Here is a 55,842-nt window from a genome sequence, read left to right as displayed (position 1 = left end):
GCATCGCACCAGACGAGGGAGCAGTTTTGCTGGAATGCAGTCACGGGGACGGTGAGGTAGCGGAGCATGCGGGGCGGGTGGCAAGGTTTTAGGAAGAAGCAGAAAGAACATGGCTGCCAAACTGGCTGAGCGACGCCCGCCAGCTTACGAAACACAGTCTCGAAACGAATGGATTGTTCTACAGAACAGATGCCTTCTTTCACCTTGTGCTGGTGACGCGGTGGTTTCTGGAGTTGAGCCGAATCAGCACACAACGCGGCGGAAGGGGTTGCCGCGTTCTGTGGCAAAAGTACGGATGTTTGCGGTGGTCCTATTTCGGGTAGCTACCAATCCATTGCAGCTGCTTGAACCTCGTCTATCTATGTCTGCTGCGCAGCGGGAGCGGCATTTGGAATTCGGCGGCCCAACTTCCCCTAAACGGAGCAAAGCAGTCTTCGATGCCAGTGAACGCATTCCGTGTCGAGTTTGGCGGTTTGGGCCACACAAGCAGCGTCGGGCTGATCGCCAATTTAGCCTTGGAGCGTCATATCTGACACGAAAGTACCGATCTCCCCAAGAGACGCGCTCAGTCATTTTGAATAGTGGTAGAGGAGGTCACCTCCTCGGCCAGTTCATTGAGCACGGAAAACACCCCGTCGAGATCGTCGCGGTAGAAGGCCGTGTAGCCGGGCGTATAGACGCATCGCCCGCTGTCTTGGAGACCAAGCCCCCGAATGTGATCGCGATGTTCAAGCCAATACCGGACCATCGCCTTCGGATCCAGTCCACCTGGTAGTCCAGACTTCGTCGCGACATAGCCCTCTTCATCTCGACCAGTGTGGAAGGGGCTGCTCAAGTGGGCGAGGCAATGATCGAGGAACAGCAGCACGTTGTCGCCGCTTACCAAGGGGCTAAAGCAAAAGCCAAAGACGTACTCGTTCATCAACCTGGAGATGCCGGCGCCATCCTCTGACCCGACTTCATCATAGTGACCACATCCAACGCCGGAGCCATTCGGGGGGAGCGCATTGCTGAGCTGATAGATCACAAACGACGCGGCGAAGGCGCGCGCCGAGGCGACACGGCGCGCAATTGTTGTATCTCCTTGCTCGGATCCCGGATCCAGCGAAGCCTGTTCATGGAGATGCGCAAAAGCCTGCCCTAAAAACGCATCTACGGGCACTTCACGTGCTTCGGCGATGAAGTTCCGTCCAGCGTCAATGTAGGTACGCTTGAAGAGCGCGAACACCTGTTGAGAGAGCCGCCTCATGCCCAACAGGGCTAGTTTGCTAACCAGACCTGAAGTCATAGCGGACGGGTCTTGGTGAACGATCAGCGCTGTGTGCAGGTTGTACAGCTGCCCGCCGCGATCCGCCGAACACTGCAGCCTGAATAGCATCAGATCATTCCAACCGAGCACACCGCGGTCTAGGCTCGCGAGCCGCTCCAGCAGACCTTTCCCAACGTACGCTTGCTCTCCGAAGATGCGCCACGCGACTTCTATGACGTTCTCCGGGGTGTTTGCCCGTCGCCGGCCGACAGTTCGCCCCCAACCTGCGCGATCCAACAGCCGCAATAGCGAGTAGATCGACCTCGGCCGCAGTCCACGGTCATCGTTGTCGAACGACGAGTAGCGTGGCAGGTACTCAACGAGCGTTTCGATGGCGTCTTCTGCGGTCGGGCTGGTGAAATCGTGGGCCTGATTGACAAGTACCCGCCAGAACTGGTCGTGTGCGGTCTCTGTTCGTTCCAGTGCAAACTCAGCTTCCGCGAGAACCGAGGCAATCGATCGTCCCTTGCGAACCTGATCCACCGCTGTTTGGTAGAGAACAAAGGTCTCCTGCGGCTCCGGCGTGGCAAAGCGAACAATGAGCTTCAAAAAGCTCTCCAGGTTTCTCGTATCGCCCTTGTTAAAGCACGCCCGGGACCGAAGAACGGACTCTTCAATGTTGCGCCCGTCGCCCAGCTCCAAAACCTCCACGTCAAACAACTGCTCCAGCAAGAAACTGGCAGAACCTGGGTGCACGTCCTTGACCTTTGAAAAACCATCGGCGTTCTTGAAATCTGGTTCGTCGTACTTGCGCCGAATCGAGAAAGTACCACTGCGCCCCTCTGTCTCCTCGGCGTATATGCGCCTGAACAACCCTGGATAGTTCAGGTGCAGCAGCATCAAATTGATGAGGTCACGCTTATTGAAGTCGGTCCGGCCCAGATTGGTCTTCTCAATCTGCATGAGCAAGATCGCGTTGATGAAGCGCTTAACCTTGCGCAGATCACCGAGCAAAGGCAGGTACTTGGCGGCAAGATCACCACTCAAGATTTCCGCTAGCTCATTTAGTACGGCACCAAGCTTCAACATCGTGTCCGATGGCACGGACCCGAGCTGGCTCTCGCTCTTTTCCCAGTCGCGCTGTAAGAAGTTGCGGATGCTGGAGCTGTCCACGAATAAGCTCAGTTTGACTGTCACAAACTTCTCAAGGAACTCACGCGCCCTGGATCCTTCCTCTTTGCCACCGGCCAGTACCTCGGTGTCATAGCAAAGGACGTAGGTCGCTTGCGACAGCTTGAAGGTGCGTCGCGTTGCGAATAGGACGTTGTTGACGGTCTTCGCGTCCAGACGATCCAGGTCGTCGATGACTACGATCACACGTCGACCGATACGTCGAAGGACCTCGTCAATGTCGTCGAGCAACTCATCGACGGTTTCCTGAGAAGGCTCCAGCGAGAGCTTGAAGCCCAGGAACGAAACGTCAGCCTTACCCTTGATGAGCCGAGAGTATCGGGAGGCCGCAGGACGGAACTCGGGTGCAAAGACCTTGCGCTGAATCGCGGCGGACAGGTCGCGAATCAAGCGATCAGCGAGATCTGGCTCGGATGCGTATCGAAGGGGCTCAAACCGACAAACAATTACCTTGTCCGCAGCTCGCTCCCAGTAGCGTTCTGCAAGATTGATGAAGCTTGTCTTGCCTACGCCCCAGGGGCCATCGACACCGAACACCAATCCTGAATGCACACCGCTTGCGAGGACTGTCTCTGCGAACGACTTTGCTTGGGTCTCGTTCGATAGCAGATCGTCGGTCTCCTGTCTGATCTCTTCGTCCGCAAGGAAACGGAATTGCGAAGGAGTCTGCCGCCTTCTAGGCCAATGCCACTGGACTAGCGGTGACAAAAGCACAGTGCAGAACAGCAGAAGAAAAACTGGCGCCCAATACGGGTCCGCCGCTTTCAATGCTGCGTGGAACTTTAAAAGCCAAGGCATGGCTAACTCGTTTGACCAAGCTCCCAAGCACATTGCGATGAGTAGATCGAAACGAAGGCTTTGCCCCATTTGGAAGGCAGAAACATGCGCACCACGATTGATGGCGTAGACCACACAGACCGCCAGTCCAATAAGAACAGGTATTGCTTTGGCCCAAAGGGGAAAGTCGGCTATCGCAGGAACAAACGCAGTTCCCAGATAGTAGGTACTCCTGCAGACTTCTGCGGCAACCAAGCCAACAACGAACATCTTGGCAAAGACCAGGAGTTCGGGCATTTTCATCGTGTGCTTGGTAGCCGCCATTCAACATTCCTCTCTGTGACGCGTGAGCGCATTGTGCGTGCAGCGACTTGCGGGGCGTGCTGGCGCTCCTCGGCATCTTGCGCCGTCCGGAAGACTATCTGGGTGGTGAATTGGCGTAGATCTGCCAGGTAAAGTGGACCTGCAGCGCGAAGACGCCGGTCACAGATGCGACTTACATGATGCTGGTCCCCGTCCTCCCTCCCATTCAGACTGTTCCTCTTAGTTGTTCCGAGCGGTAGTTCGGTTCTCAGGTCGAAATGCAGAGCTGGCAGAGTTGGCCTGCCACGCCCCGAAGCCACTGACCGCTCGCACCAATAGAAGACGCTGCTTGGCCTAACTATGAAAGTCAGCATCCAGCCTCAAGCTGGCAACGGCGAAAAAAGGCTGGCCGGCTACTCTTGGCGACCGGCCGCGCAGCGTCGGTATCCGCTGCATTCCGGCCCAACTCCCATCCCCGCCCTCAATCCACCTCCGCCGGCCGCCCCAGCAGCCGGTTCACCGCCGCGCGCAGGCCTTCGAGCGAGGTGGTGTTGAGCACGAACACCACAAAGCCCTCAATGTGGCTGCTCAGCAGTTCGAAGCGGATGTGCAGGAAGACCACCAGGTGGTTCTGGATGCGGGTGCCCAGGATGGTGCGGCTGTCGCCGATATCGATGCTGGGCGGGCTGAGCTGGAATTCGTTGCCCAGCAGGTCGGACAGGGCGGCGATGCAGGCGTTGAGCATGACGTTGCCCACCTCGGTCATCGCGTCCTGTTCGATGGCGCTGAGGTCTTCGCCGGGCAGGCTCTGGCCGGCGACGATGCGCACGATCTCCAGGCTCTTGTGGCCGGGGAAGATCAGCAGGGCGTCGCCATTGAAGGCCCCGCGAAATGGCTGGCGCACGCCGTACATGGTGCTGCCGGCCGCGCCCAGCTGCTGCGCGGCCTCGCTCACGGTGAAGATGCTCACATGCGGCACGGACAGCAGCACCTCGTCGTGCATGAGGCTGCCCATGGCGGCCGCGGCCTTGCCCACGCCGATGTTGAAGATCTCGCTGAGCGCGTCGATTTGTTCTGCATCTAGCTGGACGGTCATGTCAGGCTCCTGCCAGTGCAGCGAGCTGGCTGGCGGCACTGGCGGTGACGGGCTTGGCGATGAACGCCATGCCGGCTTCTTCGATGCGTGCCTGCACGGCGGTCTGCACATTGGCCGTGAGGATGGCGATGGGCACGCCGGGCTGGATCTTGCGCAGTTCCAGCGCGGCCTCCAGCCCGTTCATGCCGTTCATGTTGAAGTCCATGGACACGAGGTCCACCGGGTTTTCGCGCACCAGCTGCAGCGCTTCTTCGCCGCTGCTGGCATGCACGATGGTCCATTGGGGATGGGCCTGCAGGACCAGGCCCTGCAGGATGAGGCGCGACATGCGGCTGTCGTCAACGATCAATAGGCGAAGGCTCATGGTGGGGCAGGGGGGTTGGGGTCAAGGTTGTCGGATAGCTGCCTCGTAGGCAAGCACTTTGTTGCGGCCTGTGGCCTTGGCGCGATACAGCGCCTGGTCGGCATCGACCAGCAGGGGCTCGATGCCCGCATGGCGGGGGGCCATTTCGGCCACACCGATCGAGATGGTGAACGCGAGCGGCTGGCCTTCGGGCGAGGCCAGGCCCATCTGCGCCATGGCGGCGCGGATGCGCTCGGCCACCACCATGGCGCTGTCGGCCGTGGCGTGGGGCAGCAGCGCGGCAAATTCTTCGCCGCCCAGGCGGCCCAGCAGGTCGGCATCGCGCAGGGCTTCGCCGATGGCTTCGGCGCAAGCGCGGATGGCGGTGTCGCCCACCTGGTGGCCATGCCGGTCGTTGATGCGCTTGAAGTGGTCGATGTCGATCATCAGCACCGCGCAGGGCTGGCCGTGGCGGCGGCAGTGGTCAAACAGGGCGGTGCTGCGCTCCAGAAATGCGCCCCGGTTCAGCAGCCCGCTCAGGGTATCGCGCGTGGCCAGCTCGCGCAGCTGGGTCTCCAGCGCCTTGTGGGTGCTGATGTCAAAGCCCCACAGCAGGTGGGCCAGCTGCCCTTCCACCTCGATGAGCCGGGCCGACAGCGAGCTCCAGCTGGGGTTGTGCTCGCCGATGAGGGCGTCCATCGCATCGACCTGGCCGTAGCGGTCCAGGGTCTGGGTAAAGCGCTCGCGGGTTTCGGGGTCGTGCAGCAGGTCGGCCAGGAACAGGGTCTCTGGCGCGGCCTTCAGGCGCAGGCGCTCGGTGAGCTGGCGGTTGATGAAATGCACCCGCCCGCTTTCGACCTCGGCCAGCACCACGTCGCTGGGGCTGGTGTCCAGGATGAAGCTCACCAGCGCGCGGCCTTCCTCGATCTTGCGGGTGCGGCTGGCCACCCGCACTTCCAGCTGGCGGTTGGCCCGCACCAGCTCCTGCGATGCCGCGCGGGCCATGCGTACATCGCGCACCAGCTTGCCAATCAGCAGGGCGGTGCCCAGCAGCAGGGCGCCCAGCACGCCGCTGAGCACGATGAAGCGGTTGTACAGCTGCTCGCGCGCCTGCTGGCTTTGCTGCACGCTGAACAGGTGCACGGTGGCCACGACCTTGCGCTGCCGGTCCAGCAGCGCGTCTGCATGCCGGATGATGTCGGCGGCCACCCCGGCGGCCGCCTTGCCGCTGTTGTTGCCGCTGTTGCCGGCCGCTGCGCCCAGCTGGCCGGACCAGCGCTCCACCAGGGGGCGCAGGGTGTCCAGATCCTGGGCGGCGTCGGGCAGGGCGTCGCTCAGCTGGGTGCTGACGCGCGGCCCCCGGCCGGAGGTGTCGAGCGTGCTGAACAGCACCTCCAGCCGTTCCTGCAGGTCTTGTGCGCTGGCCTCGCGCGCCCGCACCTTGCGCGCCAGCAGGCTCACGCGTGCCAGCTCGTTGTGCACGCTGGACACGTACCACAGGTCGTTCTGCTGGTGGGGTTGCGCCAGCACATGGGTTTGGCGCAGCGTCCACCACAGCGTGGCGGCCGTGGCCAGCGCCATGGCCGCCACCATGGCCAGCAGCCAGTAGGTGGCGTGCGGGCGGGGCTGGCCGGGGCCATCGTCGCCGGCCGCAGGGCGGGGCAGCGGCTTACCGGAGGGTGACTGCATGGACCTGCCAGATGGAGCGGTTGAGGTAGTCCTGGCCCTGCAGCTGGGGGTGGGTGCCAAACGGGTAGATCAGGATCAGCGGCCCCTTGTCGCGGATGCTGATGCGCTCGCCATCGCGGCTGTACGCCAGGATGGGGTCGTGGCGCACGAGGTCGCTCCAGGGGATTTCGATTGCGTAGTCGTTCAGTGCGCTCAGCAGGATCTGGCTGTGCTCCCCCCCGCCGAGCTGCTCGACCAGGTGGCGCAGCGAGACGCCCCTCCAGCGGTGCTCGCCCGCCAGGCCGAGCGCTGCAGGGAGGGTGGCGACGATCTCCTTGGCGGGCAGTTTTTCCAGGCCCTTGAGGTCGCAGGCCTGGGGGGCCGTGCCCTGGGGGGCGTGCAGCTGCAGCACGCGGCGGCTTTCGGGGGTGGTGCACACCGGGCCCGCGTGTGCCCACTGCGGGCCCCAGAGGGCCATCAGGGAAATCAAGGCGGCGCCTGCGCGGGGCAGAACGGCAGTGGCTCTGAACATCATCACAACTTTCACGTCTTCCGTTTGCGCCGATGCGAGGGGCTCCAGGGCCGGTGCGGTTCTTTCATCGGCACCCCCTACCAGAGAGGCGGGGGGAGGGCACAGAGTGACTATGCAGGGGAAAGCACAAAATCCGACAGATTCAAAACGGAAAATCGCCACACATGGGGCGCTTTGACAATTGTTGACGTTGTTTGCGGTGTTTTGGGTGCGTGCACTCCCGGGTGGGGGGCTCGAAGTTGTTGCACTTGCTTACATATGGTCCCACCACGCCCCAGGGCGTGCAATACCCGCTTACCCGCACTCTGGGCGCCCGCTTTGCCGCTAAGGTGGTGGGTTGCGGTGGGCGCGGCAGCGCGCTACAGGTTGGTGGCTGCCACCACCTCGGCCATGTCGGTCAGACCCTGCAGCACCTTGTCGATGCCGTCCTGGCGCAGGGTGCGCATGCCGGCCGCCAGCGCCGAATGGCGGATGTCCGAGGCCGGGGCCCGGTGGCGGATGTGCTGGCGGATGCTCTCGTCGCTCATCATCAGCTCGTGGATGCCCAGCCGGCCGTGGTAGCCATGGTGGTCGCATTGCTTGCAGCCCACATGGCGCCACAGGCGCAGCTCGCCCTGCACCCCGCCGTACTGCTGGCGCCAGCGCGCAATCTGCGCCTGGCGGCCTTCGGGTGTGTTGCCGGTGCCGCTGTCCAGGTACTGCGATGCCAGGCCCTGCAGCGTGTCCATGCCGGCCACCTGGGGCTCGCGGCAGGCGGTGCACAGGCGGCGCACCAGGCGCTGGGCCAGGATGGCGAGCAGCGAATCGGAGAAGTTGAACGGGTCCAGGCCGATTTCCAGCAGGCGCGCAATGCTTTCGGGCGCCGAGTTGGTGTGCAGCGTGGACAGCACCAGGTGGCCGGTGAGCGAGGCCTCGATGGCGATGCGCGCGGTTTCCTCGTCGCGCATCTCGCCGATCATGATCACGTCGGGGTCGGCGCGCAAAAAGGTGCGCATGGCGGCGGCAAAGGTCCAGCCGATGCGGGGGTTCACCTGCACCTGGCGCAGTCCTTCCTGGGTGATCTCGATGGGGTCTTCGGCCGTCCAGATCTTGCGGCCGGCGGTGTTGATGTCGTGCACCACCGAGTGCAGCGTGGTCGTTTTGCCGCAGCCCGTGGGGCCGCACACCAGCACCAGGCCGTAGCTCTTTTGCACCACGGCCCGCAGGGCCTGCAGGTTGGCAGGGCTCAGGCCGATGTTTTCCAGCGGCAGGGGCTTGGCGCCCGCCAGCAGGCGCAGCACCACGTCTTCCAGCCCGCGCGAGGTGGGCACGGTGACCACGCGCAGCTCCACCGGCGGGCCGCCAAAGCGAGCGAAGTCGATCTTGCCGTCCTGGGGCTTGCGGTGCTCCGAGATGTCCATGCCCGCCATGATCTTGATGCGCGCCACCATCGCAAAGCGGTAGCGCGCGGGCAGCTCCAGGTAGGGGGTGAGGTCGCCGTCGATGCGCAGGCGCACGCGCACGTTGCGCGGGGCGGGCTCGGTTTCGATGTGGATGTCGGAGGCGCGGTGGTTGATGGCCTCGTCGATCACCGAGTTGATGAGCCGCACCAGGGTGTTGTCCGACTCGCTGATCACGTCGGCCTGCTCGGCATCGGCGTCCGGGGCGGTGCTGCTCAGGTTGGTCAGCAGCTCCTGGGAGGTGGCCCGGGCCCCCGACGCGGCCCCGCCGGGGGCGGCAGGCCCCGTGCGGTAGGCCTTGTGGATGGCGGGCATCAGCGTGCCCGGTGCGGCCTGCAGCGGGATGGGGCGCCGCTGGGTCAAAAAGCGCATTTCATCCACCAGCACACGGTCCCAGGGGTCGGCCATGAGCAGCACCAGCGCGTCCTCGCGCGCGATCAGCGGCAGCACGGACTCGCGCTCGGCCACGGCGCGGGGGATGAGGGCCAGGGCCGCGGCCTCGGGGGTGATGTCGCCGGGGTGCACCGTGTACTCGCCCAGCCAGGTGGCGATGACGCTGCGCAACTGCTCCTGCGTCAGCGCCCCCCGCTCCACCAGGATCTGGCCAATGGGCCGGTACAGCCCGCCACTGCGCTCCAGCTGCTGCGCCTGCAGCCCTTCGGACAGTGCGGACAGGGTCAGCAGACCGGCATGCACCAGCGCCTCGCCCAGGTGCCGCGCCTTCCCCACCGTGGGGTGGGGGGTGGAAATCTGCTTCCACAAGGCCTCTGCGTTCGGGGGGCGAAAACTGTGGGCGGGCGGGGGGGCAGAGGCAGCGGCGTCGGTCATCGGGTCAGCAGGGCCGGGTCATAGGCGGAATTCGTAGTCCACGGTGATGGGTGCGTGGTCGGAGAACTTCTCGCCCTTGTAGATGGATTCGGTGCGCGCCAGCGCCGCAAGCGCAGGGGTGGCCAGGTGGTAGTCCAGCCGCCATCCCACGTTGTTGGCATAGGCCTGGCCGCGGTTGCTCCACCAGGTGTAGGCGGTGTCGGTCGCGGTAGGTTGTAACTGACGGTAAACGTCTATGATGCCGCCGCCTTCATCAGTTGTGTGCAACAACTTTGTCATCCAGGCGCGCTCTTCGGGCAAAAAACCACTGTTTTTCTGGTTGCTGCGCCAGTTTTTGAGGTCTATTTGCTGGTGCGCAATGTTGATGTCGCCGCACAGGATGAATTCGCGTTCGGCCTTCAGGCGCATGAGGTGCGGATGGAACTCGGCCAGGAAGCGGAACTTGGCCTGCTGGCGCTCTTCGCCGGAGGAGCCGCTGGGAAAGTAGGCGCTGATGATGGACAGCTTGCGGGCCGGCGTGTCAAAGCGCAGTTCCACATAGCGGCCTTCTGCATCGAATTCTTCAGATCCATAGCCAATCACTATGTCGGAAGGTGTGTGCCGGGTGTACACCCCCACACCGGAGTAGCCCTTTTTATGGGCGAAGTGGAAGTGGCCCTGCAGGTCGGCCAGCTGTTCAAAGCGGTTGGCCATGTCGGGCGCCTGCGCCTTGACTTCCTGCACGCAAATACAATCCGGCCGCGTGGCTGCCATCCAGCTTTCCACGCCTTTGCTGGTGGCCGAGCGGATGCCATTGAGATTGAGGCTGGTTAATTTGAACAAGGATTTCCCCATGGTGGATGTTGGCGCGCAAACCTCTGAGCAGGGCCTGCTGGCGCAGGATTTCGTCCGTTTTGCCGTCGAGTCGGGCGTGCTGCGGTTTGGCGAATTCAAGACCAAGGCCGGGCGCCTGAGCCCCTACTTCTTCAATGCCGGCCTGTTCGACGACGGCCGCAAGATCGGCCGGCTCGCGGAATTCTATGCAAAAGCCCTGCTGGCCAGCGGCATCGAATTCGACATGGTGTTCGGCCCGGCCTACAAGGGCATTCCGCTGGCGGCCACCGTGGCGGTGGAGCTGGCGCGCCTGGGCCGCAACGTGCCCTTTGCCTACAACCGCAAGGAGGCCAAGGACCACGGCGAAGGCGGCACCCTGGTGGGCGCGCCGCTGCAGGGCCGGGTGCTGATCGTGGACGATGTGATGTCGGCCGGCACCGCCGCGCGCGAGTCCATCGCCATCATCAAGGCGGCAGGCGCCACGCCGCATGCGGTGGCCATTGCGCTGGACCGCCAGGAAAAAGCCACCGAGAATGGCCAGGACGTAGACCACAGCGCCGTGCAGTACGTGCGCAACCAGCTGGGCATGCAGGTGTGCGCCATTGCGCGTCTGGCAGACTTATTGCTCTACCTTGAGCAAAATGGGGAAGATGCAATGCGCTCCCACCACGAAAAAGTGCTGGCCTACCGCCAGCGTTACGGCGTCAACGAGGGGTAGATGACTTGAGCAGCAAATCGGCGTGGATCATGGGCGGGGTTCTGCTGGCCACCCTGGCTGCCGATATTGCGCGGGCGCAGCAAGGTGCGTCTGGCGGCATCTACACCTGCGTGGACCGCAATGGCCGGCGGCTGACCGCCGACCGCCCCATCCCCGAGTGCCTGGACCGGGAGCAGCGCGAGCTGAGCCCCTCGGGCACCGTGCGCCGGCAGATCGGCCCCTCGCTCACCGAGCAGGAACGCGCGGCCCAGGAGGCCCAGCGCCGCAAGGAGGCCGAAGCGCGTAGCCGTGAAGTGGAAGAGCGCCGCCGCGAGCGCGTGCTCACCACCCGCTACCCCGACAAGGCCACCCACGATGTGGAGCGCGCAGCGGCCATCCAGATGGTCGATGACGTGACCGCCACCGCCGAGAAACGCATCGTGGAGCTCAAGCAGCAGCAAAAAGCGTTTGAGGTGGAGATGGAGTTCTACAAGCGCGACCCCAGCAAGGCCCCCCTGGTGCTGCGCCGCAAGATTGCCGAGAACGAAGACGGCATTGCCGAGCAGCAGCGCTTCATTGCCGGGCAGGATCAGGAAAAGCGGCGCGTGCACCAGCGCTTTGATGCCGAACTGGCCCAGTTGCGCAAGCTGTGGGATGCGCAGCGCCTGCCCGCGCCGGCCACCGTTGCGCCGGCCAGCGACGCGGCCCCCGCGGGCGTACGGCCGTGAAGGGGTTGCGGCGCCGTAGCTGCGGCGACTGCAGCAGCAGGCACTGAGAATCTCCAGAACACCAACAACAAAGGGGCCCGTGAGGCCCCATTGTTTTGGTCATGGTTCAGCGATCTGCTGTCCGATGATCTGTTGGTGGCGGGTGCGGCCCGGCTTCTCAGCCGGCCAGCATGGCGCGCAGCAGCTCGTTCACCTGCGTCGGGTTCGCCTTGCCCTTGCTGGCCTTCATGATCTGGCCGACCAGCGCATTGAACGCCTTGTCCTTGCCCGCGCGGAACTGGGCCACGTTGTCGGCGTTGGCGGCGATCACCTCGTCGATGATTTTTTCCAGCGCGCCGGAGTCGTTCATCTGCTTGAGGCCCTTGGCCTCGATGACGGCATCCACCTCGTGGCCTTCACCGGTCCACAGTGCGTCGAACACCTGCTTGGCCGCGTTGTTGGAGATGGTGCCGTCGGCAATGCGTGTAATCAATGCCGCTAGCTGGCCCGAGGGCACGGGCGCCTGCTCAATGCCGATCTCGGCCAGGTTCAGGCGGCGCGAGACCTCGCCCATGATCCAGTTGCTGGCGAGCTTGGCCTGACCGCAGGCCTTGGCGGCGGCTTCGAAGTAGGCGGCCATGGCCTTGCTCTGGGTGAGCGTCGTGGCGTCGTATTCGGGCAGGCTGTAGTCGGCCACGAAGCGCGCCGCCATGGTGCGGGGCAGTTCGGCCATCTGGGCGCGCTGTTCCTCGATCCAGTGCTGTGAAATATGGAGCGGAGGCAGGTCCGGGTCGGGGAAGTAGCGGTAGTCGGCAGCGTCTTCCTTGGTGCGCATCGCGCGCGTCTCGCCCGTGTCGGGGTCGAACAGCACGGTGGCCTGCTGGATGGCGCGTCCGTCTTCGATCTCTTCGATCTGCCAGCGGATCTCGTAGTCGATGGCCTGCTGCATGAACTTGAACGAATTCAGGTTCTTGATCTCACGGCGCGTGCCCAGCGGCTGGCCCGGCTTGCGCACCGACACGTTGGCATCGCAGCGGAAGCTGCCTTCCTGCATGTTGCCGTCGCAGATGCCGATCCAGGTCACGATCTTGTGCAGCTCCTTGGCGTAGGCCACGGCTTCTTCGCTGGAGCCCATGTCGGGCTCGGTCACGATCTCCAAGAGGGGCGTGCCCGCACGGTTCAGATCGATGCCCGATTGGCCGATGAAGTCCTCGTGCAGCGACTTGCCCGCGTCTTCTTCGAGGTGGGCACGCACCAGGCGCACGGTCTTCTTCTCGTCACCCAGAAAGAACGACACCTCGCCGCCTTGCACGACCGGGATCTCGAACTGGCTGATCTGGTAGCCCTTGGGCAGGTCGGGGTAGAAGTAGTTCTTGCGCGCAAAAATGCTCTTCTCGGCAATGTGGGAGCCGAGGGCCAGTCCTAATTTAATAGCGCAGGCCACGGCCTCGCGGTTCATCACGGGCAGGGTGCCGGGCAGGGCCAAGTCCACGGCGCAGGCCTGGGTGTTGGGCTCGGCGCCAAAGGCGGTGGCGGCGCGGCTGAAGATCTTGCTCTGGGTGGCGAGCTGGGTGTGGGTTTCGAAGCCGATGACGACTTCGTAACCGTGGATGAGTTTCGCGGTCATGTCAGAAACCCTCCGGGCGACGGAGGTGGAAATCGGTGGCTTGCTGCAGGCGGTGTGCAGCGTTCAGAAGGCGGGCTTCCTGGAAGTAGTTGCCAATCAGCTGCAGGCCCACGGGCATGCCGCCTTCGCCAAAACCGGCGGGCACGCTCATGCCGGGCAGGCCGGCCAGCGAGCCGGGCAGGGTGAAGATGTCGGCCAGGTAGTCAGCCAGCGGGTCGTTGCCGTGGTCACCCAGCTTCCAGGCCACGGTGGGGGCCACGGGGCCGGCGATCACGTCGCAGCTCTGGAACGCGTTCTGGAAGTCGTCGGCGATCATGCGGCGGATCTTCTGCGCCTGCAGGTAGTAGGCGTCGTAGTAGCCGTGCGAGAGCACGTAGGCGCCGATCATGATGCGGCGCTTGACCTCGTCGCCAAAGCCTTCGGCGCGGGTCTTCTTGTACATGTCCACCAGGTCCGTGTAATCCTTGGCACGGTGGCCGAACTTCACGCCGTCGAAGCGGCTGAGGTTGGACGACGCCTCGGCGGGCGCAATGATGTAGTAGACCGGGATGGACAGCTCGGTGCGCGGCAGGCTGATGGGCACGAGCTTGGCGCCGAGCTTTTCGTATTCCTTCAGGGCGGCATCGACAGCGGTGCGCACGTCGGGCGCCAGGCCGTCGCCAAAAAATTCAGCCGGGATGCCGATGCGCAGGCCTTCAATGCTGTCGTTCAGCTGGGCGCTGAAGTTTTCGGCGGGGACATCCAAAGATGTGGAGTCGCGGTCCGGGTCGGGGCCGCACATGGCGGATAGCAGCAGGGCGCAGTCCTCGGCCGAGCGGGCCATGGGGCCGGCCTGGTCCAGGCTGGAGGCGAACGCGATCATGCCGTAGCGGCTGGCGCGGCCATAGGTGGGCTTGATGCCGGTGATGCCGCAGAACGAGGCGGGCTGGCGGATGGAGCCGCCCGTGTCGGTGCCGGTCACGCCCGGGGCCAGGCGCGCGGCCACGGCCACGGCGCTGCCGCCGGACGAGCCGCCCGGGATGCGGTCGGTGGCCCAGGGGTTGCGCACCGGGGCGGGGGCGTCAAAGCCCACGGGGGCAACGGCGGAGTTCTCGTTGGCCGAGCCCATGGCGAACTCGTCGCAGTTGAGCTTGCCCAGGGTCACGGCGCCGGCCTCGGCCAGGCGGGTGACCACGGTGGCGTCGAACGGCGACTGGTAGCCTGCGAGCATCTTCGATCCGGCGGTGCTGGGGAAGCCGCGCGTGACAAAGATGTCCTTGTGGGCAATGGGCACGCCGGCCAGGGGGCCTGCCGTGCCTGCGGCGATGGCGGCATCCTGTGCGCGGGCCTGGGCCAGGGTGGTGTCGGGGTTCACGGCCACGTAGGCGCCCAGGTTCTGGTGGGCCGCTGCGCGGTCAAGGAAATGCTGGGCGGTTTCGACGGCCGAAACGCGGCGTTCGCGCAGTTCGGTGGCCAGCTGGGCCACGCCCAGGTCATGCAATGCGGTGGAAGTCATGCGGCAGGGCTCTTACTCGATCACTTTGGGCACGAGGAACAGGCCTCGTTCGACAGCGGGGGCGCTTTGCTGGTTGGCTTCGCGCTGGTTGGGCTCGCTGGCGATGTCTTCGCGCAGGCGCAGCTGCACGTCCTGGATGGCGGCCACGGGGTGGGCCAGGGGCGCGAGGCCCGAGGTATCCACAGCCCGCATCTTTTCCACGATGTCAAAGAAGCCGTTGAGCTGGGTGAGCATGCGCTCACTTTCGGCAGGTGTCAGCTCAAGCCGCGCCAAGTTGGCGATGCGGCCGATGTCCTGGGGGGTCAGTGCCATAGGGAGGAGAATCTAAAGAAACCAGACGTAAAGCTGTGATCCGGGCGGTGCCGAAGGGAGTTATTCACAGGGGATGGGGTATTATCCCGGCTTTGCCGCAAAGCTCCCGGAATGGGAGTCAATTGCGTGAAAAAAGCCAATAAACACCCCTGAATACCTGGCGATGGCAGGCCGACGTGCATGCCGTGCCTGAGAGGACTTTTGAATGTTCGGAGCTTTCCGTCGGTACTTCTCCACCGACCTTGCCATTGACCTTGGCACAGCCAACACCCTCATCTTCGCCCGCGACAAAGGCATCGTGCTCGACGAGCCCTCCGTGGTTGCCATCCGCCACGAAGGCGGGCCCCATGGCAAGAAAGTCATCCAGGCCGTAGGCCACGAGGCCAAGGCCATGCTGGGCAAGGTGCCTGGCAACATCGAAGCCATCCGCCCGATGAAGGACGGCGTGATCGCCGACTTCGTGATCACCGAGCAGATGATCAAGCAGTTCATCAAGATGGTGCACCCGCGCACGCTGTTCACCCCCAGCCCGCGCATCATCATCTGCGTGCCCTGCGGCTCCACCCAGGTCGAGCGCCGCGCCATCAAGGACGCGGCCGAGGCCGCCGGCGCCACCGCCGTGTACCTGATCGAGGAGCCCATGGCCGCCGGCATCGGTGCGGGCCTGCCGGTGTCCGAGGCGTCCGGCTCCATGGTCGTGGACATCGGCGGCGGCACCACCGAAGTCGGCGTGATCTCGCTGGGCGGCATGGTCTACAAGGGCAGCGTCCGCGTGGGCGGCGACAAGTTCGACGAAGCCATCATCAGCTACATCCGCCGCAACTACGGCATGTTGATCGGCGAGCCCACCGCAGAATCCATCAAGAAGAACATCGGTTCGGCCTTTCCTGGCTCTGAAGTGCGCGAGATGGAAGTCAAGGGCCGCAACCTGTCCGAAGGCGTGCCGCGCAGCTTCACCATCTCCAGCAACGAAGTGCTGGAGGCACTGACCGACCCGCTCAACCAGATCGTCTCGGCCGTGAAGAACGCGCTGGAGCAGACCCCGCCCGAACTCGGCGCCGACATTGCCGACCGCGGCATGATGCTCACCGGCGGCGGCGCGCTGCTGCGCGACCTGGACCGCCTGCTGGCCGAGGAAACCGGCCTGCCCGTGCTGGTGGCCGAAGACCCGCTGACCTGTGTGGTGCGCGGCTGCGGCATTGCGCTGGAGCGCATGGATCGCCTGGGCAGCATCTTCACGAGCGAGTAAGCCCGTGGGCCTGGTGGTTGCAGGCACTGTCGTCCACCCTGAATCCCGCTCATGAACTGCATGACTGCACCCGCTCCAATGCTTCATCCTGAGCATGCGCCCGTGGAGCGGCCTCCACGCGGCCTGTCCTGACTGCTGCGCACCATGCCCATCGGTACCCTGGAGCGCAGCGCTCCCCCTTTCTTCAAACAGGGCCCTTCGGCCCTGTCGCGTTTGGCCGTGTTCAGTGCGCTGGCGCTGTTCCTGATGGTGGCGGACGCGCGCTTCCAGATCACGGGCCCGTTCCGCAAGGTGGTGGCCACCGTGCTCTACCCGGTGCAATGGCTGATGCTCAAACCGGTGGAGTTCGCCAGCCATGGCTCTGGCTACTTCCAGTCGCTGCAGACCGCCCAGGAGGACCTGGACGCCGCACGCAAGAAGATGGCGCTGATGGGCCAGCGCGCCAACCATGCCGAGCAACTGGCGCTGGAAAACGGCCGCTTGCGCAAGCTGCTGGAGCTGCGCGACCGGCTGCAGACACCGGCCCAGGCGGCCGAGGTGATCTACGACACTGCCGACCCCTACACGCGCCGCGTGGTGCTGGACCGGGGGCAGGTGGGGGGCGTCGAACTGGGCGCGCCCGTCATGGACGAGGCCGGGGTGCTGGGCCAGGTCACGCGGGTGTTCCCCCTGGTGAGCGAGGTCACGCTGCTGGTGGACCGCGACCAGGCGATTCCCGTGCTGAACATCCGCACCGGCGTGCGGGGCGTGGCCTATGGCGACCCCGTGGCCGGGCATGGCGGCGGCATGGAGCTGCGCTTCATGCCGGCCAATGCCGACATCCGCGAAGACGACCTGCTGACCACCAGCGGCGTGGACGGCCTGTACCCCCCGGGCCTGCCCGTGGCACGGGTGGTGCGGGTGGAGCGCCGGGCCGATTCCGCGTTTGCCCGCATCTACTGCACACCCTTGGCCCAGGTGCAGGGCGCGCGCCATGTGGTGGTGCTCAAGCCGCTGGGCGACAACGAGCTGCCCCGCCCCGAACCGGCGCACCCCGTGCCTGCGAACAAGCGCGGAGGGCGCAAGTGAGCGGCGCCCCCTGCATGACGAAGATGAAAGGACGCACGCCATGATCATGCCGCGTGGTGAGCCCCTGCTGATGCCGGTGAACCCGGTGTTCATCTGGGCCAGCCTGGTGGCGGGCCTGGCCATCAACATGCTGCCGCTGGGCCGCATCGTCTGGATGCCCGACCTGCTCATGGTGCTGCTCGTGTTTTGGGGCGTGCACCAGCCGCTGCGCATCGGCATGGGCGCGGCGTTTGTGCTGGGGCTGTGCATGGACGTGAGCCAGTCGGCGCTGCTGGGCCAGCATGCGCTGTCGTACACCGTGCTGTCCTTTGGCGCCATTGCCATCCACCGCCGCCTGCTGTGGTTCAGTGTGCCGTCGCAGGCGCTGCAGGTGCTTCCGCTGTTTGCGCTGGCCCACGCGATCGAGCTGTTGCTGCGCATGGTGTCCGGGGGCATCTTCCCGGGACTGTGGAGTTTTCTGGCGCCGCTGATCGAAGCCCTGCTCTGGCCCCTGGCCAGCTGGGTGCTGCTGGCGCCCCAGCGCCGCCCGCCCGACAGCGACAAGAGCAGGCCTTTGTGACATTGACGACATGACCGAACTGCGCAGCAGCGAAGCCGACGCTTCGCGTTTTCGGGTGCGTGCCGTGGTGGTGGGCCTGGTGGTGCTGGCTGCGCTCTGCCTGGTGCTGGCCCGGCTGATCTTCCTGCAGGTGGTCCGGCACGACGACCTGGCCGCGCAGGCCGAGAGCAACCGCACGGCGGTCGTGCCCATCGTGCCCAACCGGGGGCTCATCCTGGACCGCAACGGCGTGGTGCTGGCGACCAACTACTCGGCCTACACGCTGGAGATCACGCCCTCGCGTGCGGGCGTGCTCGACGAGACCATCGACGAGCTGGCCAAGATCGTGGACATCCAGGCGCGCGACCGCCGGCGCTTCAAGCGGCTCATGGAGGAGTCGCGCAACTTCGAATCCCTGCCCATCCGCACGCGCCTGACGGACCAGGAGGTGGCCCGCTTCACCGCCCAGCGCTACCGCTTCCCCGGCGTGGACATCAAGGCGCGCCTGTTTCGCAACTACCCGCTGGGCGACGTGGCCAGCCACGCCATCGGCTACATCGGCCGCATCAACCAGAACGAGAAGGCCCGCATCCAGGACTCGGACGACGAGGCCAACTACCGGGGCACCGAATACATCGGCAAGCTGGGCGTCGAGCAGAGCTTCGAGTCGGCCCTGCATGGCGCCACGGGTGTGGAGCAGATGGAGACCTCGGCCGGCGGGCGCGCGGTGCGCAAGCTCTCCAGCCACGCGGCCACGCCCGGCGACAGCGTGATGCTGTCCATCGACATCAAGCTGCAAAAACTCATCGAGGAGCTGTACGGCAGCCGCCGCGGGGCGCTGGTGGCCATCGACCCGCGCAATGGCGAGATCCTGGCGCTGGTGAGCAAGCCCACGTTCGACCCCAACCTCTTCGTCGAAGGCATCGACGTGGACAACTGGACCGCGCTCAACGAGTCCATCGACAAGCCGCTGCTCAACCGCGCCCTGCGCGGCACGTACCCCCCCGGCTCCACCTACAAGCCCTTCATGGCCCTGGGGGCGCTGCAGCTGAACAAGCGCTCGCCCAGCCTGGTGATCAACGACCCGGGCTTCTACACCTTTGGTGGCCACACCTTCCGCAGCCACGAGGGCGGGCTGGGCGGCGTGGACATGCACCGCGCCATCCAGTTCTCCAGCAATACCTACTTCTATTCGCTGGCCGTGGAGATGGGCGTGGACGCCATCCACGATTTCATGAAACCGCTGGGCTTGGGCCAGTCCACGGGCATCGACCTCAACGGCGAGGTGCGCGGCACCTTGCCCAGCACCGAGTGGAAGCGCAACACCTACAAGCGCGCCGACATGAAGCGCTGGTTCCCGGGCGAGACCGTGTCGCTGGGCATCGGCCAGGGCTACAACAACTTCACCATGCTGCAGCTGGCGCTGGCCGAGGCCACGCTGGCCAACGGCGGTACGCGCTACCGGCCCCACATGGCCAAGGCTGTGAAAAACGCGGTCACCGGGGTGGTCACCGAGATCGTCCAGCCCCCGGGCCAGAACCTGGGCTACCAGCCCCGGCATGTGGAGCTGGTGCGCAACGCCCTGGTGGCCGTGAACAAGGGGGGCACGGGCACCCGTGTGTTTGCGGGCGCGCCCTACACCTCGGCGGGCAAGACGGGCACGGCCCAGGCCGTGAGCCTGGGGCAGAACGTGAAGTACAACGCCAAGGCGCTGGAGGAGCACCAGCGCGACCATTCCCTGTTCGCCGCGTTCGCGCCCGCCGAAGAACCCACGATTGCCCTGGCGTTGATCGTGGAGAACGCCGGCTTTGGTGCCGCCCATGCCGCGCCCATCGCACGCCGGGTGTTCGACTACTGGCTGCTCGGGGAGTACCCCAGCGAGGAAGACATCGCCGCCGTGCAGAAGGGGCAGGCTGCAGCCCCCATCGGCAAGCCCCGCCGGGTGGCCGATGTGGCGCTGCCGTTGCCCTGAGCCCTGCCAAAAATTGCCCGGTGCGGGGCCCCGCTGGCCCCGCGAACATCTGCTAACAGGCCGCGCGCGGCTTCTGCGGCAGAATCCGCCCGCCCCTGTGTGGGGGCCGCGCCAGACTGCCGCGCACCGGAGACGCCATGCAACGCCAACGCCGCCGGGCCCTGGGGGCCCTTCCTGTTCTGCTGCTCACCGCCTGTGGCGGAGGCGGTGGGGGCGATGCCCCTGCCAGCCCCGGCAACCCCCCCAGCCCGGCCGCGCCCGCCGGGCCCTCACCGTCGCCCTTGCCTGCACCGCCCTCGGGCGGCGTGGCCTATGGCAACCTCTCCCGCGCCAGCCTGGGGGCCGGTGCGGCGCTCAACGGCGCCATCCCGTTCCCGGCCGACAACCCGTGGAACACCGACATCAGCGGCGCCGAGGTGGATCCGGCGTCCGAGCGCCTGATCGCCAGCATCGGTGCCGACAAAGGCCTGTACCGCGACTTCGGCGCCGGCCTGTGGGAGGGCGCGCCCATCGGCATCCCCTACCGGGTGGTCGCGGGCCAGCAGGCCCGGGTGGCCATCGACTACCAGGCCTACGCGGCCGAGAGCGACCCCGGCCCATTTCCGGTTCCGCTGGACGCGCCCGTGGAGGGCGCGCCGGGGCTGAATGGCGACCGGCATGTGCTCGTCCTCGACCGGGACAACCAGCGGCTCTATGAACTCGGGCGCGCGTTTGCGCGCGGCGACCGCTGGCAGGCCGATGTCGGGGCGGTGTTCCACCTCGACAGCAACAATGTGCGGCCCACCGCGAAGGCGGGCTGGACCAGCGCCGACGCCGCCGGGCTGCCCATCTTCCCCGGGCTGGTGCGGTACGACGAAGCCGTGCTGGGCGCAGGGGGCATCCGCCATGCGCTGCGCTTCACGGCGGCGCGCACGCGCCGGGCGTTCGTGCCGCCGGCCATGCACTACGCCTCCTCCAGCACCGACCCCAACCTGCCGCCCATGGGCATGCGGGTGCGGCTGAAGGCGGGGTATGCCGTTCCCGCCACGTTCAGCCCGGAGGCCCAGGCCATCCTGGCGGCGCTCAAGGCCTACGGGATGCTCCTGGCCGACAACGGTTCGGACTGGTACCTCAGCGGCGCCCCCGACGAGCGCTGGAACAACGACCGCCTGCGCGCCGAGCTGGCCTCGGTCAAGGGGCGTGACCTGGAGGTAGTGAAGATGGTGGGGCTGGTCACGCAGGTGTAGTGCGGCGGCCCTCCTGGTGCAGGCCAAGGTCTGCGCCAGGATTTTGCTTCTATTTTGATAGCTGCAAGCGCTTGTCAGGCAGGCGCTGGGGCATGATTTCTTGTGGGCCTGGAACCGTCAGGCGGGCTGCGCCTTCGCGGAGGGCGGAATCTGGCTGAACACCAGCGCCGCCACGATGAGCCCGGCGCCCGCCAGGCCTGCCCAGCCCAGCCGCTCGCCCAGCAGCGCCCAGGCCGTGAGGGCCGCGAACACGGGCTCCAGCCCAAACACGATGGCGCTGCGCATCGCATCCACGCGCTGCTGGCCCCAGGCCTGCAGGGTGACCACCACCACGCTGGCCAGCAGGCCCAGGTACAGCAGCGCCACCCAGGCATCGGCTGGCAGGTGGGCGGTGGCGTGCAGCCAGCCCAGGCCGCCGTCCTGGCCCAGCAGCAGCGCGGTGGAGGCCGCGGCCATCACCGTGGCCTGCGCCGCCGCCATGCGCGTGGCGCGCAGGGGGCGCGCGGCAGTGCGGCGCGCGGATTCTTCCAGCGCGAGGATGTAGAGCGCGTAGAACACCGTGCTGGCCAGCGTCAGCGTATCGCCCAGGTTCCAGGGCTCGTTCTCGTGGAACATCAGGGTCATGCCCAACAAGGCCATCCCGCAGGCGGCCCACAGCCGCCAGCCATAGCGGCGGCCCATGGCCGCCATGGCGATCAGCGGCACCACCAGCACATTCAGGCCAGTCACGAAGGCATTGCGGTTGCTGCTGGTGCGCGCCAGGCCCTCGATCTGCAGCCAGAACGCGAGGAACAGCAGCACGCCCAGGGCGCAGCCCCACAGGCGCTCGTGGCGCCGCATGCCCCACCACAGCGGCGCGAGCACCGCCAGCGCAATCACAAAGCGCAGCCAGATGATCTGCAGCGCATCGAGCTGGGTGGACAACAGCTTCATGGCGGGGAAGGTGGTGCCCCACACCACGGTCACTGCCAGCAGGGCCAACAGGCCAAAACGGTCGGGTTTCATGGACAGGCAAAGAGGAAATGCGGCAAACAAAAAAGGCTGGCCGGTTGCCCGGCCAGCCTGCTCCGGCAAAGTCGAAGGCTTAGTTGAAGAGGTAGCGGGCCTGCAGGTTCAGGCGCAGCATCTCGCCCTGCTGGCCGTCGAACGTCGTGCGGCGGCCGCCGATCAGCTCGGCGCCCAGTTCCACGCTCTTGATCGGCAGGTAGTACATGCCGGCGTGCCACTGGTAGAGCTTGTGGTTGCCTTCGGCGCCGTAGGCGTTCACGTAGGCGTCGCCCAGCTTGTTGCGCGAGCGCACCATGCCCAGCGAGACGGTGCCGCGCAGCTGCTCGCTGAACACGTTGGACAGGCCCAGCACCACGCCCTGCGACTTGTCCAGGCGCACCGTGCCGCCGTCCAGCACCGGGTAGTTGGTGCCGATCAGGTAGGCGCCGTCGCCATCGCCGTCCAGGCGCGTGTACTGTGCCATCAGCGTGGTGGTGCCGGTGATCTTGTAGCCCGCGCCCAGGCCAAAGCCCAGGCCGCGCTTGGACACGCCGCTCACGCGCTGTTCGTGCGACAGCAGGCGGGCGTTCACATTGCCCCAGTCGTAGGCCTTGTCCACGCGGGCGACCAGGTTGGGGCTCTTGGCGCCGTCGGTGGGCTCTTCCAGTGCGAACTGGAACTTGGCCAGGTTGGGGTTGTTGTAGGTGTAGCGCACCTGGGTGGGGCGGCGGAAGGTGGCGCCGGGCGGGCCGTTGAAGTCCACCGTCTCGGGCAGGTTGTCCGTGTCCATGAAGGTGGACCAGGTCTGGCCGATCAGCCAGCCTGCGTACTCGCCGTAGGCATGGCGCAGGCGCAGGCGGTTGCGGTTGCACTCGGCGCCGCAGTAGGCGTAGAAGTCGGCCTCGATCTTGGTGTTGAAGGTGCCGACGCCGGTGGGCGTGGAGGTCTCGAAGCCAAAGCGCGAGGTCTGTGCGGTCAGGCTGGTCTTGCCGCTCTTGGCGCTGCCCAGGGGTTGTTCCATCAGGTTGGTGAAATGGTCACCCGGGGCCGTGCCCTTGAAGTCCTTGACCATGTTGGCTTCGGCAAAACCGTACACGCGGATCGAGGTCTCGCTGCCCGGCAGGCGGAAGCTGCCAGGGATGTCGCCCAGCACCACGGCGTCCTTCTGCTTGAGCTCGACGGCCTCGATGCGGTCGTTCCAGGCCGATGCCGATGCGGCGGCAGGCGCTGCGGCCGGTGCCTGGGCCTTGAGTGCGTTGAGCTCGGCGCGCAGGGCCTTCAGCTCGTTGCGCATGTCTTCGAAATCCTTGGCGGTCTGGGCAAAGGCTGCGGGTGGCAGGCTGCACAGGCCGGCGGCCATCAGGGCGAGGAACGTGTGGTTCAGTTTCATGGTCACTCCGGTAGGGGCTTGTGGTTGTTGTTCGCAGGTGCCTGGATCTCAGGCGCTCATGCGGCCGATGAAGGCGCGGATGCGGTCGTTGGCTGGGTTGCTGAAGAATTCGGCGGGTGGGGCGTCGTGGGCGATGCGCCCCTGGTCGAAGAACATCACGCGGTCGGACACCTCGCGCGCAAAGCCCATCTCGTGGGTCACCACGATCATGGTCATGCCGCCACGGGCCAGCTCGCGCATCACGTCCAGCACCTCCTGCACCATCTCCGGGTCCAGGGCCGAGGTGGGCTCGTCGAACAGCATCACCTGGGGCTGCATGGCCAGGGCCCGTGCAATCGCCACCCGCTGCTGCTGGCCGCCCGACAGCTGCCAGGGGTACTTGTGGGCGTGGTCCTGCATGCCCACGCGGGTGAGCAGGGCCATGGCCTGCTCGTTGGCCTTCGCGCGCGGCGTGCGGCGGATGCGGCGCGGCGCCAGCGTCACGTTGTCCAGCACGCTCATGTGGCCGAACAGGTTGAACTGCTGGAACACCATGCCGACCTCGCTGCGCTGCTTTTGCAGCCGGTGCGGGTCGTCGCCCACGGGTTCGCCGTCGATGGTGATGGTGCCGCTGTCGTGGGGCTCCAGCCGGTTGATGGCGCGCAGCAAGGTGCTCTTGCCCGAGCCCGAGGCGCCGATGATCACGGTGACCTCGCCAGTGTTGAAGGTGGTCGAGACATCCTTGAGCACCTGGTGTGCGCCGAACGACTTGCAGACCCGGTCCACGACGATGAAAGGGGTGGTGGTGTGGCCCGTTGTCATTTGTTGCGGTCTTCCACGTCGAAGCGGTATTCCACGGCGTTCGAGATCTGCGTGACCAACGTGGTCAGCAGCAGGTAGGTGATGGCCACGGTGGACAGCGTGGCAATGGGCTGGAATGTGGCCGACTGGATGCGGTTGCCCACATTGGTCAGCTCCACCACGCCGATGGCGTAGGCCAGTGACGAGTCCTTGAGCAGCGCCACGAAGTTGCTCACCAGCGGCGGCAGTGAGATCTTGAAGGCCTGGGGGAACACCACGTCCAGAAAGACGTGCATCCGGCCCAGGCCCAGTGCCTTGGCGGCCTCGGTTTGGCCGCGCGGCACGGCCAAGAGGCCGGCGCGGATGGCCTCGGCGTTGTAGGCGCCTACGTTCAGACCCAGGGCCAGCACGGCGGCGGCAAAGTCGGGCAGGTTCAGGCCCGGCACCAGCACCGGCAGCGCGAAGTACACGAACAAAATCTGCACCAGCAGCGGCGTGCCGCGGATCACCCAGATGTAGAAGCTGGCGACCCAGCGCACGGCCGCCCAGCGCGCGGTGCGGGCCAGGGCCGCGCCCGTGCCCAGCACCAGGCCGACGCTGCCGCTGATGAGGGTGAGCCACAGCGTGGTGCGCGCGCCATCAGAAAAGGCCTGGGCGTTGGAGCCAATGGGCTCGGGCAGGAAAGAGAGCAACTGGCCCAGCAGCGCCAGCGCCAGGACCATCAGGATGACGGCCGAGACGAGCGTGGCGTTGCTGCGCTGCTGGCGAGACCAGCGCTGTGGCCAAAGGGCAGTGAGCATGGGAAACCCCGGTCAGGACAAGAGCGAGAGGGGCGTGCTCAGTGGCAGCGGACGTCTTCGTTGAAATACTTCTTGGACAGCGCGGCGTAGCTGCCGTCGGCCATGACTTCGGCCAGGGCCTTGTTCCAGCCACCGGCCAGCGAGCTGTTGCCCTTGGCCACGGCGGCGGCGATGCGCTCGATGAACAGCATGTCGCCGAGCTTGAAGCCGGCGCCGGGGTTCTTCTCGGCCACGGCCTTGGCCACGAAGCGGTCGGTCACCCAGGCGTCCACGCGGCGCGAGTTCAGGGCGCTGCGGGCGTCCACGTCGGTGGGGAAGTTCTTCATTTCCTTGATGGACGAGACCTTCTGCACGTTCTCCAGGTAGCTGGTGCCGGTCTGCACGGCCACGATCTTGCCGGCCAGGTCCTTGGCGCCCTTGATGGCGGGATCCATGGCGATGATCATGCCGCCCGAGCAGTAGTGGGGCTCGGTGAAGGTCACGGCCTTGGCGCGCTCGTCGGTGATGCCGTGCGAGGCAATCACCAGGTCCCAGCGGTCCTGGCGCAGGCCGGTGAGCAGGGCGTCGAAGCCCAGGGTCTTCCACTGGATCGTGAGGCCCATCTTCTTGGCCACGAGTTCGGCCACTTCTACTTCAAAGCCCGTCAGCGTGGTGCCATTGAAGAAGTTGAACGGAGCGAACTGCCCTTCGGTGGCGATGAGGATCTTGCCGTCTTTCTTGACCTCGTCCAGTGTCCGGGCCTGGGCGGCGAATGCGGCGCAGAGCGCGAGGGCGGTGGCGACAGCCTTGAACAATTTCATGGGATGGGTCCTGTACGGGGTATTTCAGGTACAAAAAATCCGGCATGCGGGTAAGCAGGCCGGAGGCTCGGGGAACGAGGGCGGGGTCATCGCCAATGGCGAAGCCTGCCGTCATCAAATGGACACGATTATAAAGATGCGGATTTTTTCCTTGACACTGCGGACAACCCCCGGTGGGCGCTTGTGTGCCTATTCGCAACAGGTTTAGACGGAGCTCCCGAACTTTCGGGAGCGGTTTTCGGCCGTGGTGTTACCTCAAGAACGCGTCGTAGCCCGTCTTGAGGATGAGGGTGCCCACCACCATGATGAAGATGCCGCGCACAAAGCCCGTGCCATGCTTGAGCGCCATGTGGGTGCCCAGCAGGCTGCCCACCACATTGGCCACGGCCAGCGTCACCGCAAAGTGCCACCACACATGGCCCTTGGCTGCAAACAGCAGGATGGCCGCGATGTTGGTGGCGCAATTGAGCAGCTTGGCCGAGGCCGAGGCATTGAGGAAGTCATAGCCGAGCAAGCGCACGAACAGGAAGACAAAGAAGCTGCCGGTGCCCGGGCCGAAGAAGCCGTCATAAAAACCGATAAGCACACCGATCAGGCCCGCCACCAGCACCTCGGTGCGGCCCGCAAAGCGCGGGAGGTGGTAGCGGCCCAGGTCCTTCTTGGCCAGGGTGTAGACCAGCACGCCCAGCAGCACCAGGGGCAGCAGCTTGCGCAGGAAGTCGGCCGACACCACCGTGACGGCCCAGGCGCCCGCAAACGATCCGGCAAAGCCGGCGGCGGCGGCGGGCAGCATGGCCTGCCAGCGGACCTGCACCCGGCGGCTGTACTGCCAGGTGGCCATGGCGGTGCCCCACACCGACGCGGCCTTGTTGGTGCCCAGCAGCGTGGCCGGTGGCGCCCCCGGAAACGCCGCAAACAACGCCGGCACCATCACCAGCCCCCCACCCCCCACGATCGCATCCACAAAGCCCGCGAGCAGCGAGGCCAGGGTAATAAAAAACCATTCCATGGCTCTATTTTCGCACCTGGAGCGCTATCAATTCAGGACCGATAGGGTGTGCCGGATGGGCGAGGTGTTGTGCGAGCGGGCAAGAAAAAGGCGCTGGGATCGCCAGCGCCTGGAAAAAATGTGCACCTCGTTGGGTGCTTGGAATGTGGTTGTTGGTAGAAAGTGTCTCCTCGGGCCCCTCGCTTGGCACACCGAAGCGCGCTTTCGAGTGGCGCAACTGTAACGGGTGCACCCCGCTGGTGCATTGGGGGTTTCCCGCACCCTTGGCCGGGCGCCTGGCCGGATGTTGTCCCGAGTCGGGGGATGCCGGCTGGCATGGCTCGTGCAGCGCGTTGTAACAAGTTGTGAGGATGGTATTTCATTCGGGGAGTCTTGTCCCGGTTCGTGGCGGTTGTGTTGTTGTGCCTGGGGCTGTGTGCCGGCGCGCTGGCGCAGAGTCCGCCCGAGGCGGTCGCGGGTGGGGCATCCCCTGTGGCGGTAGCGCCCACGCGAGCCTCGCTGCTGGGGCTGAGCTCGGGCCTGGCGTCGGCCTGGTGGCCATCACACCCGCAGCGGGGTTTTTCACGCTGCGCTCGGCCGTGGTGATGGGCCTGGTGGCCGGGCTCGCGTGCTACTGGGGCGCCACGGGGCTCCAGCGGCTGCTGCGCGTGGACGAGCAGGCCGGACCTGCCCGATTCCGAAAAACTCGCCCTTGCCGCCCATTTGCACGTGCTGCTGCGCCGCAAGACGGGGCGCTTGACTGGCGCCGAATGGATGGCGGCCAACGCCGAATATGCGCTGGAGATCGTGCAGTTTGCGCGCCTGCGCGCTCAGGAGGACAACGCGCCCGATCTGGCCGAGTGGGCCGATCGGCCTTGCACCAGGACTTCCTGTTTGCAGCGCGCAGGCCCTTGCTGGACGTGGCTGCGCGGGCGGTGCGCCAGCGCATGGCACCACCGCCCGAGGTACCGCGCTACGTGGGTGGTATCCGCTGAGCGGGCCTGCGCTGCAGCACGGGCGTCATGTCATGCCCGCCGCGCCGCGATGACCCACTCGGCCGCCTTCTCCGCCATCATCAGCGTGGGCGAGTTGGTGTTGCCGCTGGTGATGGTGGGCATGGCGCCCGCATCCACCACACGCAGCCCGGCCACCACGCCGCCGCGCCCGTCGCGCACGCGCAGCTGTGCATCCAGCACGGCCATGGGGTCGCCATCGCGGCCCATCCGGGTGGTGCCCACGGGGTGGAAGATGGTGGTGGCGATGTCACCCGCCAGGCGGGCCAGATCTTCGTCGCTGTCAAACTGCACGCCGGGCTTCCATTCCTCGGGGGTGTACTTGGCCAGCGCGGGCTGGGCCACGATGCGGCGTGTGACGCGCAGGCTGTCGGCGGCCACCTGGCGGTCCTCGGGGGTGCTGAGGTAATTGGGCGCGATGGCAGGTGCGGTCTTGAAGTCGGCGTTCTTGATCTGCACCGTGCCCCGGCTTGTGGGGTTGAGGTTGCACACGCTGGCCGTGAACGCCGGAAAGCTGTGCAGCGGCTCGCCAAACGCGTCGAGTGACAGGGGCTGCACGTGGTATTCGATGTTCGGATGCGGCCGGTCGGGGCTGCTGCGCGTGAACGCGCCGAGCTGCGAGGGCGCCATGCTCATGGGGCCGCTGCGCTTGAGTGCGTATTCGAGCCCGATCTTGGCCTTGCCCACCAGCGAGTTGGCCATGGTGTTGAGCGTCTGCACGCCCTGCACCTTGAACACCGCGCGGATCTGCAGGTGGTCCTGCAGGTTGGCGCCCACGCCGCGCAGGTCCACCGCCACGTCGATGCCGTGCTGGCGCAGCAGCGCGGCCGGGCCGATGCCCGACAGCTGCAGCAGCTGCGGTGAGTTGACCGCGCCTGCGCTCAGGATCACCTCGCCCGTGGCATGGGCGGTGACCATCTCCTGGCCGTCCCACACCTGCACGCCGGTGCAGCGCTGGCTGCCGTCGGGCTGTGTTTCGAGGATGAGCTTGGACGCCTGCGCGCTGGTCCACATCTCGAAGTTGGGGCGGCCGTAGCAGGTGGGCCGCAAGAAGGCCTTGGCGGTGTTCCAGCGCCAGCCGCTTTTCTGGTTGACCTCGAAGTAGCCCACGCCCTCGTTGCTGCCGCCGTTGAAGTCGTCGGTGGCGGGGATGCCCGCTTGCTGCGCGGCCTGGGCAAAGGCGTCGAGCACGTCCCAGCGCAGGCGCTGCTTTTCCACCCGCCACTCTCCGGTGCTGCCGGTGGCCTTGTTGCCATGCAGGCGCTTGAAATTTTCATTCACGGCCCCGGGCTGGTCCAGGCGCCAGTGGTCCTCGTGGCGGCGGAAGTAGGGCAGGGCGTTGTCCCAGCGCCAGCTGGCGTCGCCCGTCAGTTCGGCCCACTGGTCGTAGTCGCGCGCCTGGCCGCGCATGTAGATCATGCCGTTGATGCTGCTGCAGCCGCCCAGCGTCTTGCCGCGCGGGTAGCGCAGCGTGCGGCCGTTCAGGCCCGGGTCGGGCTCGGTGTTGTAGAGCCAGTCGGTGCGCGGGTTGCCGATGCAGTACAGGTAGCCCACGGGGATGTGGATCCAGTGGTAGTCGTCCTTGCGGCCGGCTTCGATCAGCAGCACCCGGTGGCTGGCGTCGGCGCTCAGGCGGTTGGCGAGCAGGGCACCGGCTGTGCCCCCGCCGATGATGATGGTGTCAAACGTGGTGTCGCTCATGGGTGGGGGCGGGGCAATGCAGGGGGTTGTAACGGTGGGCCATTGTGCGGATCGCTCCGGCCCTGTCGATAGGGTGTGTGCTGATTGCTACATATTTGGTAGCTGTTGGCGCTTGTCAGTATTGCGTTGGGCGCTGGTTTGATAATAATTGCATGCCATCGGGGCCGGCCTGTGCTTGGCGCTGGGTTGCCTGGTGGAGCGGGCCGTGCACGGTCCGCTACCATGCACGCTCTTCCTTTCTGCTTCTTGACTTCCACATCCCTCTGGCTGCCTTGGCAGCCCGGCCCATGACCGAGCACACCCCCCGCATTGTTCGCACCGAGACGCCCCAGGGCCCCTGTGCGCAGTTGCGTGGGCGCTGGGGGGCGGCCGAGCTGGGTACCGAGGCGCAGTGGGAGGCTGTGTCCGCGCAGTTGCGCAGCCATCCGGCCGCCCCCGCCCTGGGGTGGGATTTGCGGGATCTGCAGTGGCTGGACCATGTGGGCGCGCAGCTGCTCTGGAACCACTGGCAGCATGCCTGGCCCGTGCACCTGGCCTGCACCGAGGGCCAGCGCACCATGCTGGCGCGCGTGGCGCAGTTCACCTGCATCGCCCCCCCGCCCGAGCCCTGGCGCCTGGGCGACCAGATCGACCACCTGGGCGTGCTGGTGCTGCATGGCGTGGACCACGCACGCCACCTGCTGGAGATGGTGGGCCAGCTGGTGCTGGACCTGGTGCGCCTGGCGCGCGCGCCGCGCAAGGGGCCGTGGCGCGATGTCTCGGGCCACCTGTACCGCATGGGGGCCACGGCCCTGCCCATCACGGCGCTGGTGGGCTTTTTGATTGGCGTGGTGCTGGCCTACCTGATGAGCCTGCAGCTGCGCCAGTTTGGCGCCGAGTCGTTCATCGTCAACATCCTGGGCATCTCGCTCATCCGCGAGCTGGGGCCCATGCTCGCAGCCATCCTGGTGGCGGGGCGTTCGGGCTCGGCCATCACCGCCCAGATCGGCGTGATGCGCGTGACCGAGGAGCTGGACGCGATGCGCGTGATGGGCATTCCGCACGGGTTTCGGCTGGTGATGCCACGCACGCTGGCGCTGGCGCTGGCCATGCCGCTCATCAGCGTGTGGACCACGCTGGCGGCCCTGGCGGGGGGCATGCTTGCGGCCGACCTGGCCATGGACATCTCGCCCGCGTATTTTGTGCAGGCGCTGCCGGCCGCCGTGAAGGTGGGCAACCTCGGGCTGGCCATGGCCAAGTCGGTGGTGTTTGGCGCGTGCATCGCGCTCATCGGCTGCCACTGGGGCCTGCGCGTGAAGCCCAACACCCAGAGCCTGGGCGAGGGCACGACGGCCTCGGTGGTGTCGTCCATCACCATGGTCATCATCGTGGACGCGCTGTTCGCCGTGGCCTTCAAGAACCTGGGGATCTGAGCCCATGGCCCGCACTGCACGTCCCCAGCACATCCCCGTCGCGGCCGGCGAGCCGCCCATCGTGGATGTGCGTGGCCTGTGGACCACGTTTGGCAAGGGCGACGAGGCCTTCACCGTGCACCAGGACCTGGAGTTCACCGTGCAGCGCGGCGAGATGCTGTCGCTGGTGGGGGGCTCGGGCACGGGCAAGACGGTGCTGCTGCGCCAGATCCTGGGCCTGGCCCGGCCCACGCGCGGCCAGGTCACGGTGCTGGGCCGCCCGGCATCGGAGATGGGGCGCGAGGGCGCGGCCAGCCGCGTGGGCATGCTGTTCCAGCATGGCGCGTTGTTCTCGGCCTTCAATGTGCTCGACAACGTGGCCTTTGCGCTGCGCGAACAGGGCACGCTGCCCGACGAGCTGGTGCGCGACGCCGCGCTGGTCAAGCTGCAGATGGTGGGCCTTAAACCCGAGCACGCCAGCCGCATGCCGGCCGACCTGTCGGGCGGCATGGTCAAGCGCGTGGCGCTGGCGCGGGCGCTCATCATGGACCCGCCGCTGCTGTTGCTGGACGAGCCCACGGCCGGGCTGGACCCGAGCAGCTCCGACGACTTCTGTGCGCTGCTGCGTGAGCTGCGCGCGGCGCTGGGGCTCACCGTGGTCATGGTCACGCACGACCTCGATACGCTGTTTGCGCTCAGCACCCGGGTGGCCGTGCTGGCCGAGAAAAAGGTCATCGTCACCGGGCCGCCGTACGAGGTGGCGCATGTGAAGCATCCCTTCATCGAACATTTCTTCATGGGCGAACGCGGCCAGCGCGCCATGGCCCCCGTGCAGACATCTGCACCGCCCGCCGTGCCGGCGGCCGCGCCCCTGCCAGACAAGGAACCCACCTGATGGAAAACAAATCCCACGCCCTGGCTGCCGGCATCTTCGTGCTGGTGGTCGCCGCCTTGCTGGCGGGCCTGGCCGTCTGGCTCACGCGCGACAACGCCAACTACGAGCAATACGAACTCTCTACCCGCGACGGCGTGAGCGGCCTGCAACCCCAGGCCGCCGTGCGCTACAAGGGCGTGGCCGTGGGCAAGGTCACGCGCATTGGTTTCGACCCGCAGGTCACCGGCAACGTGCTGATCCGCATCGCCGTCAACGAGCAGGCCCCCATCAGCCCCACCACCTTTGCCGTGCTGGGCTACCAGGGCGTCACCGGCCTGGCCCACATCCTGCTGGACGATGCCGAGAAACCCTACCCCGAGCTGCCTCCCGGCCCGAGCGGCCTGCCGCGCCTGCCGCTCAAGCCCTCGCCGTTTGGCAAACTGGCCGAGCAGGCCCCGGCCATCCTGAACCAGGTGGAGGAAGCCACGCGCCGCATCAACCAGCTGCTCGGCGACAACAACCAGCAAAAGCTCACCGAGGCCCTGTCGAACATCGGCCAGGCGGCGGGCAGCGTGAACACCCTCACGCAGCGGCTCGATGCCACCGTGGCCCAGCGCCTGGACCCGGCCCTGGCTGCGCTGCCGCCCCTGGCCAGCGATGCGCGCCAGACCCTGCAGTCACTGCAGCAGGCGGGCGCCGGCGTGTCGGCCCTGGCCGTGGACCTGGGCAAGACCACCCAGCGCCTCAATGCCGAAGGCGGCGCCATTGACCAGATCACCGCCGGCACCCAGTCGCTGGCCCGCGCGGCCGACCAGTTCAGCACCGCCACGCTGCCGCGCGTGAACCGCGCCGCCGACGACACCTCGCGCGCCGCCCGCCAGCTGGGGCGTGCGGCCGGGGGCGTCAGCGACAACCCGCAGCTGTTCCTCTACGGCTCGGGCCGCATCCCGCCCGGCCCGGGGGAACCTGGGTTTGCGCCTTGAGGAGACTCTATGAAAACCATTCAAAACATCGCAAAAAAGGCTGGTCTTGCGGGCGCCATCAGCGTTGTGGCCTTGTGTGTTGCTGGCTGCTCGGCCCTGCCCGCCCCGCCCGTCCGCCCGGCGCTGTATGACTTTGGCCCGGGCGCCGTGGCCCCCGCGCCCACCGACCGCCGCGCGCCCCTGCCCCCGCTGGCCCTGGCCGACGTGGAGGCCACGGGCCTGCCCGAGGGCAGCAATGCCGTGCTCTACCGCCTAGCCTATGCCGATGGCCAGCAACTGCGCCCCTACAGTCAGGCCCGCTGGAGCCAGCCGCCCGCGCAGCTGCTGCAGCAACGCCTGCGCGAACAGCTCGGCCAGCGCCGTGCCATCCTGAAGGCCGATGACGGCGCCGCCCAGGCCCGCGACCCGGCAACGGGCGGCAAGTTGCCCCTGGTGCTGCGCGTGGAGCTGGAGGAGTTCAGCCACCTGTTCAGCAGCCCCACCGACAGCGCCGGCGTCGTGCGCCTGCGTGCCACGGTGGTCGAGTTGACACCGGCGGGCGAATCGCTGCGCGGCCAGCGGGTGTTCATCGCCCAGCAGCCCGCGCGCTCGGCCGACGCGGCGGGAGGGGTGGCGGCGCTCGCGGGAGCCACGGGCCAGTTGGCAGGCGAGCTGTCCGAGTGGGTGGAGCAGGTGGGCAGCGCCCGCCCGTGAGGCGGCAGGCTGTCCGGGACTGAACCGGACGGCCCCCGGGGGGAGGGCGTTGTGAAAGGTGTGGACATATCCACAAAGGCCGCCGCTGTGCGTACCATGCGGCTTCCCGCATCCAAAAAATCACACAACACGCTCGAGAGGGAATGCCATGTTCATCGTCTGGGGGAAGAAACTCGTCCATCGCAAGCTCGGCCATGTGGCCGACTTCTGTCCCATCTGCCGCAAGCCCCGCGCCTTTGTGCTGCGGCGGGTCGGCTCTGCGGGGCATCTGTACTACGTCACCGTGAGCCAGGGGGAGCTGGTGGGTTACGAGCGCACCTGCGTGCAGTGCGGCACCGCGTTCAATGCCGAGCCCACGCACTACGCCACTGTGGCGCCCAAGCTGCTGCCCCTGCCCGAGCTGGCGCGGCAAACCTTCCCGGACCTGGAACAGGCCTGGAAGGACCGCCTGGACCTGGAGCGCCAACTGCGCAGCGACCCGCATGCGCTGCATGCCGACGACCGCAAGGCGCTGATCCGTAGCCCTTTTCTGCTGCTGTCGCCCAAGGTGGAAAAACGGTTTGCCTCCACCCATTTCGACAAGGAGGTCGGCATCGCTGCGCTGGCCGCTTTGGGCCTGATGATTGCGGGGCCCGCCACTGTGCGCGCGGTGGCGCCGGATGCGGCCGACCTGGCGGTGCTGGTGTGCATGGCCCTGGGGGTGCTGCTGGTGATCGTGCAGATCGCGCTGGCCGGCGGCCGCTTCATGCGGCGCGAGGTGCTGCCCGTGCTGGCCAAGTGCCTGCGGCCCCTGCAGCCCACGCGGGGAGAGCTAGAAGCCGTGATGGCGGAGCTAAAAACCTTGCGGCACCAGATGGCCACCAAGCTCAAGCTGCCCGAGCTGGTTGCGCAGATCGCGGGCCAGGGCGACGGCCGCTGAACGGGGCCCAGGCGACGCGGGAGCGCTCCGCCGCGCCGCGTCGCTACGGCCGGGGGAGGCCTGGGCGGCACCACCAGCCGGTTGCGAAAGCCGATCAGGAAATACACGAGCGCAAACAGCCAGAACAGCCAGGCAGCGTAGCCTGAAAACTGCACCGGCCCGGCGGGCGAGCTGAGGTCCACCACGACCGAGTTGCGGCCGATGGTGGCCAGATTGCCCCAGGAGCGGTAGCGGAACGGCCGGGTGGACTGCCCTGCCAGGCGGCGCAGGAGGCTGGCTGCAGCGGTGCGGCCCATCTGCTTGGCGCCGGGCCATACGCCGGGCACCGGCCGGGGGGCGTGGCTTCGAGGCCGCCAAAGCTGCAGCCGATGATGACAACCCGGGGCGGGGCGGAATGTGTCCAGGCGGGGCCGGGGACGTGTTCATGCCGCCATTGTTGGGGTTGGCCAACCCCGGCCCGCTGGGAGGCGGGGGCCGGGCGGTGGAGAGGGGGCACGCAGCCGCGTGACCCCCGGTCAGGCCATGAAGCCCAGGTTGGTGGGGTAGTCGGCCCCACCGAAGTGGCTCAGGTTGGGCAGCACGCCCGCCAGTTCGCTGTTGCTCACGCCAAACCAGCTGGCCAGCGTGGCAGCGTACTGGTCCACCGAGGTGCTGGGCAGCAGGCGGCCCTGGCCCACATGCCACTGGTCGTTGGCGTCGGACGTGCTGGTGATGCTGACCGGCGGCGCCTTGCCGTAGAAAGCCTTGCCTTTGACGGCGCCGCCCACCATGAGGTGGTGGCTGCCCCAGCCGTGGTCCGAGCCATCGCCGTTGGAGCTGAGCGTGCGGCCGAAGTCGGAGGCGGTGAAGGCGGTGACCTTGTCGGCCAAACCCAGCTCCACCGTGGCGTTGTAGAAGGCGGTCATGGCCTCGCTCACACGCTGCATCAGCACGGGTTGCTGCGAGATGAGGTTGTCGTGCAGGTCAAAGCCGCCCAGCGACACCATAAACACCTGGCGTTTGCTGCCCAATGCGGTGCGTGCCCCGATGAGGCGCGCCACCATCTTCATCTGGTTGGCCAGCGAGTTGTTGCTGGGAAAGGTCGTGGCCAGGTTGATGCCGGACAGTGCGCTGGTGATCTGGCTTTCGGCCGTGACGGCGCGGGTGGTGACCTTGTTGTATTCGTTCTCCAGCGTCTGCGCGCTGCCTTGCTGGATGAGCGTGGAGAGGGCGGTGCGCACGGCGGAAGAGTTGTACACATTGCTCTTTACGCCGTTGATGGCCACGGCGCCGTTGGTACTGACCTGGTACTGCAGGGCCGAGTCGCCCGACAGGAACACCGCATTGCCCGTGACCGAGATGCAGGTGAACAGCGAGTTGCCATTGGACGACAGCGCCAGGTCGCCGATGTTGCCGCCCCAGCCCACGGTGGAGCCTTCGGGCGACGACGACTGCCACACCGACTGCTGGTCATTGTGCGAGAACAGCTTGGGCGGAATGGGGTAGGTGCTGCGGTCGGCGCTGTTGTACTGCGCGCGCGTCAGGGGCACGACCAAAGGGCCCACGTTGAGCTGCACGGCGGCCTTGCCGCTGTTGAACAGGCCCGCGAGCCCCGTCATGGCCGGATGCAGGGCGTACTGGCGGGCCCCAGGCAGGGCCGTGGTGGGTGTCAGCAGCGTGGGCGTGAGGTCGGCCTTGGCCAGTGCAATGCCGCCCGCCGTCTGGCCGGAGCCGCCGCCCCGGATGGTGTTGTAGCGGTTGTAGCTGTCGTCGTCGTAGGTGACGACGGTGTTGGCGTAGTCGTTGCCGCCATACAGGAAGACGCAGACCAGGGCCTTGTAGTCCGTGGCGGTGAAGGCAGCGGCTTCGCCCATGGCGGCCAGATTCAGTGCAAAGGGCAGGGCGGTGCCCGCAAGGCCCAGTTGGGTGGAGCGGCGCAGGAAGGCGCGGCGCGTGTGGAGTTCGGGTTGAAGCAGGTGCATGGCGTGGCTTACTTTTGAACGAGGTATTCGGCCGAGGCCATCACCAGGAAGATCGCAGCGGCCACGCGGTCGAGCTTGGCGCTGTCCGAACTGGCAGCCGTGACGGCGGTCGCCTTCAAGGCGTCCGAGATGAGCTTGACCGTGGCCGCAGACAGCTGGCCGGCACACATGAGCAGGTTGATGCGCGCCACCAGGGCGTCGGCGTCGGCCACGATGGCGAGCTCGTTGGTGTAGGCGGCCTTGATGTCATAGCCATTGCTGGCGGTGCTGCCGTTGTTGGGCAGGTCGGGGGCATTCACATAGATGCCCGAGCGGATCGCGCCCTGCATGTAGTTGAGGTAGCCACCCACGCTGCTTTCATTGACCAGCTGGAATTCCGGCGCCACGGCACCAGTGGTCGCCAGGGCCGTGGACGGGGGCACATAGCCCGGGCGAAAGAAGTTGAACACCGACGGCGAGCGCAGCGGACTTTGCCCCAGGCGGGAGCCGGGGTCGGTGAGGTCGCCGATCTTCCAGCTGCCCAGGGCCGAGTTCAGTCCAAAGGTGCGGCCCCATTGCACGAAGCGCAGCATGGGTTCGCGCAGCTTGCCAAAGGCAGGCTGAATGAGCCCCGCGGGCGCACGCGCTTCGTCATCCAGCAGGATGGCCCGGACCACGGCGCGCATATCGCCCCGCACACCTGCGCCGTTGTTGTTGAAGGCTGCGGTCACGCGGGCCACGTAGGCGGGCGAGGGGTTGCTGGTCACCAGGCGCTGGATGAGCTGCTTGCCGATGAACGGGCCTACATTGGGGTGGTTGAACAGAGTGTCCAGCGCGGTCTTGAGTGCGGCCGCACCGGCTGTGTTGGCCGGCACGGTGGTGCCGAGGAAGGTGGCCGCCAGCGTGGAATGGCGCGACGCATTGAGCGCCATGGGCAGGCGTGCAAAGGTGGTGTTGGACACCACGCGCGCCGTGCCCGGCACGGTGGTGGGCACGTTCTGCGTCTGGTCATAGTCGTAGCCTGTGAACACGCGCGCCAGGTTGGTCACATCGCTCATCGTGTAGCTGTCGATGGGCTTGCCGGCGCCGTCCTTCTTCGCGGTTCCGTCAGGGTTGAGTTCCACCAGCCCGATGGACATCAGCTGCATGATTTCGCGGGCGTAGTTCTCGTCCGGCTGGCGGCCTGTGGTTGCGTTTTCCTTCTGGTTGCCGCGGGTGTTGAGGTAGTAGCCCATGGCCGCGTTCAGCGTGACGTCTTCCAGGATCGAGCGGTAGTTGCCAAAGGCGTTGTTGACCAGTTGGTCCCAGTACCAGGCCATGGCATGGCAGCGCCAGGTGATGTCTACCCCCGTGAGCGACACCACGCAGATCTCCGAGAGTGCCAGGGCCACGCGCTTGCGCAGGCCGTCGGGGGCGGTCATGAGCTGGTTCCAGATCATGTAGTCCGCCGGGTAGGAGTTGTCGTAGTAGGCCGTGTCGTCGCTGATGGCGGCATAGCCACGCAGGTTCAGCCAGTCCCAGCCGGTCTGGCTGGCGGCGGCGCTGAACTGGCTGTTGAGCCAGTCGGAGTAGGTGGAGGAGCGCAGGGCTGCAATCTCGGCGGTGGATGCCGAGAACTGCGCCTGCAGCAGAAAGCGGGCAGCTTCCGGGTCGGTGCCTGCGGCTGGGTAGGCGTACTTGCCTGTGGCGGGTGCGGGTGCCGGGGCGGGGCTGGGGGTCGGGGACGGAGATGGACTGGGGGTGGCCGGCGCCGGGCTCGGCGCCGAGGTCCCGGGGAGTGCGGAGGGCGGATTGTTGGTGGAGGCCGAGCCACCTGGCGTGGTACCCGATGCGGTGTCCCCGCCACCCCCGCCACAGGCGGCCAGCGCGGCGGTGGAGGCGAACAGCGCGGCCAGCAGCGGTCCGTGGCCTCGGTCTGCGGCGGCGGGTGCCGTGGTGACGGAGTGGCCCTCTGCGTCCTCTGCAACCTGGGGGGCCAGAGGTTCCTCGTATGTGTTTTTCATGGGTGGTCGTGGTGAAACGCGCGCCGCCCAGGGCGCGCAACCGGCACTTAATCACACGGCAGACGATTGCCGGAAACACAAGTGTTACCAAGCGAAACAACCCCTGGGAATGGGGTGGGTGGCCAGGTCGCTAAATGATGGGCAATTGCAACACTTTGTGGCCGCGCCCGGATTCCGGTACGCCCTCCACACTGCCATGACCTGCATCAAACCCTGCCCGCGCCAGGAATCCTAAGCTCGCCTTTTGTCTGGATGCAAAAGGGATTCCCATGGCCCAACTCGAATGGTCGGATGCGCTGAGCCTGGACCTGCCCCTGATGGACGACACCCACCGGGAGTTCGTCGATCTGCTGGCGGCGGTGGACCGGGCCGAGGATGCGCAATTGCCGCTCGCATGGCAGGCGCTGGTGGAGCACACCGACCAGCACTTCGGCCAGGAAGATGCCTGGATGGCCTCCACCCGCTTTGCCTCGGGCAACTGCCACAGCATGCAGCACCGCGTGGTGCTGCAGGTGATGCGCGAAGGCGCGGCGCGGGCCGCGCAGGGCGACCTGCAGGTGCTGCGGGTGATGGCGAGCGAGCTGGCCCTGTGGTTCCCGCAGCATGCGCAGAGCATGGATGCCGCGCTGGCGCTGCACCTGCGCCGTGTGGGGTTTGACCCCGCCACGGGCGTGGTGCACGCACCGCAGGCGCTGCCCGGCGAGCTGATCCATGGCTGCGGCGGCGCCACCTGCTCCGACGCCGCGGATGCATCCGAGGACGTCGCTACGGCGAGCGCCCCGCGAGAAGCGGTGGCCTGACGAGGCGGGCCCTGGGGCACCAAGAAAAAATGCCGGGGGCGGCTGCGCACGGCTCCGGGGGGGGCGGTGCGCACTGCAAGCGTGCTTTCACCCGTGTGCCGGCCGCCGTTGTGTGGCATGCTGACCGTTTCTAGGTATGTTTCGGCGGCCTTGCCGCCTTGCCCCATGGCTGATACCCGTTCTCCCGATGTACCGGGCGATGAGGCCGAGCGCCTGCAGGCCCTGCGGCGCTACGGCATTCTCGACACCCCGATGGAGCCCGCCTACGACGAGCTGGCGGACATTGCCGGCCATGTGTGCGAAGCCCCCGTGGCCCTGATCAGCTTTGTGGACCAGGATCGCCAGTGGTTCAAGGCCGTGCTGGGGCTGCCGCTGCGGGAAACGCCCCGCAGCGAGTCCGTGTGCCACTACGCCCTGCAGCATTCCGGGGTGTTTGTCGTGCCCGACCTGGAGCAGGATGCTCGGTTTGCGCATTTCGGCATCGTCACCCAGGAGAACCCGCTGCGGTTCTATGCCGGGGCCCCGCTGATCACGCCCGACGGCCACGCGCTGGGCACGCTGTGCGTGCTGGATTACCGGCCGCGCGTGCTGTCGGAGCGGGTGCTGGGCCTGCTCAGCGCCTTGGCCTGCCAGGTGGTCCGGCTGCTGGAGCTCAAGCGCGCCAACGACCTCCAGGGCCGGATGCTGGCCGACTTGGAGGCCGCCCGCCAGCAGATGGCCGTGCTGGCCCACACCGATGCGCTGACCGGGCTGGCCAACCGCCGCTCGTTCACCGAGCGGCTGCGGCAGGAACTGGCCCTGCTGCAGCGCAGCAGCGAGCCCGCCTGCCTTTTGATGATGGACATCGACCACTTCAAGCGCGTGAACGACATGCATGGCCACCATGTGGGCGACCAGGCGCTGCAGCTGCTGGCCACGCTGTGCCGTGACGTGTTCCGCGCGGCCGACGTGGTGAGCCGCTGGGGCGGAGAGGAGTTCCTGGCCCTGCTGCCCGCCACCCGGGTGGACCAGGCCCAGGTGGTGGCGCAGCGCCTGCATGCCGCGCTGGCCGCGCACCCCCTGTCCGGCATCGAGCCCCCGCTGGTGCTGGCCGTCAGCATGGGGCTGATCTTGCTGGACCCTCTGCGCCCGCTCGATGTCACGCTGCGCCTGCTCGATTCGGCGCTCTACACCGCCAAGCGCGAAGGCCGGGGGCGCACCGTGGTGGTGTAGTCTTTTTACGAGATTTGCTCTTGTTTTGATAGCTGTTGGCGCTTTCTGATAAAGCCCTGCAGCCAACCTCGTTGCATGGCTGCGTGGACTCAATGCCGCGCACCACGCGGCAACAGGAGGCCCGCCATGCGCCACGACAGGTCCCGCAGTGCCTGGCGCAGGGCGGGCGAATCCACCCCGCTGGCCGGGGCCTGTGCATCGCGCGGGCGAAACGCCGCCTCCAGCACCTGTTGCTTGGCGCTGTGCAGGGCCCGCCGGTCCTGGGCCCGCAGGGCGCCCAGGAGCTGATCGTGGTGGCGCTGCACGCGCTCGGCCTCGGCGGCGGTCAGGGGGATGGGCCGGTGGCGGGCGGCGGTGGCGAGGGCGCCATCGGCCGGGTCCTGTGCCAGGTGCCGTGCCCAGGCACCGGCAGGCGTGGGGGTGGCGCGTGCGCTGCTCATGCGGCCTCCGTGCGGGGGGCGGCCGAGCGGGCGGCGGGGGGCAGGGGCCGGCTGGGCGTGCCGCCCTGCGACAGCCCGTACCAGTTCACCTTGCGGGTCAGCACCATCACGGCGGCCAGCACCAGGAAGAGTGCGATCGCGCCCACGGCCAACGCCGTCTGCTCCAGCTGCAGCAGCACATACAACAGGCCATACAGCAGCGCGATGCCCGCCCCCAGCGGGATGCCGCGCGCCAGGCTGCCCAGCATGTGGCTGGCGTAATAGGCGAGCAGCAGCACACAGGCGGTGGCGGCAATGGCGTAGGAGATGCCAAACGGCAGGTGCTCCGACAGGCTCACCAGCAGCAAAAAGAAGCTGCACAGCGCACTGCCCACCAGCAGGTACTGCACGGGGTGCACGCGCAGTTTTTTCATCGCCGGGCCGCCCCCAGATGAAAAAGCGGCCCCCTCGGGGGGCAGCGACCCGCGCAGCGGCGGAGCGTGGGGGCCACTTCCCATCAGCTCGAACAGGCCCACGGCCACAAAGGTGAGGGCGATGAACAGCACGCCATACTTGGTGGCGCGGTCGGAGAGGGAGTAGGGGTTCACCGGGTCGATGAAAGCCACGCTGAAGCTGTCGGCGCAATCGCCCGGGGCGCTGCCGGGTGCATGGCCGATGGCGTCGTCCCCGCCCGCCAGGCAGATGCGTTTGCCGTTGGCGATGTCGGCCTGCGCCGTGGTGGCCAGCGACGACAGGCGCCACTGGGCCGAGAAGCCGGTCTTCTTGACCTCGCGCTCCGAAGGCAAAAAGCGGCCCGCGAACGAGGGATGGGGCCAGCTGCTGGTCATCGCCACCTCGGTGCTGCCGCCCAGCGGCACGATGCCCAGGCGCTCGGTGCCCACCAGCTCCAGGTCCAGCGTGGCGGTCAGCCCATCGGCCTTGCCGCGCACCGACTCCGGCAGCACGGCATGCAGGCCCCGGCTGTAGGTGGGGTGGAAGGTGCCAGGCTTGAGGGCCAGGGCCTGGTTGTCCAGCGTGAGCTGCGCGGTGCGGATGCCGCGTGCATCGCCCACGGCCATCATGACCACGGGGGCGCCACACACCATGCGCGAGTTCTTCATGGTGGTTTGTGGCATCAGGCTGGTCAGCGGCCCCCACTGCGCCGTCACATGGGCCTTGAGGTTGTAGGTGTTCACCTTGTGCAGCCCCCGTGCACGCTCTTCCATGGCCGCGCCGGTGCTGAGCTTGAGCTGTTCGGGCATGGCGGTCAGGATGAACTCGCGGCGTTTTTCGACCATGCGGCGGTCATCGCCCTTGCCAGACTCCTCGTCCCAGCTCTCCACGCAGGCGCTGTGGATCATGGGGCCCATCAGCGTCTGCGGCCCGGCCAGGCTTTCGGCCACGCTTTGTGCGGTGATGCTGCGGTAGCGCAGCCGGTCGCGCACTACGTCCTCGATCAGGCCCAGGCCAAAAAGCAGCAGCACTGTGATGGCGGCCAGGGCCGCGAGTTTGATGAACAGGGGGTGTTTGAGCAAGAAATCCTCCACAGGTGAATGTTGTGGAGGCAGTGTTGTGGCCGGGTGTGAGGGCGCTATGAAGTTTGTGAGGCGGGTGTGAAGTCGGGCACGCTGGCAGAATCAGCTGTGATCATTTGTCTTGCCCCGTGCCCAGGAGTGCCATGCAAAAACAAGCGTCCCGGTTCATGCCCCCGGTGGCTGCCCGCCCGCCGCTGCGCTGGCCAGCGCGCTTCTTGATCGCAATGGTCGCGCTGGCCCTGCTCGGCGTGTTGTGGGTCCACCCTTTTGCTGTGGGCGGTTCGGCCCTGGCGCTGGGCGGCTTGGTGGCCGCCCTGGGGCGGCGCGAGGCGCTGCGCCTGGCCCGCCTGGCCCAAAGCCGCGCGGGGGAGTCCATCTGCCAGTTTGCCCGCTCCATCGACTGCCGCCGCGTGGACACCTGGGTGGTGCGCGCTGTCTACGAGGAACTGCAAGGCAGTCTGTCCAGCGCAGAGCCCGTGCCTTTGCGCGTGACCGATCACCTGCAACGCGATCTGCGGCTTGATGCCGACGACCTGGATGACCTGATCGTGGACATGGCCCAGCGGGCCCGGCGCTGCCTGGCCCACACATCCGCCAACCCCCTGTTCGGCAAGGTGGCCACGGTGGGAGAGCTGGTCGAGTTCCTCCATGTCCAGCCCCGCCTGGTCGGGGGTAATTGAGTCGGCATCAACTCACTTGAAATCGCTCGCGTTGAGCGCAGTCGAAGCGCCGCGTGAGGCTTCGACAAGTTCAGCCCGAGCGGTCTTCTAAGTTCAAAAATGCCGAGTCAATGGCCGACGGGAAACTCCAGCCCCACCCGCAACCCCGGGGCGGTGTTGCGCGCCACCATCTGCCCGCCATGCAGCGCCATCACGCGCTGGACAATCGCCAGCCCCAGGCCCGAGCCACTGCGTTCGCCGCCGGGCCGCGCGGTGGTGAAAAAGCGCTCGCCCAGGCGCGGCAGCGCGTAGTCGGGCACGCCGGGGCCGCTGTCCTGCACGGCCACCGTGGCGCCTTCCAGCTCCACCCGCACCATGCTGCCGGCGGGCGCAAAGTCGATGGCGTTGTCCAGCAGGTTGGTCAGCGCCAGGGTCACCAGCTCCGCCTCCCACGGGCCGCTGGTGCCGTGCCCTTCCAGCGTCAGGCTGATGCCGCGCTGGCCGGCGCGGGCGCGGGTCTGGGCGATGGCGGCTTCGGCGCAGGCGTGCAGCGCCACGGGCGCGCGGCCTTCGGCGTGGTGGCGCTGCTCCAGCTTGGACAGCTCCAGCAGCCGGTCGATGATGCGCTGCAGGCGCTCGCTTTGCTGCACCACCTGGGTCGCGAACTCGGCGCGGTCGGCATCGGGCAGATCGTCGTGCAGCAGCTCGCCCGCGCCCCGGATCGCGGCCACCGGGCTTTTGAGTTCGTGCGTGAGGGCGCGCACATAGCCTTCGATGTAGTCGCGCCCTTCCAGCCGCGCGCGCATGCGGTCCATGGCGCGGGCCAGGTCGCCCAGCTCGCCGGGCACCTCGGGCACGGCCAGGGCCGGGGTGGGCGGGGCGCCCGGGTCGTGGCGTTCGCCCTCGGCGGGGCCCTGCACGCTCAGGGCATAGTCGCGCAGGCGGCGCACGTTCCACACCATCCACAGCGTCACCGCCACGCCCACGGCGGCCGACAGCGCCAGCAGCAGCAGGCCGCCCATGAACACCTTGCGCTCCGCGCGGTCAATGAAACGCTGCACCGTGCGCGTGGGCTTGGCCACGGTGAGCACGCCCGCGATCTGGCCCTGCACGTAGATGGGCGCGGCCACATGCATCACGCCGCTGGTGTCGTCGCCCTCCACGTCGCGCGTGGAGCGGGCGCCGTATTCGCCCCGCAGCGTGCGCGCCACATCGCGCCACTGCGAGTGGTCGGCGCCGAGCGCGCGGTTCTCCGAGTCGAACAGCACGCGTCCCGTGGTGTCGGTCACGGTGATGCGGTAGTCCAGCGACTGTTTGGAGAACCCCCAGATCGCCGCGTCGATGGGCCGCGTGGCGTAGCGGCGCACATGCTGGGCAAACGGGCTCGCGCTGCTGTTGCTGGCCCCCGCTGCCAGCCGCCCGGCCGCCAGGTCTTCGCTGGCCAGCTCGGCCAGGATGTTGGCGGTGTCCACCATCATGTCTTCCATCACCTCGCGCACGCTGGGCTTGATCTCGGCCATGAACACGCGCAGCACGAAGAAGGCGGCGATGCCGTTGATGAGGAAAAACGCAAAGAGCAGGCGGATGCCGAGGCGCATGGGTCTGTGGGATTTACTTCAAAAACAATAGCTTTTGGCGCTTTGTAGACGGGCGCTCGCGGTCAATTGGGTTTCAGATGTCGATGCAGTAGCCCATGCCGCGATGGGTGCTGATGTATTCACGCCCCGGGTCCACCTCGCGCAGCTTGGCGCGCAGGGTCTTGATGTGCGTGTCCACCGTGCGGTCGGTGCTGTCGCTGTCGTCGCCCCAGGCGGCGGCCAGCAGGGCGTCGCGCGCGTGGATGCGGCCCGCGCCGCGCAGCAGGTGGGCCAGCAGGCGGTATTCGCGCCGTGTGAGTGGCAGGGCCTGGCCGCGCAGGCTGATGCGCTGGCCTGCCTCGTCGTCGTGGAAGAGGGGGGTTGCGGTGGCGGCGGGGCCTTTGCCCGCGCGGCGCAGCAGGGCCTTCACGCGCGCGGCCAGTTCGCGCGGGCTGAAGGGCTTGGTCAGGTAGTCGTCGGCGCCCAGCTCCAGGCCCAGCACGCGGTCGATCTCTTCGCCGTGGGCGCTGAGCATGAGCACGGGCGTTGCTGCGGTGGGCACGGCGTTGCGCAGGTCGCGCAGCAGGTCGAGTCCGCTGCCGTCGGGCAGGCCCACGTCCAGCACCAGCAGGTCAAAGCGGTGCGCGGCCATCTGCTGGCGTGCGTCGTGCACCAGCAGGCTGTGCGTCACCACCAGGCCGTCACGCTCCAGCGCGTAGGCCACGGTGCGGGCGATGGCGGGATCGTCTTCGAGCAGCAAAAGCCGGGCCGACATGTCTCAATGCTCCGAGGTGCTGTGGGCCATCCGCCGCGCATGCAACTGGCGCGATCCCGGCCGACTCCGAGGGTGTTCCATTCAGCGCGAGATGAGGATGGGGAAGATCTTGCCCAGCCCGTCCGCCATCACCTCTACGGCCAGCGCGGCGAGGATCAGGCCCATGAGCCGGGTCATCACGTTGATGCCGGTCTTGCCCAGCACGCGCGCAATCGGGTCGGCCAGCGAAAAGCACAGGGCCGTGGCCAGCGCGATCACCACGCCGTAGCCCACCAGCGCGGCATGCTGCAAGAAGGTCTGCGCGCGGTCGGCATAGATCACCACGGTGGACATGCTGGCCGGGCCCGTGAGCAGCGGGATGGTGAGCGGCACCACGGCAATGCTGCTGCCGGCGGCGGCCTTCTCGGCGCCCTCTTCATATTCGTTGGTGCTGGGCTTGGCCTCGGCGGGCTGGGCGTTGAGCATGTTCATCGCGCTGATGAGCAGCAGCATGCCGCCGCCCACCTGGAAGCTCTGCAGCGAGATGTTGAAGAAATCGAGGATCTGCAGCCCCAGCAGCGCACAGGCGGCAATCACGCAAAACACGCTGAAGCTGGCCACCTGGATGGTGCGGCGCCGCTGCGCGTACGAGAACCCTTGCGTGTAGTGGATGAAGAACGGCACGATGGCCAACGGGTTCACGATGGCCAGCAGGGTGATCAGGGGTTTGAGGTCCATCAGGCGGCTCCCAAGGGCAAGAGGGCAGGGTGTTGTCGGGCTCGGGCCGGGCGGGGGCGGCGCTGCCCGGGGCTGTGCGCGAGTATGCGGTGTTTTCTGCGCGGTCTGGCCGTGGGGCATGCTGCACTGCAGCGGACACGCAGCCCGTCTGCGGTATGTGCTCAGCGCCCGCCCGACACATCCATCAGCGTGGCCGTGGTGTAGCTCGCCGCCGGCGACATCAGCCAGACGATGGCCTGGGCCACCTCGTCGGCCGTGCCGCCGCGCAGCATGGGCACCTGGTGCGACAGGTCGCGCACGCGGTCGGGCAGGCCGCCGCTGGCGTGGATGTCGGTCTCGATCAGGCCCGGGCGCACGGCATTCACGCGGATGCCCTCGGCCGCCACCTCGCGCGCCAGGCCGATGGTGAAGGTGTCGATGGCGCCCTTGGCCGCTGCGTAGTCCACATACTGGTGGGCCGAGCCCAGGCGCGACGCGGCGCTGGAGACGTTGACGATGGCCCCGCCCGCGCCGCCATGGCGCGTGCTCATGCGCCGCACGGCCTCGCGGGCGCAGACAAAGCTGCCGATCACATTGGTGTCGAACATGCGGCGCAGGCGCGCCACACTCATGTCATCGACCCGCTGGGTGGTGTCCACCACGCCCGCGTTGTTGACCAGCGCGCCGATGCGGCCGAGCTGGGTGTCCACGGCCTCGAACATGGCCAGGATGTCTTCCTCCTTCGCCACGTCGGCCTGCACTGCCATGGCCGTGCCGCCGCCGGCTCGGATGGCATCGACCACGGCCTGCGCGGCCGCCTGGTTGGCGTGGTAGTTGACGGCCACGGCCCAGCCCTGGCGCGCCGCCAACCGTGCGGTGGCGGCGCCAATGCCCCGGCTGGCGCCGGTGATGAGTGCGATCTTCTTCTCCATGGGATGGGGGCTCCTGCAAGAATGGCACATTGTGGAACAGGTTCTGCGCCCCGCTGCGCAGCCCATCCGCGCACCATTCTTATCAAGGAGCATTCAGCATGGGACAGTTTGTCGATCTGACGTCAAGCGACGGTTTTGTGGCCCCCGCCTGGGTGGCGCGGCCCGAGGGCACGCCCCGGGGCGCCGTGGTGGTGCTGCAGGAGATCTTTGGCGTGAACGCGCACATCCGCGCGGTGGCCGACCGGTACGCCGCCAGCGGCTACCTGGCCGTGGCGCCGTCCACCTTCCACCGCGTCAAGCAGGGGGTGGAGCTGGGCTACACCGGTGACGACATGCAGGCCGGCATGGGCCTGAAGGCGGCGGTCGAGGGCCTGCCTGCCCCGGGCGTGATGCCCGACATCCAGGCCGCCATCGACTACGCCGCCGCGCAAAGCGGTGGCAAGGTCGGCATCGTGGGTTATTGCTGGGGCGGCCTGCTGGCCTGGCGCGCGGCCAGCCAGCTCACCGGCCTGTCGGCCGCCGTGCCCTACTACGGTGGTGGTATGACCACCCTTGCCGAAGCGGCGCGCCAGCCCCGCGTGCCCGTGATGGTGCATTTTGGCGAGCGCGACCGCCATATCCCGCTGGAGGGTGTGCAGGCATTGGCCCAGGCCCATCCCGAGGTCGAGGTGCATGTGTACCCGGCCGACCATGGCTTCAACTGCAACCACCGCGGCAGCTACGACGAGGCAGCGGCCCATGCCGCGCGCGAGCGCACGCTGGCCTTCTTGGCCCAGCACCTGGCCTGACGCAAGGGGGCTGCCATGGCGGGATTCAGGCATTTTTGGCCTCTGGCACTCGTCTGGCGGGCGCTTGCAGCTATTGTTTTGATAGCTTCTTCTGCCCTGGCCCAGGCGGCCGACTACACCGGCCCGCTGTTCGACGCCCACCTGCACTACAACGAGGAAGCCTGGGATGGCAACACGGGCCCCCACCCGCCCGCCGACGTGCTGGCGCGCATGCAGGCCAGCGGCGTGCGCGCCATCGTGGCCAACTCGCGGCCCAACGCGGGCTCGCTGACGCTGGCGGCGCTGCCGCAGACGCGCGCGGCGGGCGTCACGGTGGTGCCCTTTGTGCGCCTGTACCGCAGCCGCGCCGACTACACCGGCTGGTTTGCCGACGACAGCATCTACGACATGGTGCTGGCCGAGCTGGCGCGCGGCACGGCGGCTGGGCCCTACCGGGGCATTGGCGAGTTCCACCTGTACGACAGCGCCAATGCCAACGGCCCTGTGGCCAAGAAACTGATGGCCCTGGCCGAACAACGCGACCTGGTGGTGCTGGCCCATGTGGACGACGTGGCCATCGACCTGCTGATGGCTCACACCCCGTCCCAAGGCCAGAAGCTGCGCCTGGTCTGGGCCCACACCGGCATCGGCGGCGCGCCGGTGGAGCGGGTGGACGCGCTGATGGCGCGCTACCCCGGCCTGGTGGGCGAACTCTCGTACCGCCCCGGCCTGGTGTGCGACGACAACCAGCTGTGCCCCGCGTGGCGCATGCTGCTGCTCAAGTACCCCACGCGCTTCGTGATCGGCTCGGACACCTGGGTGAACCAGCGCTGGCAGCACTATGAAAGCCTGATGCAGGGCTACCGCCAATGGCTGGGCGGCCTGCCCCCCGACGTGGCGCGCAAGGTGGCGTGGGACAACGCGGCGGGGTTGTTGGGGGTGGCCAGGCCATAGGGCACTGGAACGCATGACCCTTCCTGTTTTTGGGTGACGCCCGCTGATACGGGCGCTGACCCAAGCCAGGGATGCCAAGCAAGGGCCGCCCCGCAGCGAGGGCATCGTCCCCCTTCCCGGCGAAGCCGAGAGAAGGGGGAAGGCCCGAAGGGCCTCAGGGGGATGTTCCTATCTCGTCCTCGCCAGATACCGCTTGCGCCAGAACAGCAGCACCAGCGCCAGCGCGATGAAGACCATTGACCCCAGCGCCCACCAGAAGCCGTCGGCCTTGTGGATCAGCGGGATGAACTCGAAGTTCATGCCGAAGATGCCCGCGATCAGGTTCAGCGGCAGAAACACGGCCGTGAGCGCGGTGAGCGTGCGCATGATGTCGTTGGTGCGGTTGCTCTGCACCGAAAAATGCATTTGCACGGCGGTCTCGGTGCTTTGCTCCAGCCGGCGCACATGGTGCACCACGCGCTCGATGTGCTCCAGCACGTCGCGCGAGCGCACCTTGAGCAAATCCAGCTCGCGCAGGCCCGTGGGGGTGTCGGGCAGGGCCCAGGTTTCCAGCGCGTCGATCCAGTCCTGCACGGCGGTGCGCTGGTCTTCGCAGATTTCGTCCAGCATGTGCAGCGACAGGCGCGCTTCGAGCAGCGAGGTCCAGTTCACATAGCGTGCGCGGGGCTTGAGCAGCTCGGTCTGCCAGTGGTCGAGCTGGCGCGTGAGTTCGCGGCGCAGGTCCAGGTAGCCGTCCACCATCAGGTTGACCACGCGCAGCATCAAATCGGCCGGGCTGGTGGGCACGCGCGCGCCAGGCACGGGGCTGCTGCGGCCCTCGGTGGGGCTGCTGGGGCTGGCGGGCAGGGCGGCCAGCAGGCGCGCCGCATAGGCATCGTGCACGGCGCAGTCCGTCGGGTGCACGGTGAGCAGCAGCTGGTCGAACACCGCAAAGCCCACGGGGCTGGTGTCGATGCGCCGCAGCACGGGCGGGCCGCTGCGCTTCGGTGGCGCAGCGGGGCCGTCCCCTGGTGCGGCCGCCAGCTCGGTGGCATCGCCCTGCGCGGTGGCCAGGCGGCGGAACACCAGCAGGTCGTACTGCGAGGTGTAGTCGTAGTGCGAGGGCAGCTGGGCGTTGAGCAGGTCGGACACATGCAGGTCCACCAGCTGCAGCCCCACCAGGGCCTGCAGCCGGCCCTGGATCTCGGCCAGCCGGGCCTGGAACGCCGGGCGCGCGCAGGCGATCCAGACAAAGCCCTGCGCGGGCATCTGGGCGGGCAGGGCCGTGAGCTCCTGCACGCCGCCGCTGTGGATGTGAAAAATGCGCATGCAACCCCGTCTTGGATTCAAATCGGCCCGTAGCGCTTGTCCAATAAGCGCTAGCAGCTCTTATTTTCGGAGCAAACGTGCGGCATCGCGCGCGAAGTAGGTCAGCACACCATCGGCGCCCGCGCGCTTGAAGGCCAGCAGGCTTTCCATCATCACGGCGTCATGCTGAAGCCAGCCATTGGCGGCGGCGGCCTTGAGCATGGCGTACTCGCCGCTCACCTGGTAGGCAAAGGTGGGCACCTTGAACTCGTCCTTCACGCGGCGCACGATGTCCAGGTAGGGCATGCCGGGCTTGACCATCACCATGTCGGCACCTTCGGCGATGTCGATGGCGACTTCGCGCAGGGCCTCGTCGCTGTTGCCGGGGTCCATCTGGTAGACGTTCTTGTCGGCCTTGCCCAGGGCGCCGCGCGTGCCCACGGCGTCGCGGAAGGGGCCGTAGAAGGCGCTGGCGTACTTGGCGCTGTAGGCCATGATGCGGGTGTGGATGTGGCCCTGCACCTCCAGCGCCTCGCGGATCGCGCCGATGCGCCCGTCCATCATGTCGCTCGGCGCGACGATGTCCACGCCCGCCTCGGCATGCGTGAGCGCTTGGCCGGTGAGGATCTCCACCGTGTCGTCGTTGATGATGTAGCCGGTCTCATCCAGCACGCCGTCCTGCCCGTGGCTGGTGTAGGGGTCCAGCGCCACGTCGGTCATCACGCCCAGGGTGGGGAATTCCTTCTTCAGCGCCCGCACCACGCGCGGGATCAGGCCGTCGGGGTTCAGGGCTTCCTTGCCGTCGGGCGTCTTCAGGGATGGGTCGATCGCCGGGAACAGCGCCAGCACCGGGATGCCCAGCTGCACGCAGTCTTCGGCCACGGGCAGCAGCAGATCCAGGCTCAGGCGGTCCACGCCGGGCATCGACGCCACGGACTCGCTGCGCTGGCTGCCCTCGTGCACGAACACGGGGTAGATCAGGTCGTCGGCGGTGACGGCGTTCTCGCGCACCAGGCGGCGGGTGAAGGCATCGCGGCGCAGGCGGCGCGGGCGGTTCTGGGGGAAGGGGGCGGGGCTTTGGAGATGCATCGGAAGATTATCTCCCTGAGCCGCTGCGCGCCTTGTCCTGAGGGGCGCACTCGGCGCGCCGGCTCTGCCGGCGCGGGGGTACAGGTGCGCAGGGGCGGTGGCCCAGGTGCGTGCCGGTTTCCACCCTGTGTGTGGCGGCGGCGCCACCGGGATTGGCCGCTTGTAACGCCCGGGACCCGGTGCTAAATTGGCGCCGGGCGGCTTGCTGCCCCCCGCTTTCCTCCCTGAGCGGGGCCTTGGGTTGCAGCAATGCAAAACAGGCTTTCCTGGCCCGGCGGACTGCCGGGCTTTTTTTGTCCGCTCCCGGGCCATGGCGGGCCTGGGCAAAGCTTGCAGGAACGTAAACTGCACCCATGCTCTGGGTCAAAGCCTTTCACATCATCTTCGTGGCCAGCTGGTTTGCCGGCCTTTTCTATCTGCCGCGCATCTTCGTCAACCTGGCGATGGTGGCCCCCGGTTCGGTGGCCGAGCGTGACCGGCTGCTCTTGATGGCGCGCAAGCTCCTGCGGTTCACCACCTTGCTGGCAGTGCCCGCACTGGCCCTGGGGCTGTGGCTGTGGCTGGGCTACGGCATCGGCCGGGGCCCCGCGTCACAGGGAAATGGCTGGATGCACGCCAAGCTGGCCGTGGTGCTGCTGGTGATCGGCTACCACCATGCCTGCGCCGGGCTGCTGCGCAAGCTGGCCGACGGCAGCTGCCGCAAGAGCCATGTGTGGTTCCGCTGGTTCAACGAAGCACCGGTGCTGCTGCTGCTGGCGGCGGTGATTTTGGTGGTCGTGAAGCCCTTTTGAGCCAGCGCGGCAGTGCACAAGACCTCCGCCTGGCCCCTGGCGCTGATCTACACGGCGCTCATCGTTTTTGCGAGCCTGTTCCCGTTTGACGGCTGGCGCGCGCAGGGCATCGACCCGCTGGTGTTCCTGCTGGCCCGCCTGCCCCCGCCCTACTGGACGGGGTTCGACGTGGTCACCAATGCCGTGGGCTATGCGCCGCTGGGTTTTTTGCTGGTGCTGGGCATGCTGCGTTCGGGCGCGGGGCGCGGGGCGGTGGTGCTGGCCACGGTGGTGGGTGCGCTGCTGTCGCTGGCCATGGAGTTTTTGCAGATCTACCTGCCCCGGCGGGTGCCCTCTAACCTGGACCTGGTGCTCAATGCCCTGGGCACCCTGGCGGGGGCGCTGAGCGCTGCGCTGCTGGAGCGCTTGGGCGCGCTGGACCGATGGAGCCATTTCCGCGCACGCTGGTTTGTCTCGGATGCCAGCGGGGGCATGGTGCTGCTGGCGCTGTGGCCGATGGCGCTGCTGTTCCCGGCCGCCGTGCCTTTCGGGCTGGGCCAGGTGCTGGAGCGGCTGGAGGCGGCGCTCATCGAGCTGCTGGCCGACACCCCGTTCCTGGACTGGCTGCCCCTGCGCGATGCCGAGCTGGACCCGCTCTCCCCCAGTGGCGAGCTGCTGTGTGTGACGCTGGGGCTGCTCATCCCCTGCCTGCTGGGCTACTGCGTGATCCGCCAGATGGGGCGGCGGGCGCTGTTTGCGCTGGCGGTGGTGGTCGTGGGGGTCACGCTCACGGCGTTGTCGGCGGCGCTGAGCTGGGGCCCGGTGCACGCCTGGGAGTGGATGGGCCTGCCCGTGCGCGTGGGAATGTGGTGTGCGCTGGGCCTGGCGCTGCTGATGCTGGCGCTGCCGCGCAGGGCCTGCGCCGCCGTGCTGCTGCTGGCGCTGGCCTGGCACCTGGCGCTGCTCAACCAGGCGCCCACCAGCGCTTACTTTGCCCAGACCCTTCAGATCTGGGAGCAGGGCCGCTTCATCCGCTTCTACGGTTTGGGGCAGTGGCTGGGCTGGCTGTGGCCTTATGCCACGCTGCTGTATGTGCTTTTGCGGGTGTCCCGGCGGGAGGCGCAAACCTAAAATGCGGGGATGAGTGAACCATCCACCCCACTGGCCGCAGCGCCCGGCTACTACCAGCGCCACATCTTCTTTTGCCTGAACGAGCGCACCAACGGCGAAGACAGCTGTGCCCACCACAACGCCCAGGCGGGGTTTGACCGCTGCAAGGCCCAGGTCAAGGCGGCCGGGTTGGCGGGCGCCGGCAAGGTACGCGTGAACAAGGCTGGCTGCCTGGACCGCTGCGCCGGCGGCCCCGTGGCCGTGGTCTACCCCGAGGGCACGTGGTACACCTATGTGGATGCCGCCGACATCGACGAAATCGTCGAATCGCACCTCAAGAACGGCCAGGTGGTGGAGCGCCTGGTCACGCCCGCGGAACTTGGCCGTTGAAACCGGCTCCACTCCCCCTTTTGAATGATTTTGGCTGCTGGCGCTGGATGGACGTACGCTGGCAGCTATTGATTGAGTAGCAAATCCGTGAATGCCCAGACCGAACGCCTGACCCTCGCCGGCGCCGCCGGCGCCATCGAGGCCGTGCGCGACAGCGCCGTGCTGGCCGAGGGCGCCAGCCCCCGGGGCGTGGCCATCATCGCCCACCCCCACCCGCTGTTTGGCGGCACCATGGACAACAAGGTCGTGCAGACCCTGGCGCGTGCCTTTGTGCAGTGCGGCTACACGGCCGTGCGCTTCAACTTCCGGGGCGTGGGGGGCACGGTCGGTGTGCACGACGAAGGCCGGGGCGAGCTTTCGGACCTGCTGGCCGTGGTGGAGCAGGTGGCGCCTGCCGCCGCAGGCCAGCGCATCGCGCTGGCGGGCTTCTCGTTTGGCGCGTTTGTCACCAGCCACGCGCTGGCCGCGCTCTGGCCCCAGGGCCGCGTGGACCAGGCGGTGCTGGTCGGCACCGCCGCCAGCCGCTTCACCGTGGCGCCGGTGCCGCCCGATGCCCACCTGCGCACCCTGGTCGTGCATGGCGAGGCGGACGACACCGTGCCGCTGGCCGCCGTGATGGACTGGGCGCGGCCCCAGATACTGCCTGTCACAGTCATCCCCGCAGGGGGGCATTTCTTTCACGGACAATTGCCGCTTTTGAAGAACCTGGTGGTGCGCCACCTGCAATCGGGCGCCTGAGGGGGGCGCCCGGGCCTGCCGGGCCTTGCACCCCCTCTCTGCGCGCTTTTTTCCTTTTCCCTTTTTTCGAGCCTCTCCAGCCCCCTATTGCCCCATGAAACGAATCCTGTCTGCGTTGCGATCCCTGGCCGTCTTTGCTGCGGTGGCCCCTGCTGCCTTCGGCGCCCTGGCCCAGGCACCCCAGCCCCCCGAAATCGCCGCGCGCACCTACCTGCTGGTGGACGTCACCGCCAACCAGGTGCTGGCCGCCAAGGACATCGACGCGCCCGTGGAGCAGGCCTCGCTCACCAAGCTCATGACGGGCTACCTGGTGTTTGACGCGCTGCGTGCCAAGAAGATCGCGCTGGACCAGAAGCTGCCCGTGAGCGTGCGCGCCTGGAAGATGCCCGGCTCGCGCATGTTCATCGACCCCAAGATGCAGGTGCCGGTCGAAGACCTCATCAAGGGCATGATCGTGCAGTCGGGCAACGACGCCACCATGGCCCTGGCCGAAGGCGTGGGCGGCACGGCCGAGAACTTCGTCAAGCTCATGAACGACCAGGCCAAGGCCCTGGGCATGAACGGCACGAGCTACAAGAACCCCGAAGGCCTGACCGAACCCGGCCACACCACCACGGCGCGCGACCTCTCCGTGCTGGCCATGCGCCTGATGAAGGACTTCCCGGAGTACATGCACTATTACGCCACCAAGCAGTACAGCTACCCTGGCACCCCGGCATCGAATGGCAGCAACCGCAATTCGCTGCTGTTCCGCGACCCGACCGTGGACGGCCTCAAGACCGGCCACACTGCCGCCGCCGGCTATTGCCTGGTGGCCACGTCCAAGCGTGACTTCCCTGGCGTGGGCCAGCGCCGCCTGCTGTCCATCGTGCTCGGTGCCGCCAGCGAAAACGCGCGCGCGAACGAAAGCCAGAAGCTGTTGAACTGGGGCTACACCGCGTTCGAAGCCGTCAAATTGTTCGATGCCGGCAAGCCCGTGGCCACCCCCGCCGTCTGGAAGGGCAAGGACAGCGTGCTGAAAATCGGCCGCGAAGAGGCCATCGTCGTGGCCGTGCCTGCGGGCAGCGCTGGCAAGGTCACCACCCAAATCTCCCGCCCCGACCCCCTGGTGGCGCCTTACACCAAGGGCCAGCCTATCGGCTCCCTCAAGGTGATGCTGGGCGAGCAGGTGGTGGGCGAGGTGCCCCTGCTGGCGCTGGAAGGGGTGGAGCAGGCGGGCATCCTGGGCCGGGCCTGGGATGCGATCCGGCTGTGGATTAAGTAGAGCAGGACCATCCCCCTGAGGTGCTTTGCACCTTCACTCCTTCCCCGAATCGCTGCGCGATTCGGGGAAGGAGGGCGCCGCCAGTGCCGCGGGGCGGCCCTTGCGCGGTGTCCCTGGCATTGGCTGCGCGCTTTCACAGGTTGTGCGGCGCTTCGCGCTGCAGTCTGCGAGAGGGGGGAGAACTCTTGCTGTGCCCAGGGGAGAGGCCTCGTACCGCTTGCCCGTTCAGGGGCTTGCTGCTACATTAGAAGGCTTTTCGGAATTTCCGAAGGGTTTCACGTTTTCGTTTTTTACGTTTAGGGACGTATTTCATGCCAACCATCAATCAACTGGTCCGTCAGGGGCGCGAGGTCGAAAAGACCAAGTCCAAGAGCCCTGCGATGGAAAACTCTCCCCAGCGCCGCGGCGTGTGCACCCGTGTGTACACCACGACGCCCAAGAAGCCTAACTCCGCTCTGCGTAAGGTCGCCAAGGTG

The 55,842-nt window shown here is 67.2% G+C and carries 50 protein-coding genes and 2 pseudogenes (1 of these 52 running past the window's edge); 24 read left to right on the top strand and 28 right to left on the bottom strand.

Annotated elements, in window-relative coordinates:
* The 8 genes from DBV10_RS13035 to DBV10_RS13000 form a co-directional block, all read right to left on the bottom strand.
* Positions 1-68, bottom strand: the 5' portion of a protein-coding gene (locus DBV10_RS13035) for an MBL fold metallo-hydrolase (protein ID WP_124514051.1). 571 nt of this gene lie to the left of the window's left edge; 68 of the gene's 639 nt are visible here — the first part of the coding sequence; its start codon is at positions 66-68; its stop codon lies beyond the left edge, outside the window.
* 497 nt (positions 69-565) lie between these two features.
* Complete coding sequence (locus DBV10_RS13030) at positions 566-3,541, bottom strand: KAP family NTPase (RefSeq protein WP_233589907.1); 2,976 nt, start codon at positions 3,539-3,541, stop codon at positions 566-568.
* A gap of 460 nt (positions 3,542-4,001) precedes the next feature.
* On the bottom strand, positions 4,002-4,616 hold the full coding sequence (locus DBV10_RS13025) for a chemotaxis protein CheC (RefSeq protein ID WP_124514049.1): 615 nt from the start codon (positions 4,614-4,616) through the stop codon (positions 4,002-4,004).
* Between the two features lies 1 nt (position 4,617).
* Positions 4,618-4,980 (bottom strand): response regulator, encoded by a 363-nt coding sequence (locus DBV10_RS13020; RefSeq protein WP_124514048.1) that lies wholly within the window; start codon positions 4,978-4,980, stop codon positions 4,618-4,620.
* Between the two features lie 21 nt (positions 4,981-5,001).
* Positions 5,002-6,648 carry a GGDEF domain-containing protein gene (locus DBV10_RS13015; RefSeq protein ID WP_124514047.1) on the bottom strand — a complete coding sequence of 549 codons (1,647 nt, stop codon included), beginning with the start codon at positions 6,646-6,648 and terminating at the stop codon, positions 5,002-5,004.
* On the bottom strand, positions 6,629-7,105 hold the full coding sequence (locus DBV10_RS13010) for a molybdopterin-dependent oxidoreductase (RefSeq protein ID WP_158616822.1): 477 nt from the start codon (positions 7,103-7,105) through the stop codon (positions 6,629-6,631). The genes DBV10_RS13015 and DBV10_RS13010 overlap by 20 nt, the downstream gene beginning before the upstream one ends.
* Before the next feature lie 413 nt (positions 7,106-7,518).
* The gene (locus DBV10_RS13005; protein ID WP_124514045.1) at positions 7,519-9,426 is read right to left on the bottom strand and encodes a GspE/PulE family protein; all 1,908 of its coding nucleotides are present in this window, start codon (positions 9,424-9,426) and stop codon (positions 7,519-7,521) included.
* A gap of 18 nt (positions 9,427-9,444) precedes the next feature.
* Complete coding sequence (locus tag DBV10_RS13000; protein ID WP_124514044.1) at positions 9,445-10,248, bottom strand: exodeoxyribonuclease III; 804 nt, start codon at positions 10,246-10,248, stop codon at positions 9,445-9,447.
* Between the two features lie 10 nt (positions 10,249-10,258).
* On the opposite strand from DBV10_RS13000, the gene pyrE reads away from it, so the two are divergent.
* Positions 10,259-10,957, top strand: a complete 699-nt coding sequence (pyrE, locus tag DBV10_RS12995; RefSeq protein WP_124514043.1) for an orotate phosphoribosyltransferase — start codon at positions 10,259-10,261, stop codon at positions 10,955-10,957.
* A gap of 29 nt (positions 10,958-10,986) precedes the next feature.
* Positions 10,987-11,664, top strand: a complete 678-nt coding sequence (locus tag DBV10_RS12990) for a DUF4124 domain-containing protein (protein WP_124514130.1) — start codon at positions 10,987-10,989, stop codon at positions 11,662-11,664.
* 157 nt (positions 11,665-11,821) lie between these two features.
* Here DBV10_RS12990 and gatB read toward each other — a convergent pair whose 3' ends face one another.
* The 3 genes from gatB to gatC are packed head-to-tail and all read right to left on the bottom strand — an operon-like array spanning position 11,822 to position 15,077.
* Positions 11,822-13,270 carry an Asp-tRNA(Asn)/Glu-tRNA(Gln) amidotransferase subunit GatB gene (gatB, locus tag DBV10_RS12985; protein WP_124514042.1) on the bottom strand — a complete coding sequence of 483 codons (1,449 nt, stop codon included), beginning with the start codon at positions 13,268-13,270 and terminating at the stop codon, positions 11,822-11,824.
* Between the two features lies 1 nt (position 13,271).
* Positions 13,272-14,765, bottom strand: coding sequence for an Asp-tRNA(Asn)/Glu-tRNA(Gln) amidotransferase subunit GatA (gene gatA / locus DBV10_RS12980; protein WP_124514041.1), 1,494 nt, complete (start codon positions 14,763-14,765; stop codon positions 13,272-13,274).
* 12 nt (positions 14,766-14,777) lie between these two features.
* Positions 14,778-15,077 carry an Asp-tRNA(Asn)/Glu-tRNA(Gln) amidotransferase subunit GatC gene (gatC, locus tag DBV10_RS12975; RefSeq protein WP_124514040.1) on the bottom strand — a complete coding sequence of 100 codons (300 nt, stop codon included), beginning with the start codon at positions 15,075-15,077 and terminating at the stop codon, positions 14,778-14,780.
* Positions 15,078-15,282: 205 nt separating this feature from the next.
* Between gatC and DBV10_RS12970 the strand changes: the two genes are divergently transcribed.
* The 5 genes from DBV10_RS12970 (at position 15,283) to DBV10_RS23120 (ending at position 21,130) form a co-directional block, all read left to right on the top strand.
* The gene (locus DBV10_RS12970) at positions 15,283-16,326 is read left to right on the top strand and encodes a rod shape-determining protein (RefSeq protein WP_063460976.1); all 1,044 of its coding nucleotides are present in this window, start codon (positions 15,283-15,285) and stop codon (positions 16,324-16,326) included.
* Positions 16,327-16,470: 144 nt separating this feature from the next.
* Positions 16,471-17,394: a rod shape-determining protein MreC gene (gene mreC / locus DBV10_RS12965; protein ID WP_124514039.1), complete on the top strand. Its 924-nt coding sequence runs from the start codon at positions 16,471-16,473 to the stop codon at positions 17,392-17,394.
* A 40-nt stretch (positions 17,395-17,434) separates the two neighbouring features.
* The gene (mreD, locus tag DBV10_RS12960; protein ID WP_124514038.1) at positions 17,435-17,953 is read left to right on the top strand and encodes a rod shape-determining protein MreD; all 519 of its coding nucleotides are present in this window, start codon (positions 17,435-17,437) and stop codon (positions 17,951-17,953) included.
* 10 nt (positions 17,954-17,963) lie between these two features.
* Positions 17,964-19,904, top strand: coding sequence for a penicillin-binding protein 2 (gene mrdA, locus DBV10_RS12955; protein ID WP_124514037.1), 1,941 nt, complete (start codon positions 17,964-17,966; stop codon positions 19,902-19,904).
* Between the two features lie 137 nt (positions 19,905-20,041).
* Positions 20,042-21,130, top strand: coding sequence for a hypothetical protein (locus DBV10_RS23120; RefSeq protein ID WP_124514036.1), 1,089 nt, complete (start codon positions 20,042-20,044; stop codon positions 21,128-21,130).
* A gap of 117 nt (positions 21,131-21,247) precedes the next feature.
* Here the strand turns inward: DBV10_RS23120 and DBV10_RS12945 are convergent, their stop codons facing one another.
* The 6 genes from DBV10_RS12945 to DBV10_RS12920 all read right to left on the bottom strand — a co-directional run bounded on the left by DBV10_RS12945 (position 21,248) and on the right by DBV10_RS12920 (position 26,896).
* The gene (locus tag DBV10_RS12945; RefSeq protein WP_124514035.1) at positions 21,248-22,135 is read right to left on the bottom strand and encodes a DMT family transporter; all 888 of its coding nucleotides are present in this window, start codon (positions 22,133-22,135) and stop codon (positions 21,248-21,250) included.
* Between the two features lie 79 nt (positions 22,136-22,214).
* Positions 22,215-23,507 carry a DcaP family trimeric outer membrane transporter gene (locus DBV10_RS12940; RefSeq protein WP_124514034.1) on the bottom strand — a complete coding sequence of 431 codons (1,293 nt, stop codon included), beginning with the start codon at positions 23,505-23,507 and terminating at the stop codon, positions 22,215-22,217.
* Between the two features lie 48 nt (positions 23,508-23,555).
* Positions 23,556-24,308, bottom strand: a complete 753-nt coding sequence (locus DBV10_RS12935; protein WP_124514033.1) for an amino acid ABC transporter ATP-binding protein — start codon at positions 24,306-24,308, stop codon at positions 23,556-23,558.
* Positions 24,305-25,087 carry an amino acid ABC transporter permease gene (locus tag DBV10_RS12930; RefSeq protein WP_124514032.1) on the bottom strand — a complete coding sequence of 261 codons (783 nt, stop codon included), beginning with the start codon at positions 25,085-25,087 and terminating at the stop codon, positions 24,305-24,307. Before DBV10_RS12930 ends, DBV10_RS12935 begins: the two co-directional genes overlap by 4 nt.
* 38 nt (positions 25,088-25,125) lie before the next feature.
* Positions 25,126-25,887: an ABC transporter substrate-binding protein gene (locus tag DBV10_RS12925; protein WP_124514031.1), complete on the bottom strand. Its 762-nt coding sequence runs from the start codon at positions 25,885-25,887 to the stop codon at positions 25,126-25,128.
* A gap of 250 nt (positions 25,888-26,137) precedes the next feature.
* Positions 26,138-26,896, bottom strand: a complete 759-nt coding sequence (locus DBV10_RS12920) for a TSUP family transporter (protein WP_124514030.1) — start codon at positions 26,894-26,896, stop codon at positions 26,138-26,140.
* Between the two features lie 350 nt (positions 26,897-27,246).
* Between DBV10_RS12920 and DBV10_RS23390 the strand changes: the two are divergent.
* Positions 27,247-27,495, top strand: a pseudogene (locus DBV10_RS23390) (ammonia channel protein); the annotation flags it as partial.
* Between the two features lie 405 nt (positions 27,496-27,900).
* Here DBV10_RS23390 and DBV10_RS12905 read toward each other — a convergent pair.
* The gene (locus tag DBV10_RS12905) at positions 27,901-29,589 is read right to left on the bottom strand and encodes a GMC family oxidoreductase (RefSeq protein ID WP_124514029.1); all 1,689 of its coding nucleotides are present in this window, start codon (positions 29,587-29,589) and stop codon (positions 27,901-27,903) included.
* A gap of 287 nt (positions 29,590-29,876) precedes the next feature.
* On the opposite strand from DBV10_RS12905, the gene DBV10_RS12900 reads away from it, so the two are divergent.
* The 5 genes from DBV10_RS12900 to DBV10_RS12880 all read left to right on the top strand — a co-directional run bounded on the left by DBV10_RS12900 (position 29,877) and on the right by DBV10_RS12880 (position 34,449).
* Positions 29,877-31,001, top strand: coding sequence for an ABC transporter permease (locus DBV10_RS12900; protein ID WP_124514028.1), 1,125 nt, complete (start codon positions 29,877-29,879; stop codon positions 30,999-31,001).
* A 4-nt stretch (positions 31,002-31,005) separates the two neighbouring features.
* On the top strand, positions 31,006-31,875 hold the full coding sequence (locus DBV10_RS12895) for an ABC transporter ATP-binding protein (protein ID WP_124514027.1): 870 nt from the start codon (positions 31,006-31,008) through the stop codon (positions 31,873-31,875).
* The gene (locus DBV10_RS12890; protein WP_124514026.1) at positions 31,875-32,837 is read left to right on the top strand and encodes an MlaD family protein; all 963 of its coding nucleotides are present in this window, start codon (positions 31,875-31,877) and stop codon (positions 32,835-32,837) included. Before DBV10_RS12895 ends, DBV10_RS12890 begins: the two co-directional genes overlap by 1 nt.
* Positions 32,838-32,846: 9 nt before the next feature.
* Positions 32,847-33,530: an ABC-type transport auxiliary lipoprotein family protein gene (locus DBV10_RS12885; protein WP_124514025.1), complete on the top strand. Its 684-nt coding sequence runs from the start codon at positions 32,847-32,849 to the stop codon at positions 33,528-33,530.
* A gap of 148 nt (positions 33,531-33,678) precedes the next feature.
* Entirely contained in the window at positions 33,679-34,449 is a 771-nt protein-coding gene (locus DBV10_RS12880) for a hypothetical protein (RefSeq protein WP_124514024.1), read from the top strand.
* Positions 34,450-34,964: 515 nt separating this feature from the next.
* Here DBV10_RS12880 and DBV10_RS12870 read toward each other — a convergent pair.
* On the bottom strand, positions 34,965-36,410 hold the full coding sequence (locus tag DBV10_RS12870; protein ID WP_124514023.1) for a DUF1501 domain-containing protein: 1,446 nt from the start codon (positions 36,408-36,410) through the stop codon (positions 34,965-34,967).
* Positions 36,411-36,418: 8 nt separating this feature from the next.
* Entirely contained in the window at positions 36,419-38,392 is a 1,974-nt protein-coding gene (locus DBV10_RS12865; protein WP_124514022.1) for a DUF1800 family protein, read from the bottom strand.
* Between the two features lie 269 nt (positions 38,393-38,661).
* Between DBV10_RS12865 and DBV10_RS12860 the strand changes: the two genes are divergently transcribed.
* Together DBV10_RS12860 and DBV10_RS12855 are read left to right on the top strand one after the other, a co-directional pair.
* Positions 38,662-39,192, top strand: coding sequence for a hemerythrin domain-containing protein (locus DBV10_RS12860; RefSeq protein ID WP_124514021.1), 531 nt, complete (start codon positions 38,662-38,664; stop codon positions 39,190-39,192).
* Between the two features lie 165 nt (positions 39,193-39,357).
* Complete coding sequence (locus DBV10_RS12855; protein ID WP_124514020.1) at positions 39,358-40,404, top strand: sensor domain-containing diguanylate cyclase; 1,047 nt, start codon at positions 39,358-39,360, stop codon at positions 40,402-40,404.
* An 89-nt stretch (positions 40,405-40,493) separates the two neighbouring features.
* Here DBV10_RS12855 and DBV10_RS12850 read toward each other — a convergent pair whose 3' ends face one another.
* Both DBV10_RS12850 and DBV10_RS12845 read right to left on the bottom strand, forming a co-directional pair.
* On the bottom strand, positions 40,494-40,844 hold the full coding sequence (locus DBV10_RS12850) for a hypothetical protein (RefSeq protein WP_233589906.1): 351 nt from the start codon (positions 40,842-40,844) through the stop codon (positions 40,494-40,496).
* Positions 40,841-42,358, bottom strand: a complete 1,518-nt coding sequence (locus DBV10_RS12845; protein ID WP_124514019.1) for a cell envelope integrity protein CreD — start codon at positions 42,356-42,358, stop codon at positions 40,841-40,843. Before DBV10_RS12845 ends, DBV10_RS12850 begins: the two co-directional genes overlap by 4 nt.
* 143 nt (positions 42,359-42,501) lie before the next feature.
* Between DBV10_RS12845 and DBV10_RS12840 the strand changes: the two genes are divergently transcribed.
* Positions 42,502-43,038, top strand: coding sequence for a hypothetical protein (locus DBV10_RS12840; protein WP_124514018.1), 537 nt, complete (start codon positions 42,502-42,504; stop codon positions 43,036-43,038).
* A gap of 107 nt (positions 43,039-43,145) precedes the next feature.
* On the opposite strand, the gene creC is transcribed toward DBV10_RS12840, so the two are convergent.
* From creC to DBV10_RS12820, 4 genes are all read right to left on the bottom strand, one after another.
* A complete protein-coding gene (gene creC / locus DBV10_RS12835; RefSeq protein ID WP_124514017.1) occupies positions 43,146-44,615 on the bottom strand; it encodes a two-component system sensor histidine kinase CreC in 1,470 nt (489 codons plus the stop codon).
* A 73-nt stretch (positions 44,616-44,688) separates the two neighbouring features.
* A complete protein-coding gene (locus DBV10_RS12830; RefSeq protein ID WP_124514016.1) occupies positions 44,689-45,369 on the bottom strand; it encodes a response regulator in 681 nt (226 codons plus the stop codon).
* A gap of 81 nt (positions 45,370-45,450) precedes the next feature.
* Positions 45,451-46,086, bottom strand: a complete 636-nt coding sequence (locus DBV10_RS12825; protein ID WP_124514015.1) for a MarC family protein — start codon at positions 46,084-46,086, stop codon at positions 45,451-45,453.
* 161 nt (positions 46,087-46,247) lie between these two features.
* Entirely contained in the window at positions 46,248-46,997 is a 750-nt protein-coding gene (locus DBV10_RS12820) for an SDR family oxidoreductase (RefSeq protein WP_124514014.1), read from the bottom strand.
* A 98-nt stretch (positions 46,998-47,095) separates the two neighbouring features.
* Between DBV10_RS12820 and DBV10_RS12815 the strand changes: the two genes are divergently transcribed.
* Positions 47,096-47,785, top strand: a complete 690-nt coding sequence (locus DBV10_RS12815; protein ID WP_124514013.1) for a dienelactone hydrolase family protein — start codon at positions 47,096-47,098, stop codon at positions 47,783-47,785.
* Between the two features lie 72 nt (positions 47,786-47,857).
* Positions 47,858-48,718, top strand: coding sequence for an amidohydrolase family protein (locus tag DBV10_RS12810; protein ID WP_370451168.1), 861 nt, complete (start codon positions 47,858-47,860; stop codon positions 48,716-48,718).
* A gap of 168 nt (positions 48,719-48,886) precedes the next feature.
* On the opposite strand, the gene DBV10_RS12805 is transcribed toward DBV10_RS12810, so the two are convergent.
* Complete coding sequence (locus DBV10_RS12805) at positions 48,887-50,026, bottom strand: magnesium transporter CorA family protein (protein WP_124514012.1); 1,140 nt, start codon at positions 50,024-50,026, stop codon at positions 48,887-48,889.
* A gap of 60 nt (positions 50,027-50,086) precedes the next feature.
* Entirely contained in the window at positions 50,087-51,094 is a 1,008-nt protein-coding gene (hemB, locus tag DBV10_RS12800; protein WP_124514011.1) for a porphobilinogen synthase, read from the bottom strand.
* 353 nt (positions 51,095-51,447) lie between these two features.
* On the opposite strand from hemB, the gene DBV10_RS12795 reads away from it, so the two are divergent.
* The 6 genes and pseudogenes from DBV10_RS12795 to rpsL all read left to right on the top strand — a co-directional run.
* The gene (locus DBV10_RS12795) at positions 51,448-51,885 is read left to right on the top strand and encodes a CopD family protein (RefSeq protein WP_124514010.1); all 438 of its coding nucleotides are present in this window, start codon (positions 51,448-51,450) and stop codon (positions 51,883-51,885) included.
* A 12-nt stretch (positions 51,886-51,897) separates the two neighbouring features.
* Entirely contained in the window at positions 51,898-52,995 is a 1,098-nt protein-coding gene (locus tag DBV10_RS12790; protein WP_124514009.1) for a VanZ family protein, read from the top strand.
* A gap of 9 nt (positions 52,996-53,004) precedes the next feature.
* A complete protein-coding gene (locus DBV10_RS12785) occupies positions 53,005-53,364 on the top strand; it encodes a ferredoxin (RefSeq protein ID WP_124514008.1) in 360 nt (119 codons plus the stop codon).
* Between the two features lie 87 nt (positions 53,365-53,451).
* Positions 53,452-54,102: an alpha/beta hydrolase gene (locus DBV10_RS12780; protein ID WP_124514007.1), complete on the top strand. Its 651-nt coding sequence runs from the start codon at positions 53,452-53,454 to the stop codon at positions 54,100-54,102.
* 94 nt (positions 54,103-54,196) lie between these two features.
* Entirely contained in the window at positions 54,197-55,366 is a 1,170-nt protein-coding gene (locus DBV10_RS12775) for a D-alanyl-D-alanine carboxypeptidase family protein (RefSeq protein WP_124514006.1), read from the top strand.
* Between the two features lie 311 nt (positions 55,367-55,677).
* A pseudogene (rpsL, locus tag DBV10_RS12770) lies at positions 55,678-55,842 on the top strand (30S ribosomal protein S12); the annotation flags it as partial.

The organism is Acidovorax sp. FJL06 (assembly GCF_003852545.1).
In the GTDB taxonomy this organism is placed as follows: domain Bacteria; phylum Pseudomonadota; class Gammaproteobacteria; order Burkholderiales; family Burkholderiaceae_C; genus Acidovorax.
This window is presented reverse-complemented; position numbering and strand designations above follow the sequence as displayed.

Bases quoted from the DNA above. Each gene is read 5' to 3' on its own strand.
- DBV10_RS13030 (WP_233589907.1), bottom strand. From the start codon at position 3,541: ATGGCGGCTACCAAGCACACGATGAAAATGCCCGAACTCCTGGTCTTT.
- DBV10_RS13025 (WP_124514049.1), bottom strand. From the start codon at position 4,616: ATGACCGTCCAGCTAGATGCAGAACAAATCGACGCGCTCAGCGAGATC.
- DBV10_RS13020 (WP_124514048.1), bottom strand. From the start codon at position 4,980: ATGAGCCTTCGCCTATTGATCGTTGACGACAGCCGCATGTCGCGCCTC.
- DBV10_RS13015 (WP_124514047.1), bottom strand. From the start codon at position 6,648: ATGCAGTCACCCTCCGGTAAGCCGCTGCCCCGCCCTGCGGCCGGCGAC.
- DBV10_RS13010 (WP_158616822.1), bottom strand. From the start codon at position 7,105: ATGGCCCTCTGGGGCCCGCAGTGGGCACACGCGGGCCCGGTGTGCACC.
- DBV10_RS13005 (WP_124514045.1), bottom strand. From the start codon at position 9,426: ATGACCGACGCCGCTGCCTCTGCCCCCCCGCCCGCCCACAGTTTTCGC.
- pyrE (WP_124514043.1), top strand. From the start codon at position 10,259: ATGGTGGATGTTGGCGCGCAAACCTCTGAGCAGGGCCTGCTGGCGCAG.
- DBV10_RS12990 (WP_124514130.1), top strand. From the start codon at position 10,987: ATGGGCGGGGTTCTGCTGGCCACCCTGGCTGCCGATATTGCGCGGGCG.
- gatB (WP_124514042.1), bottom strand. From the start codon at position 13,270: ATGACCGCGAAACTCATCCACGGTTACGAAGTCGTCATCGGCTTCGAA.
- gatA (WP_124514041.1), bottom strand. From the start codon at position 14,765: ATGACTTCCACCGCATTGCATGACCTGGGCGTGGCCCAGCTGGCCACC.
- gatC (WP_124514040.1), bottom strand. From the start codon at position 15,077: ATGGCACTGACCCCCCAGGACATCGGCCGCATCGCCAACTTGGCGCGG.
- DBV10_RS12970 (WP_063460976.1), top strand. From the start codon at position 15,283: ATGTTCGGAGCTTTCCGTCGGTACTTCTCCACCGACCTTGCCATTGAC.
- mreC (WP_124514039.1), top strand. From the start codon at position 16,471: ATGCCCATCGGTACCCTGGAGCGCAGCGCTCCCCCTTTCTTCAAACAG.
- mreD (WP_124514038.1), top strand. From the start codon at position 17,435: ATGATCATGCCGCGTGGTGAGCCCCTGCTGATGCCGGTGAACCCGGTG.
- mrdA (WP_124514037.1), top strand. From the start codon at position 17,964: ATGACCGAACTGCGCAGCAGCGAAGCCGACGCTTCGCGTTTTCGGGTG.
- DBV10_RS23120 (WP_124514036.1), top strand. From the start codon at position 20,042: ATGCAACGCCAACGCCGCCGGGCCCTGGGGGCCCTTCCTGTTCTGCTG.
- DBV10_RS12945 (WP_124514035.1), bottom strand. From the start codon at position 22,135: ATGAAACCCGACCGTTTTGGCCTGTTGGCCCTGCTGGCAGTGACCGTG.
- DBV10_RS12940 (WP_124514034.1), bottom strand. From the start codon at position 23,507: ATGAAACTGAACCACACGTTCCTCGCCCTGATGGCCGCCGGCCTGTGC.
- DBV10_RS12935 (WP_124514033.1), bottom strand. From the start codon at position 24,308: ATGACAACGGGCCACACCACCACCCCTTTCATCGTCGTGGACCGGGTC.
- DBV10_RS12930 (WP_124514032.1), bottom strand. From the start codon at position 25,087: ATGCTCACTGCCCTTTGGCCACAGCGCTGGTCTCGCCAGCAGCGCAGC.
- DBV10_RS12925 (WP_124514031.1), bottom strand. From the start codon at position 25,887: ATGAAATTGTTCAAGGCTGTCGCCACCGCCCTCGCGCTCTGCGCCGCA.
- DBV10_RS12920 (WP_124514030.1), bottom strand. From the start codon at position 26,896: ATGGAATGGTTTTTTATTACCCTGGCCTCGCTGCTCGCGGGCTTTGTG.
- DBV10_RS12905 (WP_124514029.1), bottom strand. From the start codon at position 29,589: ATGAGCGACACCACGTTTGACACCATCATCATCGGCGGGGGCACAGCC.
- DBV10_RS12900 (WP_124514028.1), top strand. From the start codon at position 29,877: ATGACCGAGCACACCCCCCGCATTGTTCGCACCGAGACGCCCCAGGGC.
- DBV10_RS12895 (WP_124514027.1), top strand. From the start codon at position 31,006: ATGGCCCGCACTGCACGTCCCCAGCACATCCCCGTCGCGGCCGGCGAG.
- DBV10_RS12890 (WP_124514026.1), top strand. From the start codon at position 31,875: ATGGAAAACAAATCCCACGCCCTGGCTGCCGGCATCTTCGTGCTGGTG.
- DBV10_RS12885 (WP_124514025.1), top strand. From the start codon at position 32,847: ATGAAAACCATTCAAAACATCGCAAAAAAGGCTGGTCTTGCGGGCGCC.
- DBV10_RS12880 (WP_124514024.1), top strand. From the start codon at position 33,679: ATGTTCATCGTCTGGGGGAAGAAACTCGTCCATCGCAAGCTCGGCCAT.
- DBV10_RS12870 (WP_124514023.1), bottom strand. From the start codon at position 36,410: ATGCACCTGCTTCAACCCGAACTCCACACGCGCCGCGCCTTCCTGCGC.
- DBV10_RS12865 (WP_124514022.1), bottom strand. From the start codon at position 38,392: ATGAAAAACACATACGAGGAACCTCTGGCCCCCCAGGTTGCAGAGGAC.
- DBV10_RS12860 (WP_124514021.1), top strand. From the start codon at position 38,662: ATGGCCCAACTCGAATGGTCGGATGCGCTGAGCCTGGACCTGCCCCTG.
- DBV10_RS12855 (WP_124514020.1), top strand. From the start codon at position 39,358: ATGGCTGATACCCGTTCTCCCGATGTACCGGGCGATGAGGCCGAGCGC.
- DBV10_RS12850 (WP_233589906.1), bottom strand. From the start codon at position 40,844: ATGAGCAGCGCACGCGCCACCCCCACGCCTGCCGGTGCCTGGGCACGG.
- DBV10_RS12840 (WP_124514018.1), top strand. From the start codon at position 42,502: ATGCAAAAACAAGCGTCCCGGTTCATGCCCCCGGTGGCTGCCCGCCCG.
- creC (WP_124514017.1), bottom strand. From the start codon at position 44,615: ATGCGCCTCGGCATCCGCCTGCTCTTTGCGTTTTTCCTCATCAACGGC.
- DBV10_RS12830 (WP_124514016.1), bottom strand. From the start codon at position 45,369: ATGTCGGCCCGGCTTTTGCTGCTCGAAGACGATCCCGCCATCGCCCGC.
- DBV10_RS12825 (WP_124514015.1), bottom strand. From the start codon at position 46,086: ATGGACCTCAAACCCCTGATCACCCTGCTGGCCATCGTGAACCCGTTG.
- DBV10_RS12820 (WP_124514014.1), bottom strand. From the start codon at position 46,997: ATGGAGAAGAAGATCGCACTCATCACCGGCGCCAGCCGGGGCATTGGC.
- DBV10_RS12815 (WP_124514013.1), top strand. From the start codon at position 47,096: ATGGGACAGTTTGTCGATCTGACGTCAAGCGACGGTTTTGTGGCCCCC.
- DBV10_RS12805 (WP_124514012.1), bottom strand. From the start codon at position 50,026: ATGCGCATTTTTCACATCCACAGCGGCGGCGTGCAGGAGCTCACGGCC.
- hemB (WP_124514011.1), bottom strand. From the start codon at position 51,094: ATGCATCTCCAAAGCCCCGCCCCCTTCCCCCAGAACCGCCCGCGCCGC.
- DBV10_RS12795 (WP_124514010.1), top strand. From the start codon at position 51,448: ATGCTCTGGGTCAAAGCCTTTCACATCATCTTCGTGGCCAGCTGGTTT.
- DBV10_RS12785 (WP_124514008.1), top strand. From the start codon at position 53,005: ATGAGTGAACCATCCACCCCACTGGCCGCAGCGCCCGGCTACTACCAG.
- DBV10_RS12775 (WP_124514006.1), top strand. From the start codon at position 54,197: ATGAAACGAATCCTGTCTGCGTTGCGATCCCTGGCCGTCTTTGCTGCG.